Origin of the sequence: Shewanella sp. SR43-4, assembly GCF_014163845.1 — a bacterium.
Lineage (GTDB): Bacteria > Pseudomonadota > Gammaproteobacteria > Enterobacterales > Shewanellaceae > Shewanella > Shewanella vesiculosa.
Map to the genome: position 1 here is coordinate 57672 of NZ_JACJEB010000014.1, position 57671 is coordinate 115342.

General features: G+C 41.6%; 45 protein-coding genes, 2 tRNA genes, 1 pseudogene and 1 riboswitch (2 of these 49 cut by a window edge). Of the genes and pseudogenes, 30 read left to right on the forward strand and 18 right to left on the reverse strand.

Annotated elements, in window-relative coordinates:
* The 3 genes from H5123_RS15515 to H5123_RS15525 form a co-directional block, all read left to right on the forward strand.
* Positions 1-613 carry the 3' portion of a TIGR03503 family protein gene (locus tag H5123_RS15515; RefSeq protein WP_182698553.1) on the forward strand. The gene continues 725 nt to the left of window position 1, outside the view, so the window shows 613 of its 1338 coding nt (coding positions 726-1338); its start codon lies off the left edge, out of view; its stop codon occupies positions 611-613.
* Positions 614-735: 122 nt separating this feature from the next.
* Positions 736-812: transfer RNA gene (locus H5123_RS15520), tRNA-Asp, on the forward strand.
* Between the two features lie 83 nt (positions 813-895).
* Positions 896-972 (forward strand) — tRNA-Asp (locus tag H5123_RS15525).
* Positions 973-1449: 477 nt separating this feature from the next.
* On the opposite strand, the gene H5123_RS15530 is transcribed toward H5123_RS15525, so the two are convergent.
* Positions 1450-3576, reverse strand: coding sequence for a TonB-dependent siderophore receptor (locus H5123_RS15530; protein ID WP_182698584.1), 2127 nt, complete (start codon positions 3574-3576; stop codon positions 1450-1452).
* A gap of 280 nt (positions 3577-3856) precedes the next feature.
* Positions 3857-3956, forward strand: a riboswitch (TPP riboswitch).
* 206 nt (positions 3957-4162) lie between these two features.
* Here H5123_RS15530 and thiC point away from each other — a divergent pair.
* The 8 genes from thiC to H5123_RS15570 all read left to right on the forward strand — a co-directional run bounded on the left by thiC (position 4163) and on the right by H5123_RS15570 (position 12540).
* A complete protein-coding gene (thiC, locus tag H5123_RS15535; RefSeq protein WP_182698554.1) occupies positions 4163-6163 on the forward strand; it encodes a phosphomethylpyrimidine synthase ThiC in 2001 nt (666 codons plus the stop codon).
* Between the two features lie 5 nt (positions 6164-6168).
* On the forward strand, positions 6169-7863 hold the full coding sequence (gene thiE / locus H5123_RS15540) for a thiamine phosphate synthase (protein WP_182698555.1): 1695 nt from the start codon (positions 6169-6171) through the stop codon (positions 7861-7863).
* The gene (locus H5123_RS15545) at positions 7860-8678 is read left to right on the forward strand and encodes a HesA/MoeB/ThiF family protein (protein ID WP_182698556.1); all 819 of its coding nucleotides are present in this window, start codon (positions 7860-7862) and stop codon (positions 8676-8678) included. The genes thiE and H5123_RS15545 overlap by 4 nt, the downstream gene beginning before the upstream one ends.
* Positions 8665-8892: a sulfur carrier protein ThiS gene (thiS, locus tag H5123_RS15550; protein ID WP_182698557.1), complete on the forward strand. Its 228-nt coding sequence runs from the start codon at positions 8665-8667 to the stop codon at positions 8890-8892. Before H5123_RS15545 ends, thiS begins: the two co-directional genes overlap by 14 nt.
* A 2-nt stretch (positions 8893-8894) precedes the next feature.
* A complete protein-coding gene (locus H5123_RS15555; protein WP_182698558.1) occupies positions 8895-9704 on the forward strand; it encodes a thiazole synthase in 810 nt (269 codons plus the stop codon).
* 1 nt (position 9705) lies between these two features.
* The gene (gene thiH / locus H5123_RS15560) at positions 9706-10821 is read left to right on the forward strand and encodes a 2-iminoacetate synthase ThiH (protein WP_182698559.1); all 1116 of its coding nucleotides are present in this window, start codon (positions 9706-9708) and stop codon (positions 10819-10821) included.
* An 88-nt stretch (positions 10822-10909) separates the two neighbouring features.
* The gene (locus H5123_RS15565) at positions 10910-11197 is read left to right on the forward strand and encodes a chemotaxis protein (RefSeq protein ID WP_124018173.1); all 288 of its coding nucleotides are present in this window, start codon (positions 10910-10912) and stop codon (positions 11195-11197) included.
* A 2-nt stretch (positions 11198-11199) separates the two neighbouring features.
* A complete protein-coding gene (locus H5123_RS15570; protein ID WP_182698560.1) occupies positions 11200-12540 on the forward strand; it encodes a putative metalloprotease CJM1_0395 family protein in 1341 nt (446 codons plus the stop codon).
* A 152-nt stretch (positions 12541-12692) separates the two neighbouring features.
* Here the strand turns inward: H5123_RS15570 and H5123_RS15575 are convergent, their stop codons facing one another.
* The 8 genes from H5123_RS15575 to cmoA form a co-directional block, all read right to left on the reverse strand.
* Entirely contained in the window at positions 12693-13592 is a 900-nt protein-coding gene (locus H5123_RS15575) for a LysR family transcriptional regulator (RefSeq protein WP_124018175.1), read from the reverse strand.
* A gap of 115 nt (positions 13593-13707) precedes the next feature.
* Entirely contained in the window at positions 13708-14832 is a 1125-nt protein-coding gene (locus H5123_RS15580; RefSeq protein ID WP_182698561.1) for a DUF3541 domain-containing protein, read from the reverse strand.
* Positions 14810-16621, reverse strand: a complete 1812-nt coding sequence (locus H5123_RS15585; protein ID WP_182698562.1) for a hypothetical protein — start codon at positions 16619-16621, stop codon at positions 14810-14812. The genes H5123_RS15580 and H5123_RS15585 overlap by 23 nt, the downstream gene beginning before the upstream one ends.
* The gene (locus H5123_RS15590) at positions 16584-17540 is read right to left on the reverse strand and encodes an alpha-L-glutamate ligase-like protein (protein ID WP_124018178.1); all 957 of its coding nucleotides are present in this window, start codon (positions 17538-17540) and stop codon (positions 16584-16586) included. Before H5123_RS15590 ends, H5123_RS15585 begins: the two co-directional genes overlap by 38 nt.
* Positions 17540-19048 (reverse strand): inactive transglutaminase family protein, encoded by a 1509-nt coding sequence (locus H5123_RS15595; RefSeq protein ID WP_182698563.1) that lies wholly within the window; start codon positions 19046-19048, stop codon positions 17540-17542. Before H5123_RS15595 ends, H5123_RS15590 begins: the two co-directional genes overlap by 1 nt.
* Before the next feature lie 8 nt (positions 19049-19056).
* Complete coding sequence (locus H5123_RS15600) at positions 19057-19827, reverse strand: ATP-dependent zinc protease (RefSeq protein ID WP_182698564.1); 771 nt, start codon at positions 19825-19827, stop codon at positions 19057-19059.
* A 25-nt stretch (positions 19828-19852) separates the two neighbouring features.
* Positions 19853-20845: a tRNA 5-methoxyuridine(34)/uridine 5-oxyacetic acid(34) synthase CmoB gene (gene cmoB / locus H5123_RS15605; protein WP_182698565.1), complete on the reverse strand. Its 993-nt coding sequence runs from the start codon at positions 20843-20845 to the stop codon at positions 19853-19855.
* Positions 20842-21573, reverse strand: coding sequence for a carboxy-S-adenosyl-L-methionine synthase CmoA (gene cmoA / locus H5123_RS15610; RefSeq protein WP_182698566.1), 732 nt, complete (start codon positions 21571-21573; stop codon positions 20842-20844). Before cmoA ends, cmoB begins: the two co-directional genes overlap by 4 nt.
* 567 nt (positions 21574-22140) lie before the next feature.
* On the opposite strand from cmoA, the gene H5123_RS15615 reads away from it, so the two are divergent.
* The 6 genes from H5123_RS15615 to ruvB all read left to right on the forward strand — a co-directional run bounded on the left by H5123_RS15615 (position 22141) and on the right by ruvB (position 29960).
* The gene (locus tag H5123_RS15615) at positions 22141-24957 is read left to right on the forward strand and encodes a transporter substrate-binding domain-containing protein (protein ID WP_182698567.1); all 2817 of its coding nucleotides are present in this window, start codon (positions 22141-22143) and stop codon (positions 24955-24957) included.
* 171 nt (positions 24958-25128) lie between these two features.
* Positions 25129-26904 carry an aspartate--tRNA ligase gene (gene aspS, locus H5123_RS15620; protein ID WP_124018184.1) on the forward strand — a complete coding sequence of 592 codons (1776 nt, stop codon included), beginning with the start codon at positions 25129-25131 and terminating at the stop codon, positions 26902-26904.
* 125 nt (positions 26905-27029) lie between these two features.
* Positions 27030-27782 carry a YebC/PmpR family DNA-binding transcriptional regulator gene (locus H5123_RS15625; protein WP_182698568.1) on the forward strand — a complete coding sequence of 251 codons (753 nt, stop codon included), beginning with the start codon at positions 27030-27032 and terminating at the stop codon, positions 27780-27782.
* A 7-nt stretch (positions 27783-27789) separates the two neighbouring features.
* The gene (gene ruvC, locus H5123_RS15630; protein ID WP_124018186.1) at positions 27790-28311 is read left to right on the forward strand and encodes a crossover junction endodeoxyribonuclease RuvC; all 522 of its coding nucleotides are present in this window, start codon (positions 27790-27792) and stop codon (positions 28309-28311) included.
* Entirely contained in the window at positions 28308-28925 is a 618-nt protein-coding gene (gene ruvA, locus H5123_RS15635; RefSeq protein ID WP_124018187.1) for a Holliday junction branch migration protein RuvA, read from the forward strand. Before ruvC ends, ruvA begins: the two co-directional genes overlap by 4 nt.
* A gap of 30 nt (positions 28926-28955) precedes the next feature.
* Positions 28956-29960: a Holliday junction branch migration DNA helicase RuvB gene (gene ruvB / locus H5123_RS15640; protein WP_124018188.1), complete on the forward strand. Its 1005-nt coding sequence runs from the start codon at positions 28956-28958 to the stop codon at positions 29958-29960.
* Between the two features lie 207 nt (positions 29961-30167).
* Here ruvB and gloA read toward each other — a convergent pair whose 3' ends face one another.
* From gloA to H5123_RS15665, 5 genes are all read right to left on the reverse strand, one after another.
* On the reverse strand, positions 30168-30578 hold the full coding sequence (gloA, locus tag H5123_RS15645) for a lactoylglutathione lyase (RefSeq protein WP_124018189.1): 411 nt from the start codon (positions 30576-30578) through the stop codon (positions 30168-30170).
* A gap of 591 nt (positions 30579-31169) precedes the next feature.
* Positions 31170-31946 carry a hypothetical protein gene (locus H5123_RS15650; RefSeq protein WP_182698569.1) on the reverse strand — a complete coding sequence of 259 codons (777 nt, stop codon included), beginning with the start codon at positions 31944-31946 and terminating at the stop codon, positions 31170-31172.
* Positions 31947-32329: 383 nt separating this feature from the next.
* Positions 32330-33067, reverse strand: a complete 738-nt coding sequence (locus tag H5123_RS15655) for an SDR family oxidoreductase (protein ID WP_124018190.1) — start codon at positions 33065-33067, stop codon at positions 32330-32332.
* A gap of 81 nt (positions 33068-33148) precedes the next feature.
* Positions 33149-33751: an SDR family oxidoreductase gene (locus H5123_RS15660; RefSeq protein ID WP_207891333.1), complete on the reverse strand. Its 603-nt coding sequence runs from the start codon at positions 33749-33751 to the stop codon at positions 33149-33151.
* Between the two features lie 54 nt (positions 33752-33805).
* Positions 33806-35182, reverse strand: coding sequence for an NAD-dependent succinate-semialdehyde dehydrogenase (locus H5123_RS15665; protein WP_182698570.1), 1377 nt, complete (start codon positions 35180-35182; stop codon positions 33806-33808).
* 311 nt (positions 35183-35493) lie between these two features.
* On the opposite strand from H5123_RS15665, the gene H5123_RS20680 reads away from it, so the two are divergent.
* A complete protein-coding gene (locus H5123_RS20680) occupies positions 35494-35619 on the forward strand; it encodes a hypothetical protein (RefSeq protein WP_259395678.1) in 126 nt (41 codons plus the stop codon).
* Between the two features lie 418 nt (positions 35620-36037).
* Here H5123_RS20680 and H5123_RS15670 read toward each other — a convergent pair whose 3' ends face one another.
* Positions 36038-37000, reverse strand: coding sequence for a mechanosensitive ion channel family protein (locus tag H5123_RS15670; protein WP_182698571.1), 963 nt, complete (start codon positions 36998-37000; stop codon positions 36038-36040).
* Between the two features lie 524 nt (positions 37001-37524).
* Positions 37525-38454 carry an AraC family transcriptional regulator gene (locus H5123_RS15675; RefSeq protein WP_124018193.1) on the reverse strand — a complete coding sequence of 310 codons (930 nt, stop codon included), beginning with the start codon at positions 38452-38454 and terminating at the stop codon, positions 37525-37527.
* A gap of 573 nt (positions 38455-39027) precedes the next feature.
* Between H5123_RS15675 and H5123_RS15680 the strand changes: the two genes are divergently transcribed.
* From H5123_RS15680 to H5123_RS20530, 7 genes are all read left to right on the forward strand, one after another.
* Positions 39028-39678 carry a carboxymuconolactone decarboxylase family protein gene (locus H5123_RS15680; protein WP_182698572.1) on the forward strand — a complete coding sequence of 217 codons (651 nt, stop codon included), beginning with the start codon at positions 39028-39030 and terminating at the stop codon, positions 39676-39678.
* Between the two features lie 118 nt (positions 39679-39796).
* Complete coding sequence (locus H5123_RS15685; RefSeq protein ID WP_220487663.1) at positions 39797-40021, forward strand: hypothetical protein; 225 nt, start codon at positions 39797-39799, stop codon at positions 40019-40021.
* A 185-nt stretch (positions 40022-40206) separates the two neighbouring features.
* Complete coding sequence (locus H5123_RS15690) at positions 40207-40953, forward strand: SDR family oxidoreductase (RefSeq protein WP_182698573.1); 747 nt, start codon at positions 40207-40209, stop codon at positions 40951-40953.
* A 190-nt stretch (positions 40954-41143) separates the two neighbouring features.
* Complete coding sequence (locus H5123_RS15695) at positions 41144-42013, forward strand: aldo/keto reductase (protein WP_182698574.1); 870 nt, start codon at positions 41144-41146, stop codon at positions 42011-42013.
* A 799-nt stretch (positions 42014-42812) separates the two neighbouring features.
* On the forward strand, positions 42813-43919 hold the full coding sequence (locus H5123_RS15700; RefSeq protein WP_182698575.1) for an alpha/beta hydrolase: 1107 nt from the start codon (positions 42813-42815) through the stop codon (positions 43917-43919).
* Between the two features lie 196 nt (positions 43920-44115).
* Complete coding sequence (locus tag H5123_RS15705) at positions 44116-45321, forward strand: MFS transporter (RefSeq protein WP_182698576.1); 1206 nt, start codon at positions 44116-44118, stop codon at positions 45319-45321.
* A gap of 45 nt (positions 45322-45366) precedes the next feature.
* Positions 45367-45912, forward strand: coding sequence for a cyclophilin-like fold protein (locus H5123_RS20530; RefSeq protein WP_220487664.1), 546 nt, complete (start codon positions 45367-45369; stop codon positions 45910-45912).
* Here H5123_RS20530 and H5123_RS20685 read toward each other — a convergent pair.
* A pseudogene (locus H5123_RS20685) lies at positions 45865-46094 on the reverse strand (hypothetical protein); the annotation flags it as partial. The gene H5123_RS20530 and the pseudogene H5123_RS20685 overlap by 48 nt on opposite strands.
* Before the next feature lie 1471 nt (positions 46095-47565).
* Here H5123_RS20685 and H5123_RS15720 point away from each other — a divergent pair.
* The 5 genes from H5123_RS15720 to H5123_RS15740 all read left to right on the forward strand — a co-directional run bounded on the left by H5123_RS15720 (position 47566) and on the right by H5123_RS15740 (position 56988).
* Positions 47566-50511 (forward strand): SusC/RagA family TonB-linked outer membrane protein, encoded by a 2946-nt coding sequence (locus H5123_RS15720; protein WP_182698578.1) that lies wholly within the window; start codon positions 47566-47568, stop codon positions 50509-50511.
* 33 nt (positions 50512-50544) lie between these two features.
* Positions 50545-52254, forward strand: a complete 1710-nt coding sequence (locus tag H5123_RS15725; protein WP_182698579.1) for a RagB/SusD family nutrient uptake outer membrane protein — start codon at positions 50545-50547, stop codon at positions 52252-52254.
* Between the two features lie 121 nt (positions 52255-52375).
* Positions 52376-53713: a sugar porter family MFS transporter gene (locus H5123_RS15730; RefSeq protein ID WP_182698580.1), complete on the forward strand. Its 1338-nt coding sequence runs from the start codon at positions 52376-52378 to the stop codon at positions 53711-53713.
* Entirely contained in the window at positions 53700-55712 is a 2013-nt protein-coding gene (locus tag H5123_RS15735) for a glycoside hydrolase family 32 protein (protein ID WP_182698581.1), read from the forward strand. Before H5123_RS15730 ends, H5123_RS15735 begins: the two co-directional genes overlap by 14 nt.
* 61 nt (positions 55713-55773) lie before the next feature.
* Positions 55774-56988 (forward strand): oligosaccharide MFS transporter, encoded by a 1215-nt coding sequence (locus tag H5123_RS15740; RefSeq protein ID WP_182698582.1) that lies wholly within the window; start codon positions 55774-55776, stop codon positions 56986-56988.
* Here the strand turns inward: H5123_RS15740 and H5123_RS15745 are convergent.
* Positions 56960-57671, reverse strand: the 3' portion of a protein-coding gene (locus H5123_RS15745; RefSeq protein ID WP_182698583.1) for a LacI family DNA-binding transcriptional regulator. The gene runs 284 nt beyond the window's last position; 712 of the gene's 996 nt are visible here — the last part of the coding sequence; its start codon lies off the right edge, out of view; its stop codon occupies positions 56960-56962. The two genes, H5123_RS15740 and H5123_RS15745, sit on opposite strands and share 29 nt — an antisense overlap.

Genomic DNA, 57671 nt, shown 5'->3' on the forward strand with positions numbered 1-57671 from the left:
ACAACCAATACAGGTTAAAATGGTGCCTAATAGCGACCCATTAAAAGAGATATGGCAGGTCCAATTAGCGGTTGATGAATCCGTAGTGGTACTGGCGCAAACACATTTTGAATTTGAGTTAGTTGGGCCTGCCGGTTTATCGCTGCCTTTAACCGTTCAAACCGTGACCAGTGCAAATCAAATTCTCTTTTTACCTAAAGTGACCGAATATGGCAGTTATCGTGTTCAAGGGCATGCGTTCTCCACGACTGTCGATGGTCGTGAAATTGTCCTGAATTTGCCTGAAATGTTTTTTAATTTGATTGAGCCTCCAGCTCCGGCTCCATCGGTTGAAGAACTGGCTGAAAAAGCGGCTATTCAAGCTGAATTTGAAGAGCAAGAGGCTAAAGATAATGCAATGTTCTGGATTATTACCATCAACGGAATACTGTTTTTGCTCGGTGTTGTGGGCTTAGTTATATGGCGTAAAAAGCAGACCCTTGCCAAAGCGATGGCTGCAGCAGAAGAAAGGCTAAAGCAAAATCCTGAAAGTAATCAAAATTCCCAAGAGGGTCTGCTTGAAAGTGTTGATTTAGACGATATTGACCTGACTATGCCTGATGATAAAAACTAATATTTTGAGTGTTTTTTAGTCACAAAATGCGCAATTGAGCAAATTTTGACTAATTGAGCTAAAACAATTAAAAAACAGTTGACGATTAATTATCACAACTTTATTATTCATCGCACTTGTGTGGAGCGGTAGTTCAGTTGGTTAGAATACCGGCCTGTCACGCCGGGGGTCGCGGGTTCGAGTCCCGTCCGCTCCGCCATTCAAGTACCTGTTTGCACTTAATAAAATAAACAGTAATTGGTTTAATATTGTTAGTTTTATTAAGTGTATACAAACCGTTTTGGAGCGGTAGTTCAGTTGGTTAGAATACCGGCCTGTCACGCCGGGGGTCGCGGGTTCGAGTCCCGTCCGCTCCGCCAAATAAATAAAAAAGCCTCTACAGCAATGTAGAGGCTTTTTTATTTTAAGACGGAGCTGAATGCTTAAGCCAATCGAGATAACCACAGAGTGATTTCAGCATCAGATTGAGTAAATAGCCATTACGGCGCAAAGCAAAACATTATCCTTAGGGTAGGTGACATCTAAATCCTACCCATCAAGTAAGCCGCTTTATCGAGCTTATTTTGCATACAATTAACCGCAGTATGAATTGTAGCGTCTTGGCTGACGACTCCGTCTAAAAGCTAACTTTTATTTATTTAAACATAATTCATTCGAGGCTATATCGCATCTTGGCTGTTGCCATTATTGATAACTATCACCGCTGTTCAGCAGCACCCACTCAGTTCCGGTCATAGTGGGTGCTTTTAATACTGAAAATATATAGCTAAGCAATGTGATCTCGACGGCTTAAGGTAATTGTAATCGATACTTTTTTCGCTAGTATCTACCCAGCACTAGAATGCGTAATTAATATTCAATTCAAGCGATCGTCCAGCTCCGGCTATTTGTTCAAAGCCGTTACTGTTGTCTGTTTTGTATTGTGCAATACTGACCCCGCCTAAAGGCAGTTGATAATATTCGTCGAGTAAGTTTTTCACGGCGACAGTCATTGTTGCACCTTGCCATTGGATACTGCTGCTTAAGTTAAGCAGAGAGTAACTGTTGGTTGTATTTTCTAAGCGCTGACTATCAACGCGATCTTTGCTCGCGACCCATTGCCAGCTAAGGCTATTTTTCCAATCACCAAGTTCTTGGTGAAGAGCAAGTTCAGTTTGTAATGGCTTTATTTGATACAGAGGCTCGTCACCGTTATCTCTTTCGCCGTGAGTGGCAGTGGCATTAGCAACCATGAGCCATTTGCCACTGCGGTTTTCTGCTAGTTGGTATTCAGCATCAATACGTGCCCCAAACAGAGTCGCGTTAACATTGGTAAACTGTAAAATATTGCGGCGAGTATTGGTCATAGGTGTTTTGTTAAAACTATCAACCTCATCGGCATCAATATAATCATTTATTCTGCTGTACCAAGCGGTAGCGCTGAAGGCTAAGTCATCTTGTACCAATTTATAGGCTGTACTTAAGGTATGTGCTGTTTCGGCATTGAGGTTTGGGTTACCTATATAGCCATTTCCATCACCAAACCAACCGATCATGGTTGTTGCCATGGTGCTTTGACCCCAACTGTAACGTTCATATAAATTTGGCGCTCGGCTTTTTCTCGCTAAACCAACCTCTATGACTTCAGTGTCACTCAATTGATATCGAGCCAGAAGAGTAGCGTCGATAATATTGTCATTACGCTTACGATAAAGGCTGTTAAATTCATCTGCGGCTATGGCATTGACATTGGTCATGCCCATCATCGCCATAGTGTTATAGGGTTGTACTTCAGCAGCGTTTGTTGACACGTATTCATATCGGACGCCCGCTGATAACCACAAACGACTATTTAGAGTGTGTTGCCATTCACCATAAAGAGCAGCACGTTGACGCTTGCCGTCATTAATATTGACATAATCATTAGGTCCCATCATAGATGAACCTTCGATAGCGGGCCAAATATCGTCAAGTTGATAAACATAATATTCTTGTCCAATCAACAAGGTACTGTCTGAACTTATTGGTAATTGCCAATGCAACTGGTAGCTATAATCTTTTCCTTTGGTTTCCATCGGCATATTGCCGGTTTTTTCGTCAGTAAAGAATCCCATTTCATGTTCGACGCTGTGCCAATTGGCTTGTGCTGTAAACTCGGCATCATTTTCTAGTGAACGCTGATAACGCACTAACGCTCCATAGCTGTCATTGTTAGTCATATCCATATATTGGTTAGCGAAACCCTGATAAGGAATATGTTGATGAGTAAGCTTAATGGCTATTTGTTGGGTCTCATCTTGCCAAGCTGCCGTTAGCGCATGGTTTTGAGATTGATATAGGGTGTCGAGTACTTTATCGCCATGACCATCGGTATAACTGTTAGCATCTTCAAATGACCCTTGATAGCTAAAACTTAACGTTTTACTGGCAACGGTGGCATTGACGCCAGCAAGAAAAGCATCATCAGTACTGCGATAACCACTAGAAACATTACCACTGTGCCATGTTACAGCGTCGCTATCAGTGAACAGTGGGTTTAAACTGCTGATTTTTATCACACCAGCAATATTATCACCGCCAGCACTTACCGGAGAGACTCCCGCGACGACTTGCGTTGAACTGATTTGATTTGCAGATACATATGAGAGCGGCGGGTTCATCTGGTTTGCACATGATGAAGTGATGTCACTACCATCAATAAGGATTTTGATCCGATCGCCCATCATGCCGTTTAAGATGGGTAAGGCTGACACACCGCCAGCCTCAGAGAAATCGACGCCTTGCTTTTTTAAGAGGTTTTCAGCCGAACCTAGTAGGTCTTTATGTGTTGTTTGCTGTCCTTGTACTTTGACATGTTCAACACCTTGGCTGTTTTGTATGTCATACGATTCAGCTCTTACTTGCGGCGTTATGGCCAGTGTTACTGCCAATGCAATTGATGAGTAAGCCCATGGGGCGTTATTCGTTAATTTAATGGTTTGCATTACTTTGTGAGCCAAAGCTATCACCTTTATTGTTTTTTTATAAACCTTTGATGAGTTAATTTCAAAGGAGATTGTTCACCTTAATAAATTATAACCTGCTAATAAATATGAAGAGTGCGACATGATGTCGCACCTTTGTAAATATATGCATCAAGTGTTGAGTGAATACGATAGATAAGGGGTAAAGCTAAACTAATGCCGGCATGTTAACTCATAGATGTCATAGCAATAGATGATAGTTAGGGCTTGATATTTTGTTTAAAGCTTGCCTATACTGACGCACATCTTGTCGGAGTGCCATTATGGCTGAGACCGTTTATTCGGGATCCGTTGAACCTGATCAGGCTAGAACCTGCGAAGGAAACAAGCGTAATAATCATTATTATTGGGAAAATAATAACGTTTTAACAAGACAGTAAATGGACGTTTACCTCCGAGTTTTTTATCGGTTTATATGTCCAGTTAAGTTATTACTTTAGTATTTTTCTATGTGGTTATTGACGTAAGCGATAGTATTTTTATTGTTTACTGCTGCTATCAACACCTCTCCAGACAAGCAACTCTACTCTTAATAATGAGGTTGCTAATGTCAAATCCAAACCGTCGTCAAACTCGAGCTAATGCTCAACAATTTATTGATACCCTTAAACCGTTACAACATCCTAATTCTGAAAAAGTCTATTTAACGGGTAGTCGTGCAGATATCAACGTCGCTATGCGTCAGGTTAATCAAACTGAAACCGTCATTGGCGGCACCGATGCAAAGCCCATTAAACAAGCCAATCCACCTATCATGGTCTATGACTGTGCTGGCGCTTATTCTGATCCCCTTGCCGACATTAATGTGCGTCAAGGTTTAGCTAAAATCCGTCAAGCATGGATTGATGAGCGACAAGATACCGAGCAATTAACCGGTGCAAGTTCAGGTTTTACTCAACAGCGACTGGCTGATGATGGCTTAGATCACTTGCGTTTTGATGCCCTAGTTGCGCCGAAGCGAGCCGAGCCGGGCAAATGCGTGACCCAAATGCATTATGCTCGCCAAGGTATTGTTACCCCTGAAATGGAATACATTGCCATTCGTGAAAACATGGCTCGTGCTGAAGTAACCGACACCGTATTGACTCAAAAGGCACCAGGAGAGGCTTTTGGTGCGCATATTGGTCAGCTGATCACTCCTGAGTTTGTCCGCGATGAAGTCGCTCGAGGTCGAGCGATTATCCCACTCAATATTAACCATCCTGAAACCGAACCTATGATTATTGGGCGTAATTTTTTGGTGAAGGTGAATGCCAATATTGGTAATTCGGCGGTGACATCGTCAATTGAAGAAGAAGTGGAAAAACTGGTGTGGTCAACTCGTTGGGGCGCCGATACCGTCATGGACTTGTCGACCGGACGTTATATCCATGAAACCCGTGAGTGGCTTATCCGTAATTCGCCTGTTCCAATTGGTACTGTGCCGATTTATCAAGCATTAGAAAAGGTTAATGGCGTTGCCGAAGATCTCAGTTGGGCGGTATTTAGAGATACGCTAATAGAACAAGCCGAGCAGGGCGTAGATTATTTTACCATCCATGCAGGGGTGTTATTGCGTTATGTACCTATGACCGCCAAACGCCTTACCGGTATTGTGTCGCGTGGCGGTTCAATTATGGCTAAGTGGTGTTTAAGCCACCATCAAGAAAGTTTCTTATATGAGCATTTTCGCGATATTTGCCAGATTTGCGCCCAATACGATGTGTCCTTGTCGTTAGGCGATGGTATGCGCCCCGGTTCAATTGCCGATGCCAATGATGAAGCGCAATTTGCAGAATTAGAAACCTTAGGCGAATTGGTTAAAATTGCATGGGAATATGATGTGCAAACCATCATCGAAGGCCCTGGTCATGTGCCAATGCAGTTGATTAAAGTCAATATGGAAAAGCAATTAGCTCTTTGTGATGAAGCGCCTTTTTACACCTTAGGCCCACAAACTACCGATATCGCGCCGGGTTATGATCACTTCACCTCAGGGATTGGCGCTGCCATGATGGCTTGGTATGGCGTGGCGATGTTGTGTTACGTCACCCCCAAAGAACACTTAGGCTTACCTAACAAAGAAGATGTAAAACAAGGCTTAATTGCCTACAAGATTGCAGCTCATGCTGCTGATGTCGCAAAAGGTCATCCAGGTGCACAAGTGCGTGATAATGCGTTATCCAAAGCCCGCTTTGAATTCCGTTGGGAAGATCAATACAACCTAGGCCTTGATCCTGATACCGCTCGTGCTTACCACGACGAATCGTTACCACAAGAATCAGCAAAAGTGGCTCATTTTTGTTCAATGTGTGGGCCTAAATTTTGCTCGATGAAAATAACCCACGAAGTGCGTGAATATGCCGCGAATCTTCAACAAGCAGAAGCACTTAAGATTGAAGTCTCTGCTGCTAGTGCTTATCAAACTCAACCTATGGCTCAAGCCATAAATCCGTCCGAGGCTATGGCGCAAAAGTCGGCTGAGTTCAAAGCGTCGGGATCGGCACTGTATCACGCCGTCAAACCAGCAGCACAAGTTGATACCGACTTAGCGGTAGAGGTTGAATAACTATCATGAATTCATCGACATTTGTCAGTGAATCCATAATGCAAACCCCACCCATTGTCTGGACCATAGCCGGTTCAGACAGTGGTGGTGGTGCGGGGATTCAAGCTGATTTACTCACCATGCAAGACTTGTCATGTCACGGGTGTAGCGTAATAACCACATTAACTGCGCAAAACTCAGTCAGTGTCAGTCTTGTTGAAACTGTTTCTGAATCCATGTTACTGGCTCAGTTGACCAGCTTATGTGCAGATCTGCCGCCGGTAGCGATTAAAATTGGCCTGTTGGCATCCCAAGCACAGGTAAACATTTTGGCTGATTGGTTAACCCAGATACGATCTACACTAATTTTAGCTCCTTTTGTGGTGCTTGATCCTGTGATGGTCGCCAGCAGTGGTGCCAGCTTTAATCCTATGGATCTCGATTTTAGTCCTCTCATTGGCTTAATTGACTTATTAACCCCTAATCAACATGAGTTAGGTCGCTTATGTCATCATTGCGTTTTAGCGCAACATCGAAATGATAACCTCAATCTTGAATCATCGCTTGAGATCGATCCCATGAGGACTCTGCAACTGCAGATGATTAACGACGCTAAGTGGTTGTCAAATATATTTAAATGCCATGTACTCGCCAAAGGTGGTGATGCTCATTGGCAGCACGATGCGACAGATGTTTATGTCAGTTCAAGCGTACCAGGCGCCAGTGTTGCACACAGTAATGCCGTGTTTATGTTAAGCAGTCAGCGGATAGTCACTAATAACAATCATGGCAGTGGTTGCACTTTATCATCTGCAATAGCGTGTTTTATTGCCCATGATTTAGTGATCCATGATGCTATTGTGTTGGCAAAAGCTTATGTCAATAAAGGCTTAGCATTAGGCTTCAGTCTAGGGCAAGGTCCTGGGATTTTAGCCCGTACCGGTTGGCCCGATGATTTACAGGCTATGCCGTTAATCAAGTTGATTACATCAAACAATCTCGCTCAAGCTTCGTTTAAACACACAGCCCATAATGACTTTAAATCGCTGCTAAAACCACTCGGTATTTATCCTGTTGTTGATGATCTAAATATACTCAAACAGCTGCTATCTGCTGGCTGCAAAACCATTCAATATCGCACTAAACTCGATAGCGACACTTTTTCGGACAGTCTGCAGCGATTAACACTCGAAACTAATATTATTGAGGTGATAAAACTGGGCCGAGAGTTTCATGCTCAGTTATTTATCAATGATCATTGGCAACTGGCGCTTAAACACGGTGCGTTTGGGGTTCACTTAGGCCAAGAAGATTTGGCGACTGCAGATTTAGCCGCGATAGCTGCAGCTGGAATGGCATTAGGATTATCGAGCCACAGTTATTTTGAAGCCTTATTAGCTCACCAACACTCACCTTCCTATATTGCCCTGGGGCATATTTTTGCTACCACCACGAAACAAATGCCATCAGCCCCTCAAGGGATCACTAAGCTTACACGTTATATCAGCTTATTTTCGCGTCATTATCCAACGGTAGCGATTGGCGGAATCAATCTCAGTAATCTTGAGGTCATTGCCATGACTGGGGTGGGTGATGTTGCAGTTGTCAGAGCCGTGAGCGCTGCTGCAGATCCCGCTAAAGCTTATCAAGCGTTAAATCATAAGTGGTTACAGTCGACGCGATCATTATCGAAACCGAGTGTCTCTGCGGAGGTGAGATGAATATACTATCGGATCAGCAGTATATCCAGTACTCACGCACCATGTTACTCAGTGATATTGGCGAGACTGGCCAACTCGCCATTATGAATAGTTCGGTCGTCATTATTGGCATGGGCGGATTAGGGCATCTAGTCGCTCATTACCTCGCGGCGGCAGGTGTTCAGCATATGTTGTTGATTGACCATGATGTTATTGAACTATCTAACTTGCCACGGCAGCTATTATTTACTGCCACAGATATTGGCCAAACCAAAGTTGCTGTTACTAAAAGAGTGCTTAATCGTGCTTACCCTGAAATCAACATCAATACTATCGCGGAAAAAGTTACTGCCCAGCATTTTTATCAGCTTATCAAGCGAAAAGTAACCAAGCCTTTAGTATTTGACTGCACTGATAATTTCAAGACACGGCAGCTTATTAATCAACTCTGCGTTGAACAGAAATTGACGTTGGTTAGTGGCGCAATCAGTGGCTATCAAGGACAACTATTTTGTATTGATTTTTCAGACTCAGGCTCTAATTTACACCCAAATAGCGGCTGTTATCGTTGTTTATATCCACTTGATATGACGATTACGCAAAATTGTACTCGAGCAGGAGTTCTTGGGCCTGCTGCGGGCATTATTGCCAGTATGCAAGCGCTGGTGGGCATACAACATCTCAGTAATACCTTCACTCAATACGGTATTTTACATTGCTTTAATGCTAAAAACTTACATTGGCAGCATGCCCACATGAGCCAAGATCCAGAGTGTGCAGTATGTCATCAACAGTCAGTCACTCAGCTTTCGGAGCAGCCCAATGACGCATATTAATTGCCACTCTCAGATTGCCTTGCAACTCAATGGGGTCGAACAAATCGTTCGGGCTAATTTGAATTTGGCCGAATTACTGATTTTAAGTGATCTACCCACTCAAGCGGTCGCCATAGTCGTCAACGATAGTGTTGTACCACGAAGCCGATGGGTGCACGTATTGTGTCAAGCGAACGATAATATTACGGTTTTTTCTGCCGTTGCTGGAGGTTAATAATGTTAACGATAGCCGATCATCAATTTTCGTCTCGATTATTCACTGGGACGGGAAAATTTTCAGATCACAACACTATGTTACAAGCTATAAACAGTTCGGGATCGCAGTTAGTTACCTTGGCGATGAAGCGGATTGATTTAACCCGCGGCCATGACAATTTACTCGGGCCGCTGCAAAGTATGGGGGTAAAGTTATTACCTAATACCGCGGGTGCGCGCAACGCCAAAGAAGCTATTTTTGCTGCCGAACTGGCTTATGAAATGCTTGGCACTAAATGGATTAAACTTGAAATTCATCCAGATCCTAAATATCTCATGCCAGATCCTATTGAAACATTGATCGCGGCTCAACAATTATGCGAGCAAGGCTATATTGTCATGCCTTATGTGCATGCCGATCCTGTGTTATGTCGCCGATTAGAAGAAGTCGGCTGCGCCGCAGTGATGCCTCTTGGTAGCCCCATCGGCAGTAACCAAGGCCTAGCCACGGAAACCTTTTTACGCATTATCATCGAACAAGCCAGCATACCTGTGATCATTGATGCTGGAATTGGTGCCCCCTCGCAAGCTTGCAGAGCAATGGAAATGGGGGCCGCAGCCGTATTGGTTAATACCGCGATTGCAAGTAGTGCTTATCCTCAGCAAATGGCGAAATGCTTTGCTGATGCGGTCGCGACAGGAAGACAAGCCTACCTTGCAGGATTAGGGGCTGTGAGTCATCACGCCGATGCAACCAGTCCATTAACCGGATTTCTGACAGAAGCATCAATCAATTCACTGACGCAGTCAGTGAATATCAAGGAGGGTTAACATGTTATATTCAAGCGTATTTACACAATTATCCCCCGATGCATTATCGATGAACTTGTATTCGACTACCGCCAAAGACGTTGAATTGGCTTTGCAAAATCCAAGCGGTAATCTTGATAGCTTGTTGGCACTATTATCTCCTGCCGCAATGCCATATATTGAACCGATGGCGCAGCAAGCAGTTCAGCTAACTCGAAAGCGATTCGGTGCCAATATCGGTCTTTTCTTACCCTTGTATTTATCAAATCTGTGCGCCAATGAATGTGATTATTGTGGCTTTAGCATGAGCAATAAGGTTAAGCGTAAAACCCTTAACAGTGATGAACTCACAGCAGAAATGGCTATTATTAAACAACGTGGCTTCGATTCGATATTACTGGTGTCTGGTGAACACGAAACCAAAGTTGGAATGGGGTATTTTGAGTCGGTGTTACCGTTAGTTAGCAAGGCTTTTAATTACGTGGCAATGGAAGTTCAACCATTGGAAACAGAACAATATCAGCGTCTTGGTAAGTTAGGTGTTGATGCCGTTATGGTATACCAAGAAACTTACCGGCCACAAACTTATGCAAAACATCATACTCGCGGTAAAAAACAAGATTTCGTTTATCGCTTAGATACCCCAGATCGAGTCGCAAAAGCAGGGATCGATAAAATAGGTTTAGGGGTATTACTTGGGTTAGATGATTGGCGACTCGATGCATTATTAATGGGGTATCATCTTGATTATCTAGAGAAAACCTACTGGCGTAATCGTTACAGTATTTCATTACCTCGGTTACGTCCATGTACTGGTGGTATTTCACCTAAGGTTGAATTAACCGATGCCGGATTAGTGCAATTGATCTGTGCATTTAGGTTGTTTAATCCGCAACTTGAAATCAGTTTATCAACACGTGAACTGCCGTCGTTAAGAGATAATTTACTGCCACTTGGAATTACTCACATGAGTGCCGGAAGTTCAACCCAACCTGGTGGTTACATGACACCTGACAGCCAACTTGATCAATTTGAGATCAGTGATAATCGCTCTGCAGAGCAAGTGATAAGCCAAATGAGGCGACGAGGATTGAATCCGGTATGGAAAGATTGGGAGATGGGCTGGAATAATGATTAAAGTTTAAGATTGGTTTGCTTATAAACTGTACATATTAGTCGGTTTAGATCATACTAAATGAAAGTTTTTATGATCAGGAGTCGTCATTATGCAAGTTCAATCAGCGTATTCATCTGGTTTACAAGGTTTACAAAGTGCTCAGCAAGGTTTAGCGCAAGCAACAACATCTGTAGCAACGCCAGATCAACAAAAGCCTGCAGTCGCTAATGCATCAACTCAAGATACTGTGACACTTAGTTCACGTGCAGTTGATCAAACTGACACCACAGCAGCTTTAGTCTCTGCAACTCAATCATCGAATCAAGCTCAAGCTTCAACACGAGTGATTGAAGAGGCTTCTGAAACAGTGGGTAGTTTGATTGATATAGAAGTGTAAACATGAGTGCGCCAATGGTTTCTGCTAACATTGGTTCATTCATTAATGCTGCGCATCACAATACAATATCCGCAGCAGCTATTCACACCAGTAGCGTTGCAAACAACAGTCTTAAAATCTCTGCTATTGAAACTACTAGTCATATTAAACCCACTAGTATTAATCCAATCAGTACCAAATCTATCAATACTGATGTCGGTCAAAATTCCACTTCTCAACAACACGCTTATCAGCCACAAACGGCTCAAGCTACAGCGAGTCAAACTGCTGCAGCAGACAAAACTCAATCTTATAAAATTGTCGGTTCTGATCCACTTAATAGTTATAACCTAAAGAGCGGTCCTGCGAATCTGGCTGGCGTATTGAATAATTCGTCCGTGCCAGCACAGGCAAGCGTCACACTTGCTGAAAAATCAGTCAGTGCAGATGTTACAACTAATATTTCAAGTGATGCGGCAAATACGCAACAGCCAGTAGTTAGAACTATTGCGGCAACAAATGACACAGTAGTGGATCCCTTTGCTGCTGAGTCTGATTCACAATCAGCTCCTCAGGCATCAAATAATCAAGATGAAACAGCTACACAGCAAGTTGAGCAACAGATTGTAAAAAAGCAACAGCAAATAGAACAAGCTCAAACAAAACAGATTGAACAACTTGTACAACGAGATTCCGAGGTTAAAACTCACGAACAAGCTCATGCAGCAGTGGGCGGTAGTTTAACTCAGAGCCCTAGTTATCAATATGAAAAAGGGCCAGACGGCCGGCGTTATGCCGTAGAAGGTGAGGTGAGTATTGATGTGTCGCCTGTTTCAGGCGATCCTAAAGCAACATTAAGTAAAATGCAGAAGGTATATGCGGCAGCGATGGCGCCAGTGCAACCATCAATGGCCGATATTCGTGTGGCTGCGCAAGCGCTACAAAACATGAATGAAGCAAATAAACAGTTGATACAAGACCGCCAGCAAGATACTGGTTCAACACTGAATAATCAAACCTCAGCTGAGAGCGGCAATATTTTTACTCGCGCACAGAATCAACAGCCATTGACTCCAGCAACTAACTCAAACAACTCTATCGCGCCAAATAGTAGTGTTTTGAAAATAGACACAACACATGGTATTGATAACGCAAATATCAATTCATCGTCGTCTAAGCGTCCTGTATCTGCGGCACAGGATAATGAGGCACTGGTTAATAATGGTCTTGCTAATAATACAGCTACAAATAATGCGGTGACAAATAATAACAGTAATGCCGAACGAGACTCTAATCGTCAAATACAAACGTCTTTATCTTCATCAGAACGCGACCAATATCAATCGATTGAAATTTATGTGTAGTACTTCAGCACCTCCTGCTGATTTAATCCATTCAACCTGTTCACGATCAACTCAAACATTGGCTCATCTGTTAATCGGAATATGAAATTCGTATTATAAATTGTATTGTGAGTATCTTCAGTGACTTAACAAATAACCTCTGCTGCTCAGCATTAGCCATTAAAGGGTAAATCATGTTGTTTCAAAATGAGGCTTTCTAATAATTTACAGGCGGGTCCTTGTTGATCTCGATTGGGAATGACCAAGTTAAGCATTATTTTGCGCTGATAACTGCCACGTAAATGTAAGCGGATAAGCTGTTTATTGGCAATTTCTTGTTCAACTAAAAAGCTAGGTATCCAACAAAAGCCAATATTACGGGCCAGAATACTCTTTGCTTCATGAAAGTTCGAGACGGTCCAACGTTGTTCTGCTTTTAACCACCCAATATCATTACTGGCATTTATTCCGGTATCTTTAATGACAATTTGTAGGTGCTGGGCTAATTGCTTGTCATCTTCAATTAAGGTCAGAGTTGCCAGAGGATGATCTGGATGGCAAACCAGTTCAAAACTTAATTCACATAATGGTTCAGATATATGGCCTTTAGGTGCGGTGGCACAAATAGCAATATCAGCTTGATTATTATTGATAAGTTCGTGGGTTCCGGAAATAACAGAATCAATAATGGTTACCCGAGTACCACGGCTGTCCGGTAAAAACTCTCTCAATGATTCCACAAGATTGTCCATTGGGTAAACAATTTCTCTGGCAATAGTGAGGTTAGGTTCCCAGCCTTGGCCTAAATTTGAGGCCAGTTGTTCAAGTTCTTCAACAGATTGTGTTAGGTGTCGAGAGCGACGCAATAACACTTCACCTTGCTCAGTTAAATATGCTTTTCGACCTTTGACTTCGAGTAGATTGATCCCCAATTGATGTTGTAACTTGGCCACGGCATGATTTAACGATGATTGGCTTTTGTTGAGTTTTTCTGCCGCTTGAGCATAGCCGCCAAAATCAACAACAGCTTGGACTATTCGCCATTGTTCTAAGGTTGATTTTGCTCTGCTCATTAAGTGCTCTCTTTATTGTTGGCTGAAAATGAAGGAAACTAGCGTATTTTTTATCATAAAAAAGGCAAATGCACTGCAGCATTTGCCTCAAATGTATCTTGGCTAGTATTGAGTGTTATTTAGCATTGTTCAGAGAAGCTTTAGGCTTCACTAATTTTGGTAAGTACTTTTTAGTACTCGCAATATTATTTAAATACGGACCTTTGTGTAATGTTTCAGGCCAATTTAATAACATCATTGCTAGTACGTTTCTGTGTTCACCAGAAGATAATTCAGCTTTGCCATGTGGTGACGGGATCATCATGATTTTTGGATCATATGCCGCAATCACGTGTTGTTTCACTTTATCCACAACTGGGTTATCGCCGTTACCCGTAATTAAGAAACTAATCCCAACTTCAGTAATAATATCTTCAGTCGTATCGGTCAGAATACGATCAATATTTTTCTCAAAGTAATCTAAAATCCACTGATATTCTTTTGGATCGACAGGGTGTTGATAATACTCGCTGGCAGAAAAAATAAAGTGAGTCATACCATAGACTTTGTTTTTATATTGGCCTTTTTTGAGTTTATCATCATTGCTATCTGGATAGGTTTTAATAAAAGCTTGTTTGTAAGCTTGGTAATAGTCGCCAACGCCGATTTGTTTGGCCCAATATACATAGTTGATTAACTGCGCGGCCCAAGCCTTAATCATTTTTGTATCAGTGAAAGCAGGCTCTAAATTAGCATTTTTTAGGGTTTTTATCATTAAATCATGACAAGGTCCGGTAAAACCAAACTCATCCACTCGACTGGCATAGCGCAATAGCACGTCGGTATATAACATAAAATTAGGGTAGGGCGCGATGGCTTCTTTACGGGCAATAGCCCGTGGGCCTGAACCTAATTTATCCGCCTCAATTTTTGATTCACTTTTAATAAAACCGGGCTTATCCAGATTACATGAATAGTAAGCTTGACGTTCAGCAATAGTGAGGAGATCAATTAATGAGCCGTTAGCGTATTTGGGTTCCCCAGTCATACGGAATTGGCGTATAGCATAGTGGCCTTGAACTCGTGGGGGTAAGGAGTAAAGGTTGGTTTCTAAATTGGATTTTATGCCTTGATAAACTTGTTCAGCGGTTAAAGTATGGGCGGTTTTTTCTGCCGATTCTTTTGCGAAAGCCACACTACTAAACAACGTAGCTGACATTAGTAAATACGAGAGTGTTTTACTCTTGCGTAGTTCCAGCATGTTTAAATCTCCTGATAAGTGAATGTGGGTCAATCGGTAAGCCTATAAGCTGCTCGAGTTGATCGTTTAAGGTTAAATGTGTTTCATTGACTACCAGTAAATTAAATATCTCTCCAGTCGATATATTGGCTGGTGTTTGATTCATAATTAGCTCAGTCAATGCGCTTTGCCATAGCGGAAGATAATAATTAACTCCTTCATTAGCAATAGCTTGATAGCTGTATATTGCATCTGTTGCTTGCGGCCATTGTTGACCAAAACTTTGTTCAAAGTACGCTGATAGCTGCTGGTTATGACTTAACCATGTGTTCTGTTCTGTGTTGTTGAAGTCGCCATCATATTGATAAAAATCCAGTGCAACCTTGGCTCTAAATACCCATAACTGTTGCTGATATTGAGCGACTAACTGATATCGTTTAGAGATACTTTCTAATTTAAGCTGCTGTTTAATATAGTTAACTAGCCACAGTGTTGCAATGGCGTGAGCATCCGTATTCTGCGCTTTATGGTTGAGAAAATAAAACTCTCCACCTTGTGCTAAGGATACTATTGCTTGGCTTAATTGGTTAATTAATTTTTGTTGTTGTGTTGCACGGGTTAATTGTGGTGGAAAACTGAGTGCATATTGGCCAAATTGATGACCAACGACGGTTTGTTTTATCAATTGACCATTAACGTCTTGACGTGATTGTTGATCCGCTTGTGGATAAGTAAAAATTTCACCGAGTAAGCGTTGTTGATGCCATACCCGAATAATCTGGGTTTCATTTAAGCTGTTTTGTTGACCATCATCAGATGACGTTTCTCCCTCTACTCTGGGCTTTTCGATTGTGATGAGTTCAAATTTAAGGTTAAGAGGCTTAAGACTGGTGAATATTTGCTGTAGAAATACATTTGTTGTCATCATTTCCATACTAGATGATTTACTTATGTCACTTAACGTCTGGGCAATATTCCAGGGCGCAATATCGATATTGGCAGTTTGGCTATCTAAAAATTGTTGTAATAATTGAGGCGTTAAGCGATGAGAGGCCAGCTGAGCTTGAGCTGTATTGGCATATCCTTGACGATGGGCTTGCTGCTGTTGCAGACAATGGATTGATTCAACCGCTGCTGCCTGTTGTTCTTTAGCGCGAGTTTGATAGGCGAGCCAGGCTTGTTTTCTGCAGTATTCTTTGGGTTGTTTAATTAAGTATTTGGCAATACTGATATCAATATTCTTATTTTGGGTAGGCTCAGTATCTTGATGTTTGTTTGTGGTTTCTGTTTGTTGTGGTAACACACAATCTTGTTGATTAAATTGCAGGGTAAAGTGTTGCTGCGATAACGCTTGATCTATGCTGGCTTGGGCACCATGCAATTTTGATTTTTCGATGACTGGCCATTGTGCACGTTTTATGGTCTCTAAACGTTGTCCTAATTGGTTATAAGGCGGAGCAAGGTAGGGTAATTGGTCAATGAGATATAAGGTTTGTGGTGCGCTAACGACTGCATTAAGTTCATCAGCAAGGTGAAGTTGGCACCATAATAAGCCTTGTCTATTGATGCTGTTATTGGCAAAAGGGCGATAGTATTGAATTCTGTCGTTAATATTATTTAACGCTAGTGTATTTTTTTCAAATGCAACTGCTCGTTGCTCAACAGACTGAAAAGAAACAAGCGTCTGTTGTGCTAAATCTGGTTGATATTGTAAGCACTGTTCTATGAACAGTGCTAAAGGATTAGCCACAGCATGTGTTGTGGCTAAAAGATTAAAAAATAGGGTTGCTACAAAAATGCTTTTTAGCATAAGCCACACGTTCCTCAACTGACATTGCTGAGCTATTCATCGCTTCAACATGCTTAAGTCGAGGTAAGATCCCTCTTCCATTGGCAATTTGAATTGTTAAACCGGGGCGGGCATTCAATTCGAGTAACAATGGACCTTTGTTTTTATCTAGAACCATGTCAGTGCCTAAATAGCCTAACTCACACATTTCATAAGCACTAGATGCCGTGTGAAGTAAGGTTTCCCAATGAGGAACGACTATGTTCGACAGCGGGAAGTGGGTATCTGGGTGTTTATCAACAGGCACGTCAAATTGCACCGCGTGTAAACTGTTACCGGTAGCAATGTCTAAACCAACACCGACAGCGCCTTGGTGCAAGTTTGCTTTACCGTCAGATGCCGCCGTCGATAATCGTAACATTCCCATGACAGGAAAACCTTTAAAGACAATTAAGCGGATGTCAGGGACACCCTCATAACTTAACCCTTCAAAGACCGGATCAAATTCAATTAATCCTTCGACAATCGCCACATCAGGCTTACCGCCAAGTGAAAATAATCCACTTAAAATATTAGATACATGGCGGTAAATTTCATTCTGAGTCACTTCATGGCCATTAGGTTTATAATAACAACCATTGCTCACCCTAGTGATCACCATAATACCTTTGCCACCAGAACCTTTGGCAGGTTTTATCACAAAACCACTGCGGTCAAGGACCATTGCTGGTATTTCTTGGATTTTATGTTGCTGATGAACAACCCCAATTAAATCGGGAACAGCAATGCCATTAGCAAGCGCAAGTTGTTTAGTTATTAGCTTGTCATCAACGCGTTTATAAAACTTACGCTGATTATAACGACCAATATAGCTAATATTGCGCCTGTTCATGTTGAGTACACCGCTACGGCTCAATTCCCAGGGCCAGGCGTACTTCATTATTGTTCTCCAACTAATGGTCTAAAGCGTTTTAACTCAGTTAAACGGTAACCAGTGTACTGTCCCATTACTAATACCAACGCTAAGATCACTAAATGGATCCCTAAGAAGTTGAATACCCAATGCTGAACTAATTGGTTGTCCATAGCTAAGTAAGCCAATGTCGCCACAAATAAGCTACCACTACCAGATACAAAGACTTTTTTAGGGCCTTCTTCTTCCCAAAGAATCGACATACGTTCAATGGTCCAAGCGAGAATGATCATCGGGAAGAACGTAATGGTTAAGCCTTCACTTAAGCCTAATTTGAATGAGATTAAGGTAAATAAGCCGATAATAAAAATAACCACAATAATAACCGCTGATATTCGGGATATGAGCAGTAAGTTAAGTGTCGACAGATAGGAGCGGATCATTAAACCAAAGGCAACAATCAGTAAAAAACCAATTAAGCCAGTGAGTAGGGTGGTTTGAATAAATGCCAAGGCGATCAATACCGGCATAAATGTACCCGATGTTTTGATGCCTACAATCACTCGCAAGAACACGACAACTAATACTCCAATGGGTATTAATAATATGCCTTTAAATGTGCTTTGTTCTTCAAGTGGTAACTGATACAGGGAGAAATCCATGGCATCGTCATTCATCATCATGTCGATAGATGTCGCTAATGCTGAACGAGTATCTTGTAGCATGGAGAAGTTAACTAATGAATTAGTACCTCCCATAACATCAAGAACTGGGTGACCTGCGTATTCCCATAATACTAAGGTATTATCACGGCCTTTCTTGTTGTTGGGTACATCAAAAAGCTCCCATTGACCGTCATTATACACTTGAACATATGATGTCAGTTGTTGGCGACGGCGTTGATCTTCAAGTTGTAAACCGTTCACTATGCGTGCCGGTACACCTTTAGAGTGCAACATGTGGACAAACAAATTGGTTGAAGTGTTAGCCGATAGTAGCAAGGCCATATTTTGGCTTTGGTTATTATCATTAATCAAATTCATTAATTGCTGAGCAAAAGACAAATTCGTTGCACTACGAGCCCATACTTCTTCAATTATTTGGTCGGCTGCTGATTTCTCAGTTGCAGGCCATAAATAGGGTTCAGGTGTTACAGGTTCCTGGTCTGCTTCAATAGTGAGTTTACCGGTTGGAACCAAAGTTACGCGATAATATAGTGCTTGTGAGCCTGTAGCTTCACGAATCGACCATATTGCCCGACGATTATTGGCATCGGCTGAAATGTTTAAGCCATAACCTGGCGATGATGCGTTTTCAACTAAAATATCAAATGCAGGATCGTCAGGTAATGAAAAATTGACTTCAGCAGGTTCATTGTTGCCATTGAAACTAATTTTAGCGTCCACGGCCCAACTTTGAACCTGTTCACCAGGTAAAAAAGGCACATTGTGTTCAATACCACGGTATATGCTGGTACTGATCCCGATGATAAATAGCAGCGCAACGAATATGTAAAACGGTTTACGAGAATGCATTACGGATCCTACTTAATTAACGTGGTAATTTGGTTTTTGTCTTTACCATGAATGTAGATTTGACCTACATCAACAATGGCAATATCTTTCATAAACTTGCGACCGAGTAACAAAGGATAATCAAGATGGCTTCGATCCGTTAAATTTAAATCAGTTTCGGCGGCATATTTACCTATTTTCAAATGGGCATGAATAACCGGACGACGATCATCATCTGAATCTGCATCTTGTTTAATACGAACAAAGCGCTCTACTTTAAATTCAAAAGTATTTTCTGGTTGATCTGCATTATTAGTGACGACGCCGAAACGAACCCATTGTACGCCTTCGCGTTCAAATAACACGATATTGCGCGCATCCAAAGATGATGACTCGGCACCGGTATCAATACGGGTGGCAAACTTTGCTTTTAACTCATCAATAAAAACACTTTCGACTTCGCCAAGGAGAAATTTTTCACCAATAAGACTTTCAGGGCATTGTAGTGGCACTGAAACCGGTTTGGAGACTGGAGGTTGAACTATTACCGTTTTTGGTTTCTGACTCATTGCAGTGCTGACTTGCGTCTTTAACTTTCTGACTTCATCAGAAAGCGCACTAATGTCGGCAATGTGCTGACTGCTTTGTGAATGTATAGCATCAATAATGACGGTTTGCGAAACTTGCAAACTGCTATTCAAATCAGCATTGGTTAGCGGAGGTGTTATTGGTTTTTGAGTAGTTGTACAACCCGATATGAGGGCCGCTACAACGGATAGAGCAATTACCTGCTTTAACATGTCAATTCCTGTTGAATAGTATTATTTACACTAAATCGTGATTCGGTTGGTTCTTTGTTGCAATGATGATGGCTCTCTTGGGAGCGGGATAACCTTCTACAGTTAAACTGACATCATTTGGATCGAGATAATCAACTAGAGATTCATTTTTCATCCATTGGGTACTACGTTGTTCCGCAAGCGAGGTAATATCGATGTCAACGCATCTAATATCAATAAACTCGCATTTTTTCAACCATAGCATTAAGGCTGCAACAGATGGGATAAACCAAACGTTGTTCATTTTGCCGTATCTATCTTGTGGAACCAATACCGCGTTTTCGTCGCCATCTATTACCAGTGTTTCAAGTACCAGTTCACCACCAATTCTTAATTGGTCTCGTAATTGTAGTAAATGATCGATTGGTGAGCGACGATGATAAAGCACTCCCATTGAAAATACGGTATCAAAGGCATCTAAAGCTGGTAACTCTTCGATACCAAGAGGCAATAAGTGCACTGGGTGTTGATTACCCGCAATGCGTTTTATTGCTTCAAACTGGCATAAAAATAACGGTGACGGATCAATGCCCACAATACGCGTTGCCCCAGCCCCTAACATGCGCCACATGTGATAACCACTGCCACAACCGACATCTAATACGGTGCGATTTTTTAAAGGCGAAATATAATCTTTAACCCGATCCCATTTCCAATCGCTGCGCCATTCGGTATCAATTTGAATACCATGAACGGAAAATGGACCTTTACGCCATGGTTGAAAAACGGCCAACAAATTAGTTAGTTTCTCTGCTTGTCCCGAGCTGAGTTGCTCTCCGGTTCCAATGGTCACACTACTGCTAAAATCTATATTATCGGGTTGCGGATAATGTAATTTATTGAGCACTTTTTCCCATTTGGGTAAATTACCGTGTTTATGATCTCTCTGCCATTTACCTAAAATTGCCGGTAATGTTTCTAACCAGTGTTGTAGGTTAGAATCGGCAATGTCTTTATAAAAAGAGCTGAAATTGATCATTTAATCGCTACCATAGATGCAAAGTTAAAACATTGAAACCAAACTGAGAAGTGACTAAAGCCGTTTTCGGTTAAGCGTTGTTGATGAACATTTAAGCTGTCTGGACGCATCACGTTTTCTAATGCACTGCGCTTTTGACTGATTTCGAGCTCACTATACCCATTTGCGCGCTTAAAATCTAAATGCTGTTCATCTAATAACTGTTGTATATGATTATCTTCAAAGAATAGCTTTTCCGAAATGACTAATATTCCGCCCGGAAGCATGCCATCGTAAATACGTTTTATTAAAGCATCGCGATCATGAATAGGCAAAAATTGTAGGGTAAAATTTAGCACCACCATCGACGCATTTTGTATGTCAATTTCTCTGATATCGGCACACAGTAAATTAACTTTGATGTCGCTGACATATGCCGCAAGGTTTTCATTACAACGGTCAATCATCGACTGGCTGTTATCGACCGCGTAGATCTGGCATTGACGGCCTTCAATTTGACGACGAATACTTAAGGTTGCTGAGCCTAACGAACTGCCGAGATCATATATATTGCTGCTAGGTGTGACAAATCGATGAGCAAAATCACCAATAGTACTGATGATTTGGGCATAACCAGGAACAGAGCGGCGTATCATGTCATTAAATACACCTGCAACACGTTGATCAAATTGAAAATCAGTGATTTTATCTGTCACATGAGCGTATATCTTATCTTGTTGGGAGTTCATGAGTTGCAATGTGAAAAAATGATAGCAGTATTTTAACTAATCATGATGAACGGCAGCAAGTATTCTACTGCTAATTTGTACGTTTTTTTTGATATATTTAACGATATAATAGCTAGCGAAGGTTCTGAATGCTTATTAATGCTGATAATATGTACAAAGAGCTAAAAAATTAATTTCTATTCATAAATTTAGCACGACACAAGATAGATTAATGATATTATTTAACCTTGTTACAAAACAGCAACAAAAATATACGCCATATCGTTTTTGTGTATTTGTGTATTTGTAACCAACATTAGCAATATTTTTCATTTGCGACATGTATTGATAATGATATTAACAAGGTCTTTTGGTCGCCTCATATCGGGATCGTCATCGGTTAAAATGCCATCTTCACCTTGGTCTTGTGTGTTGATGCACAGCACACTGCTATGGATGTTAATCAAGCTTGTTAATCAATTGGCAACATGGACAAGTAATGCCTGATAAGTCTCATATTGACTCCATTTTGGATTTATTGCATGAGTTGTTGGTTGTTATAATAAGTGAAAGTATTAGGGAAAAAACTTGAAATTTATACCTTGGATATTCGCAATAGTATTTGCGTTAGCATTATCACCTGCGCAAGCAATGCATTCAGATAAAGTCGATACTTCAGTACCATTGGTGATAGTGATGGGTGAAGATACTTATCCATTTGAATATTTAAATGAAAACGGTACTCCTTCAGGTATTTTGGTTGATTTATGGCGTGAGTGGTCTGTCATTACTGATACCAAGGTACAATTTGTATCGCGACACTGGCAGCAGTCACTTGATCAACTTGAACAGCGACAGGCCGATATTCACATCGGCATGTCTAAAAATAGTGCGCGTCTCAAAAAATTTGATTTTGCCAAGCCATTCACCTCAGTAAATTCCTACTTATTCGTTCATAAATCTCTCAATAGTAAAAAACAAATTAGTGACTTAGTGCCGTATCAAATAGGTGTTGTGACAGGATCATCCCATGAGGCAACATTATCAGCGCTAGAGCCAAAGCTGAGCTTTAAGCATTATCAAAATCGTGAACAATTATTACAAGCTGCCGTGAATGGAGAGTTGTTTGTTTTTGCAGGTATGGAAGGCTATCAACGTAATTTGACCTTAGAGCAAGATATCGCGGCGAATTTTTATAGTTCGTCACGTATTCCTATTGAAAAAATCAATATATCACCTGCAGTAGCCAAAGGTGATCAAGACCTTATTAATAAAATTAATCATGGTTTTGAATTAATACCGCCTAACGTTATCCAACAAATAGAGCGTCGTTGGTTAGGCTATCATCGACAAACATCGGGTGTCATTATTGCGATGCAAAACGGCGTTGAACCTTATGTCGATATTGGTACCGACGGTTTGCCACATGGCATGTTGGTCGATTTATGGAAATTATGGTCAGAAAAAACCGGTATTAATGTTGATTTTGTTGCTGGTGACATGAACAGCAGCATTGATGACGTTAAACGTGGTGTTGCTGATGTCCATATTGGTTATCCTGAAAGCAAAGATATGCGCACAGGTTTGAAACAAGCTTGGCATATTATTTCAGTCAAAAGTCGTTTTTTTAGTGCTAACTTAAGCATCAATAACATTGAAGATATTGCGATGCGAATTGGTGTATTTCCAACGGCACCTTATATTAGTGAGATGAAAAAAGCGTTTCCCAAAGCTCAGTTACGTTTTTATGATTCATTAGACAGCATGGTAAAAGCGGCTCAGAATAAAGAGATCAGTGGTTTTGTGTCTTCTGCAGCGATGGCATCGCATTACTTGCTGGCAAATAAACTGTGGGCAGAATTTCGTCAATATACGGATATCGAATTTTCCACCGATATGTATGTCTTAACCCGGATTGATGACAGCGGTCTAGCGGACCGAATTCAAGCCGGTTTTAATTTAATCTCTGTTGAAGAACAAATGCAAATAGAGCGTAAGTGGTTAATTAATCCCGATGATCGTTTTTTTGCCAATTCTGCCCATAACATTAAATTGACGACCCAGCAAAAGCAATATATCAGTAGCTTAGGAGCCATTAAAATGGGTTACCTAAAAAACTGGGCGCCGATGGAATTTCAAGGGAGAAATGGGGAATTTTTAGGGATTAATGCAGACATTAAAAATTTATTAGTCAAACAACTTAATTTAACGATTATCCCTGTGCCTTACGATGATTTTCGCCAAATGATAGATGATCTTATTAAAGGCGATATTCATCTTGTTGCCAGTATGGCCAAAACCCCCGAACGCGCAAGTAAACTGGCATTTTCATTAGTCTATTGGCCATCTCCTTGGGCGATAGTCACTTCTTTAACTCAACCTCCCATTTTTAATATTTCACAAGTAACCGGAAAACGCTTAGCTGTTGTCGAGGGGTATCAGATTGTCGATCAGTTGCGTCAGCAATATCCGGGAATAACATTAGTGTTTGTTGCAGATACTAAACAGGGGATGGCAGCCGTGCTTAATGGGTCGGCGGATATGTTTATTGAGCAGGTGGCATCATTAGCGACAACCTTAAAAAGCGGCCAATATCCCAGTTTGAAAATGTCGTTATTAGCTGAGCTTACCGAGCAACATAGCCATATTGGTTTATTTCCAGGGGTTAAAAATTTGGTGCCTTTAATTGATAGGGTTCTTGCCACTATTGATGAAACCGAACAACAAAATATGTACCAAAAATGGGTATCGTTAGATCTCAACAGTGACACGGTACAGTATCAACCTTGGTTTAAATATTTGGTGATTGTTCTGTCGATTATCACCCTAGTTGCCATTGTTATACTCGTGTCAAGTAGACGCTTAAATATTGAAATTCAAAAGCGCGCTAAAGTAGAAGAAGACCTAAGGTTTATGGCCAGTCATGACAACATAACGGCTTTGCCTAACCGATATATTTTCGAAGATAAATTAGCGCAAACAAGCCTAGCTCATCAGCGAGATAAATTAAAATTTGCATTGTTGTCTATCAATTTGGATGGTTTTAAAGTCATAAATGATAAACATGGCTATCATGTTGGTGACAAGTTACTGCAACGTATTGCGGTGCTACTGACTCGCCATTTGAAAGATTCTGATACTGTAACGCGGTTTGTAGCAGATGAATTTGTGATGCTATTAAATCAGATTGAAACCAAAGAAGATGCTCGCCAAGTTGCGGAAAACATACTCAGCACGTTAAAAAAACCGCTGCTAATCGGTGATGTCAGTATTACTATTTCTGCCAGTATCGGTATCGCCATATTTCCTGATGATTCTGATAACGCTGCCTCATTATTGAAAAAATCAGATCAGCTCATGTATCAGGCTAAAAAAGTCGGTGGCCATCAATATAAAATGAGCTAGTTTTGATTGATGGTTTTTCAGTCAGTCAATCCAGTTTATTCGCTATAGGTCTGGTTAATTGCCTTAATCTGATTGATACTTCAATGCATAAGTTTGAGTCACGGTATATAATGCCGTTTTTATCATTTTCGATTTCCAAAATACCGCTTTGTGGATAAAGGATAGAGTTCAATGCGCAGTCATTATTGTGGAGACATTAATCCGTCTCATCTAGGTCAAGAAGTTACTTTAGTCGGTTGGGTAAACCGTAGTCGCGATTTAGGCGGAGTTGTGTTTTTAGACTTACGCGATAGAGAAGGGCTAGTTCAAGTTGTTTTTGACCCAGATCTAAAAGACGTTTTTGATATAGCCAGCACATTGCGCAGTGAGTTTTGTGTTCAAATTAAAGGTGTTGTGCGCGCTCGTCCAGAAAGCCAAGTCAATTCACAAATGAAAACCGGTGCAATTGAGATTTTAGGTACGCAACTGACAGTGATTAATGCATCAGCTCCGTTACCTTTAAGCATGGATAATTATCAAAATAACAGTGAAGAACAACGCTTAAAATATCGTTATTTAGATTTACGTCGTCCAGAAATGGCCGAGCGTCTTATCTTCCGCGCTAAGGTCACCAGTTCTGTTCGTCGCTTCTTAGACACCAATGGTTTCTTAGACATCGAAACGCCGATTTTAACCAAAGCGACCCCAGAAGGTGCACGTGACTATCTAGTCCCAAGCCGAACGTATAAAGGTCAATTTTTTGCGTTACCTCAATCCCCACAGCTGTTCAAACAGTTGTTAATGATGTCAGGTTTTGACCGTTATTATCAAATCGTTAAATGTTTCCGCGATGAAGATTTACGTGCCGATCGCCAACCTGAATTTACCCAAATCGATATCGAAACATCTTTCATGTCTGCTGAACAAGTCATGGAAAAAACTGAGCAAATGATGCGCGGTTTATTTCACGATTTATTGAATGTTGATTTAGGCGATTTTCCGCGTATGACTTACGCCGAAGCCATGAAGCGTTATGGTTCTGATAAACCCGATTTACGTAATCCACTTGAATTAGTTGATATTGCTGATTTAGTTAAAGACGTCGAGTTTGCGGTATTTAATGGCCCAGCAAACGATGTTGAAGGCCGTGTAGCCGCATTACGTATTCCGACAGGCGCATCATTATCACGCAAGCAAATTGACGATTATACCAAGTATGCGGCAATTTATGGCGCGAAAGGCTTAGCGTGGATGAAGATAAATGACTTAGCTGCAGGTATTGAAGGTATTCAATCTCCTGTACTTAAGTTCTTAACTGAATCGATAGTTAACGATATTATCAGTCGTACTAATGCACAAACAGGCGATATCATTCTGTTTGGTGCCGATAAAGCCAATGTTGTTGCCGAGGCTATGGGAGCATTGCGCTTAAAAGCAGGTGAAGACTTTAAGCTGCTTGAAGGTCAATGGCGTCCAATGTGGGTTGTTGACTTCCCTATGTTTGAAAAAATTAACGGCGGTTTCCACGCTGTTCATCATCCTTTTACAGCTCCTCGTGGTATGAGTGCTGAACAGTTGGCTGCAGATCCTGCAGCAGCAATTTCAGATGCCTATGATATGGTGTTAAATGGCTGTGAGTTAGGTGGTGGTTCAGTTCGTATTCACAACGCTGAAATGCAAAGCACAGTATTTAATATTTTAGGTATTGAAGCTGAAGAAGCCAAAGAAAAGTTCGGTTTCTTACTTGAAGCATTGCGTTATGGTACTCCGCCACATGCTGGTTTAGCATTCGGTTTAGACCGTATTATTATGTTAATGACCGGTGCCAGCTCTATTCGTGACGTGATGGCTTTCCCGAAAACGACTACCGCTGCATGTCCGTTAACCAATGCTCCAGGATTTGCTAACCCAGTGCAACTCGCTGAGTTAGGCATCGCCGTGGTTGAAAAGGTTAAAACAGAAGAGTAAAGCGCTAACGTTAGCCATTTGCTCGCCCTTAACAGGGGACTACATACCGAGGCTTTTGCCTCGGTACGTTTTTTACAAGTAAACGAGTTTACTTGGTACGTCCTATTGAATAGTAAGGAGATACAATGGCTGGACACAGTAAATGGGCCAATATTAAACACCGCAAAGCAGCACAAGATGCTAAACGCGGCAAGTTATTCACCAAATTCATTCGTGAACTGACCGTCGCGGCCCGCGAAGGCGGTTCAGAAGTTGATGCCAATCCTAGATTACGTGCTGCAGTTGATAAAGCCTTATCCAATAATATGACTCGCGATACCGTTGAACGCGCCATAAAACGCGGTGCCGGAGAGATAGATGGTCAGCAACTAGAAACTATTATTTATGAAGGCTATGGACCTGGTGGAACGGCGGTGATGGTCGAAACCATGACAGATAATCGCAATCGTACTGTTTCAGGCGTGCGCAATGCCTTTAATAAATCGGGCGGTAATTTAGGCACCGATGGTTCTGTTGCCTATTTGTTCACGCAATCAGGTATTATTTCTTACGACAGTGATATCGATGAAGACAGCTTAATTGACAGTGCCTTAGAAGCGGGTGCTGAAGATGTCATCACCCATGAAGATGGCTCTATCGACGTTTTTACTACGCCAGAAGCTTTTGGCAAAGTCAAAGATGCACTTGATAGTGCGGCTTTTGGGGCTGTTCATGCTGAAGTGACCATGGTCGCGTCATTAAAAGCAGAGCTTGATGCCGATATGGCTGAAAAGTTTTTACGTTTAATTGATAACTTAGAAGATCATGATGATGTACAAGAGGTATATCATAATGCTGAGATTTCAGATGACGTTATGCAAGCGTTAGATAACGCATGAGGCATCAATGGCCATTATTTTAGGTGTTGACCCGGGTTCACGTATTACCGGTTATGGGGTGATCCAATGCCAAGGCCGTCAACAGATTTATCTTGGTAGTGGCTGTATTCGAACATCCGCCGATGAGTTACCGCAACGCTTACAGCAAATTTATGCTGGGTTATGTGAAATCATTACCCAATATCAGCCCGACGAGTTTGCTATCGAGCGGGTGTTTATGGCCAAGAATGCGGATTCTGCCCTTAAACTGGGCCAAGCGAGAGGTGCGGCGATTGTTGCTGCAACCTGTGCTGGTTTACCGGTTGCAGAATACAGTGCAACACAAATAAAAAGTGCCGTAGTTGGCACTGGCAGAGCTCAAAAAACGCAAGTACAACATATGGTGAAACAATTACTTAAGCTACCAGCTTCACCACAAGCTGATGCGGCCGACGCATTAGGAGTAGCAATATGTCATTTTCATACTTATCAAAGTCTTATCGCTATGGGCGGTAAAGCCAGCAGCAGAACATATGGAAGATACAAATGATAGGTCGATTAAGCGGTATTTTAGTTGAAAAGCAAGCGCCTGAAGTGGTGCTAGACGTTAATGGTGTAGGCTATGAATTACAAGTGCCGATGACCAGTTTTTATGAATTACCTGCGTTAAATCAAGCTACCATGTTATTTACCCATTTTGTGGTGCGCGAAGACGCTCAGTTGCTTTATGGTTTTATCACCAAACAAGAACGGGCGTTATTTCGTTTACTGATTAAAACTAATGGTGTCGGCCCTAAGTTGGCGTTAACGATTTTATCAGGTATGACGGCATCTGAGTTTGTATCATGTGTTGAACGTGATGATATTGCCACCTTAGTGAAATTACCTGGAGTGGGTAAGAAAACGGCTGAACGATTAGTGATTGAAATGCGCGATAAGCTTAAAAGTTTGCTTGAAGCTTCTGCCGGTTCTGAGCGCGAGTTTATGCTACAGAGTAATTACACCCCCGCGCCAGCAGCTGAAAGCGCTGAAGAAGATGCTATTTCTGCCTTATTATCTTTAGGCTACAAGCCCGCTCAGGCCAGTAAGTCGGTTTCAGCGGCTTTTAAGCAAGGTATGAGTTCTGAAACGTTAATTAAAGCTGCTTTAAAATCAATGTTATAAGTATGATATGCATAAACAGGGTACGTAAAAATGATTGAAGCTGATCGCCTGATCCAGCCGCAAGTACAAGGTCAAGATGAACTGATTGATCGTGCTATGCGCCCTAAAATGTTGGATGAGTATACTGGTCAAGATGACACTCGTGCCCAGCTTAAGGTTTTTATACAAGCTGCGATAAATCGCCGCGAGGCCCTTGATCACATGCTGATTTTTGGCCCTCCAGGTTTAGGTAAAACAACCTTAGCAATGATTGTCGCCAATGAGATGGGGGTGAACATCAAATCCACTTCTGGCCCCGTGCTCGAAAAAGCCGGCGATTTAGCGGCCTTATTAACGAATCTTGAAGAGGGTGATGTGCTGTTTATCGATGAAATACATCGGTTAAGCCCTGTGGTTGAAGAAATTCTTTATCCGGCGATGGAAGACTACCAACTGGATATTATGATTGGTGAAGGCCCCGCAGCACGTTCGATTAAATTAGATTTACCGCCATTCACGCTTATTGGGGCGACCACTCGAGCTGGAGCACTAACATCACCACTGCGGGCGCGTTTTGGTATTCCACTGCGTTTAGAGTTTTATAATGTTAAAGATCTTACCACTATCGTGACACGCTCAGCGAATGTGATGGAGCTTGAGATTGATCAGCAAGGTGCGATTGAAATTGCCAAACGTTCACGAGGCACCCCGCGAATTGCTAACCGTTTATTACGCCGTGTTCGCGACTATGCGGAAGTTAAACATGATGGCAAAGTCACCCAAAAAGTGGCCGAGTATGCACTTGATTTGCTTGATGTTGATGAGCAAGGTTTCGATTATTTAGACCGTAAACTCTTGCTGGCAATTATTGATAAATTTATGGGTGGTCCAGTAGGATTAGATAACCTTGCCGCCGCGATAGGTGAAGATAGAGAAACGATTGAAGATGTATTGGAGCCTTTTTTAATTCAACAAGGCTTTATTCAGCGCACTCCTAGAGGACGAATAGCCTCCCAGCGTGCCTACGATCACTTTAGTTTGCTAAAGCCAGAATAGTCCGTCTCGATGGGTTAACGTTGAATCATTAATTTTGCTTTGTGTTTTGGGTATCAGATTAGCCCAAATTTTTTAATCAATTGTTTATCAGCATATTATCCGCTGCATGCTTATTGCAGCTAACAAAAAAGCCAGCAACTTGCTGGCTTTTGTTATTTTTACTTATCACTAATACTAATACTAATACTAATACTAATACGTACCATATTAACCTAAAGCTGCAGTTGCTGACTTTTTCTGAATTAATTCAATTTTATATCCATCAGGATCTTCAACAAAAGCGATTTCAGTGCTTCCGCCTGCAACCGGCCCTGGTGCTCGGGTGACTTTACCTCCTGCTGCAGTAATTGCATCGCAGCGGGCATAGATATCTTCTTCGCCAATGGCTAAGTGACCAAAAGCATTACCTAAATCGTAACTGTCGACACCCCAGTTATAGGTTAATTCAATCACAGCTTGGCCTGTGGTTTCTTCGCCAAAACCGACAAAGGCAAGCGTGTACTTGTATTCTGGGTTTTCTGATTTACGCAGTAATTTCATCCCCATTACATCAGTATAAAAAGTGATGCTGCGATCTAAATTGCCTACGCGGATCATCGTATGAAGTAGTTGTGACATGATATACTCTCTTATTAAAAATTTATCTGACTGTATCAAGCTCAGATGCTAATGAAAAGTCTGGCGGTTAATACCCATAAAATTTTGCTTTAGCTCACATTTGTGAGGATATTTTTTGGGTTAACTCATAAAAAGCGTTATTCTTGCAGTATACACATTTGGAGGCAAGACAATGACTACAGAATTAAAAATGGCTTTAGGCACAACAGTTGTAATCGCAATTTGTTTCAGCGCATTTTTTGTGTCGATGTTTTAAGCACCCGCAAAAATAGATAGCTCCATTTGACCCAATGCCAAATGAACGTACAGCATGTTAATTGAGAAGTTAACATGCTGTACGTTTTTTTATAAACTCTCACAGTGCTTTTGGTGCTTTGAGGGTTTATTTTTTACAAATCTTGTTTTGCAGACAACTCCCACAAGGCTTCAAAAATACAAACGCCACCGAGAGGTTTTGTCGCTAAGCACAGTTCACTGGTCCTGGAGTGTTCGATGGTTGCAGATCCGAACGTGACATTTCATCGGCTCTGATCACGCTAATTTCTGGACGCCTAACTCAGTTTGAACTGTAATATAACGACGAGAAAGGTGCTAACCAAACTTGTTTTCATGATGTTTTAAGGTTAATTCTACCCGTTCCAATGCTGTCATGATCATCGCCGCAATTGATGGCGATTGGTTTTTAATAAACAATGTTGACGAATGAGCCGCACATAATACTTCAGCACCGCTCCATTGCTCCGCTAGATCCGCGACCCAATGCCGAAAATCATCAGCAGCGCCTTTGCGTCGTTCCAATGTTTTCGACAGTGTCATATGAAAAGCCAATTCTGGACTTTTTAAAAAACGGAGTAAACCGGGTAATTGAAAGTACATTAACGTGTCGTCAACGTGAATGGTTTTTGACTCTTTGTGGTAAGCAAGCACCGATGAAAAATGTAGGTGCTCGTTTTTGGAAATAAAATCGACCCCGCGGGGCACTGAAAATTCAAAATCCTCTGAAAACAAAGCAGCAAACTCGTTTGAATTGGTTAACTCTGTTTGCCATGTTAGGTTGGGCAATTTATCGATATGGCGCTGCGTTCCATAGAGTTTTGCGTGTGGATAATCGCCATGTATTTTTTCAATATGCACTGTATGAAATGGATGCAAGTTAATAATCGCTTCAATGTCGACTCCATTGTTGGTCAGCGAATCGACTTGCTGTTTAATGTCGTCTTGCATTTCATAAGCGTCGAGCAAAACAAACTTGCCGTTACCGCGCTTTACTAAAGAAGCGTGTGTTCCAATATTTAGTAAACCGAAAATCTTAAACTCACCACGAATATTCCAAAACTCATCTGAAATTTTTAATATTTTGTCAGTCATAATTAATACTCATCGCTTGCTTCTCCTCAGGATAATTCACCAAGAATGATAAACAGAGTGAAGTAAATTGTTATTTACTTCACTCCGACGGCTTATTCCCTAGTTGCTAGGCTCTTATGTTTTATCTGCTATCTAAAATAGCGACACAGAGACCGAAGAGCAAAAAGGATTTGCAGAGAAATGACAACATAAGCACTCAGGCAAGGGATACTTCTGATCTAGCATTTTTTCCTCTGGCCCGATAATCCGTTTGAGCCCGCATGCTAAAAATCGCTCTCTTGTGTTGGCTTACAATGTAACTGGTTCAACAGCAGACCTAAGCTGCTGTGATTTTTATCATGCCAGTTTGCATCTTGCTCCTGTCCAATAGAGTGGCTTTGCGCTTACAGTGGCTGCCTAGTGGGACGAATGATAATCTCGTTGACATCAACATCTGCCGGCTGCTCGATGGCATAAGCAATTGCTCGCGCAATCGCATCAGGGTCAATGGCCATCTCATACATTTCATCAACACCCTTGGCAGTATCGGGGTCGCTGATTTTACTGGTCAGCTCGGTCGCTACGGCACCAGGGGAAATATTGGTGGAGCGGATTTCCCCATTGCCTTCTTGACGAATGCCTTCTGATAGCGCCTTGACGGCAAACTTGGTAGCGGAATAAACGGCGGACGCGGGAAAGACCTTATGCCCGGCTACCGACGAGAGATTAATAATGTGGCCGACATGCTGCTCGCGCATGGTCGGCAGCACCGCGGCAATGCCGTAGAGCACGCCTTTGATATTGACATCAATCATTTTCTCCCATTCGTCGACTTTGAGTTCATCGAGGGGCGATAGCGGCATCAGACCAGCGTTGTTGACCAGCACGTCGATGCGTCCGTAAGCTTCCTTCGCCGCCTTGGCCAGCGACTCGACTTGAGCGCGGTCAGTGACGTCGGTAACCTGATAAATAGCTTCACCCCCCTGATCCTTGATCGTGTCACGCAGCTCCACAAGGCGTTCTTCGCGGCGGGCAGCAAGCACCAGTTTAGCGCCACCCTTTGCCAGGCGTAGTGCTGTGGCTTTACCCAGACCACTGCTGGCACCGGTAATGATAACGACTTTGCTATTGATCTCTGACATGGATTTTCTCCTGTTGAAATGAATGATTGAATTTTATACGTTAACGGTTCCAAGCTTAATGTTACGCCAGCGACACTAGGGTTAGGCTGACTGCATATTCTGCGTCATACCGTCGTAACGGCCTGTAGTGGCGGCCTCCATCAGTACGTGTGCCACATCCGCTCGAGATGCCTTGGCCGATTTGTCGACATTGTCACCCAAGATCACATCCGTGCTTCGGCCCTTGTTGGTCAGTGCTACAGGGCGCAGGATCGAGTAAGTTACTCCGGAAGCCTTGAGGTATTCGTCCGCTTCGTGTTTGGCATTCAGGTAAGGGGCCATGTCGCCGGTAGGGTTGGATTGATCTGCGCCGATCGAGCTGAGCATCACGAAACGCTTTACGCCTGATTCTTTCGCTTGATCAATCAGTCGCTTCGCGCCGTCCCGATCCACTTTTTTGGTCATTTCAGGGCCGGTGCTTCCTCCTGAACCTGCGGCAAAGATCACCACGTCCATGCAGTCGCACAGGCCGGTTTCCAGGTCGGTCAGGTCACCATGGCGCAGGTCTACACCTTGGGGCAAAGAACTGGTATCCGAACTTTCGCGAACCAGCGCTATCGGCTTATGGCCCTGATCTATCAGGTACTGGGCCAGAAGCTGGCCCGTTTTACCGGTGGCACCGGCGACAAGAATGTTCATACTCATAGAGAAATCCTTAATGTTGAATGAAATGGGCGAAATTGTGGGTGTAAAGCCAGGTCAGGGCAGGAAAATCGACTTTACGTTGACGAACTCCTTGATGCCGAAACCACCGTGTTCACGTCCGTATCCGGAATTCTTGACCCCGCCAAATGGCATATTCGGATCAGCAGCCCCAAACGAATTAATGCGGATCATGCCTGTGTCAAAGTCATCGCGTGCCAGTTTGAGGGCTCGTTCCTCATTCTTTGAAAAGATCCCTCCGCCAAGTCCATAGCGGCTTTCATTAGCCAGTCGCATGGCGTCCTCATCATCAATAGCGCGGATGATCGACGCGACCGGCCCGAAGATTTCATCGTCATAAGCGGGCATTCCGGGCGTAAGATTTGCCAGCACAGTGGCGGGATAATAGGCACCTGTGCGTTTTGGCACTTCGCCACCGCAGAGGATTTTTGCACCCTTGGCGACGCTGGCGTCCACCTGCTCCTTAACGGTGTCAAACTGCTCCTGGCTGGAAAGCGGCCCAATCTGGGTATTCTTATCCGTGGGGTCACCCATGTTGATTTTTTGCATTTGAGCGACGAAAGCCTCGACAAAGGCGTCATAGACCTTATCGGTCACGATGAACCGCTTGGCAGAAACGCAGGTCTCTCCGTTGTTGTAAAGTCGGCCCATAACCGAAAATTTTACGGCGGTTTCAATATCGGCATCCTCAAGCACCAGATAAGCGTCATTCGACCCCAGTTCTAGCACTGTCTTCTTTAACTCTTTGGCTGCCACAGCCCCGATGTGTCGCCCAGCACCGTCGCTACCGGTCATTGTGACACCACGGACCATTGGATGGGCTATCAGCTTGTCGCTGGTGTCGTGATCGATCACCAAAACCTGGAACAGGTCCTCGGGCAAGCCGGCCTCAATACACAATTCACGCAAACGAAGTCCGGAGCCAGTGCAGATGCTGGCGTGCTTCAGAACACAGCCATTACCTGCCATCAGATTGGCTGCCAGCACACGGATCGGCTGGTAAAGGGGAAAGTTCCAAGGCTGGATTGAATAGATGACGCCGATTGGCTGATAACTGATGACGCCGCGTTTGCCGTTGAGTCCTTGCACACGCTCTTCATCAGCCAGCGCTTCTGGTCCATTTTCAGCGGTGTAATCTAAGATCGCAGCACAGAGTTGAACCTCAACGAGACCATCTTTCAGGAGTTTGCCGGTTTCGTTGGTCATCAAGGCGGCCAATTCATCGGCATTGTCACGTAGTTTTTGACCGATGTTATTAAGATAGGTGGCCCGTTCCAGATGGGGTAGTTTACGCCATTGCAGAAATGCCCCATGGCAGGACTCAAGCCGAGCCGTCGCCTGCTTTTCGGTCATTATGTCGTAGGAATGGATTGCTTTTTCAGTCGCGGGATTAATGGTGGTGATTGTCGTCATGGTTGCTCCTTCCGAGTCTGATGGGTAAACGCCGTTGGCGTTAGCTTTGGTGTATTATCAGTCCGTTGGCGGGATCTGTCTGTTCGCTTGCCAACACTACCGTGTTGCAAACAGCGCCGAGCTCCTGCTGGTAGTGGAAAAATGGCCCAAAGAAAAAAGCACATACTTGATCGATTCAGCATGGTCTGGTGTGTTGGCTTGAGGGTCATTGAACCCTATGTTGGAACAAGTCAATCGACTAAAGAGCGCTAGGCAGGTATGTTGGTTTTCCCCCTTTTCTGTAAGAATGCGGCGGCCAGAGAACAAATTTGATGGTGCTAATTCCCCAGGCGATATCTTGTTGTGAGGGGACTCGCATGGGCGGCAGTAAATTGCTTGGCGCTGAAATGAGCGGTGACGTTGGTATTGACCCACTTGCTGTAATGCCAGCAAAATAGTTTATCTTTAACCGCTTGATATGTTTTTCCTGTGTGGCAGGAAAAGATTAAGTGAACCACTGGACTCTCGAAAGTATTCAGTCCAGAAATTATGCTATTTGTCAGATCAGTTATGTTATATGTCGGATCAGTAATGGCAAATGTGCACATTCGATGACTCAATATAAGCCTATTCGAGCGCTGATTATGCGCTTATATTTACATCCCAGAGAAAACTTGAACGTCGGTTATCTGAGTGTTACCGAGCTTCAAGCCGCCTGGAACAATAAGTGTACTAGTAGCAAAAGCCGATGGTCGGCTCTTTTTCCAGAACGCCAGGAGCGATCTGCCGACCTTCAACATTTTTGGCAGTCTAATTAAATTAGACCGATGCGACAAGCTGACGCTTAGTTAATGAAAGTGTCTCTAATCCCAGAGATTACTTTTCATTTTCAGACGATGATGACTTCTGTGAGTCTGCTGATTTTTCTTCTGACGTTTCTTCTGACTTTGTTTCCGACAACATAGTATTGAGCTTTTCACCGCCTTTGGCGCCAAAATCCAATGTTCTGATAGGAAAGGGAATTAAGATGTCAGCTTTTTCTAGTGCTTTTTTAATTTCTACCACCGCAGTATGTCGAGCTTTCATAAAGCCAGTGTCTCCTGGGTAATCGATCCAGAACCAGACCACTAAGTTTATACTGCTGTCTGCAAACCCCTTAGCAAACACGGCAGTTTGTTCTTTTTTGATAACAAAATCACAGGCGTTTATCGCTTCTTCGATAGCTCCAGCGGCCTTTTCTGGGTCGTCTGCGTAAGAAATACCAACGGGTACTTCGATTCGCCTGACCCCTGTAACCGTATAATTAGTGAGTACGTTTCGAAATAAGATTTTATTTGGAATAACTTCTATTTGGCCAAAAAACGTTTCGACTAATGTGTTACGCAAATTAATGGTTTTTACTGTGCCGAATACATCTCCTGCCTCAACCACATCGCCAATTTGAAATGGCTTACGAATACCCATAGCAATACCAGCAATAAGATTCTCTGCCATGTCTTGAAAAGCAAAACCAAGCGCTAGGCCAATAATACCTGCGCCAGCTAAGAGTGACGTTACGGTGCCGGTTAACCCCAAAAACTCTAGAGCGATAAATAGCCCTGTCAACAACACCAGCATCTTGATAATTGATGAAAGTAGATCGGCAATTTGTTCAGACTCTAAGGCTTTATGAAGCACTTTTCGAACGACTCTACCAACATATTTAGCCAGTAAGCCAAAAAACATGGCTAAGAGAAAGGCGACTATAAAATTTGGCAAGTGTTTAATGCCAGCTTCTAGCCAGCCTTGTAATTTTTCGTTAATTAGCTGCCAGAATTTGTCTAATACAGAGAGGTCCATTAATATTATTTCCACTATTATTTATCATCGTTCTTTAATGCAGATACAGCCCATGTATTGAGCTTTTCGAGTGTCGAGGAGAGGTAAAATAAAATGACATTTTTGACAAAATGAAAATCCATGTAGCCTCATATTTTCCATACTAACATCTCTTTACTATCCCTGAGGGAGTGAAATTCAGCGCACTATCTTCTATTACTTAAAAAAGCTCAGCATATGCTGCGGACAACAGAGCTTTTTACGCCGTCATCACCCGATGTTATTCGCCCAAAGTTAAAGATGTCACAAGCTGAGTTTGCGCGGCGACTGGCGTAACTATGGGCACGTTGATGTTTCTCTATTTCCGAGGGGGAGTTTGGTATGATTTGTTAAGCTAAAAATATGTGTCAATAGCAATCGTGGGCTAGCCAAATATGGGGGTATCGCTATTGATAAAACCAATTTTATCATTGAAAAAGAATAGGTTAGCGCAAGAAGTACACATTGTTAAGTTAAGTTAAACCTAGCCTTTTTGGTTCTTTTCTTTAAGCCTTTGCTTCTTGAGGCAGTCCAGTTTCGCGCAATGCTTTTGTATCTTTTAATGGAGACTCACCAAAAAAACGGCGGTATTCTCGACTAAATTGAGAGGGGCTTTCGTAGCCAACTTTGTATGTTGTCGTCGTCGCATCTAAGTTTTCGGTTAACATTAAACGACGAGCTTCATTCAAACGTAAACTTTTCTGAAATTGTAGAGGCGTCATAGCCGTGACTGAACGAAAATGACTGTAAAATGCAGATTGACTCATTCCACTGTAATCGGCTAGATCACTTACGCTTAATGGTTTAAAAAAGTTATTTCTAAGCCAATCAATTGCTTTAGATATTTGGTAGCTGTGGCTCTGAGTTGTGACGATTTGATTAAGCAGGATACCTTGCTCTGTCGTCAAAAGACGAAAAAAGATTTCTCTTTGAATTATGGGTGCTAAAGCTCCTATATTATCGCTCTCATCCAACAGATCTATTAGTCGAGTGAATGCGTTTAATAGCGACTCAGAAAGTTGTCCAACGGCAATCCCTTTTGTGGTCTTTTTATCGTAGGAAAACAAATTCTTATTTTCAGCAATCAGCTCTGAAATAATTTGTAGATCCAGCTCCATAACCAGCCCGAGATAAGGATGCTCATCGCTTGCTTGCATAATATTAGCAATGACCGGCAAGCCAACAGATGAAACAAGAAAATGATTGGCGTCATAAATATAACTTTCATCACCTAATAGAACACGCTTCTTACCTTGAGCAATTAAACAAACACTCGGGTGATGAATATAACTTGTTGGCGCGGTAGTAGATGGCCATCGGGTTAATTTCAATCCTGGAATTTTAGTCTCGACCTGGTTAACGCCTTTTTCCATCCATTTATCAATTTGTCTCGCCAGCTTTTCAGTATTGGCAACTCTACTTTGTGAACCGTTCATCATCATCCTAGTGGCAATATATATCGTAATGTTTAGTTTTAACATTTGGAATTTGCATAAGCTAATCGCGCTGATTAAAGCAATAGGCTATTAGTACAAATCAAATCCATCAACCGGTTTATATTTTTGTTCATTTTACAGAGACTAACTACCATTAAGTGCTATTGACTCCGACTGATGGCGTTTTTAAATAAAATGATTAGGCAACTTTAGCTATTGCTAGGCTAGTAGCGCTGATTTTATAAACCTTAGCAAAAATAGATGTTCACACTTAAGGCATTGTACTTCTGCCAGGACCAAAACAGCCAATGACATTAATGACCACCACAAACCACCGACATTACCACTTATTCAATGCCAAAACTGAAAACAAAGCTAACTCATATAGGCAAAAGTTGCCATATTATTTTATATGCAGGAATAGGCAATGATAAAAAAACTATAGGCAATAGTTCAGCAAATATAAATGATAAGTTAATCACATCAAAATTGAGCAGCTAACTTAGATGATTTATTTGATTATTTTTCAGAAAAGTCTCTTTCCTTACCATCAATTTAACAGCGATTTTATTTATGAATATAGCGTCAGTAACAGACTCGCTTGAACCTTCAGAGCAAGCCATTATTCCAATCGCGGCATTTACTGCAAGCGGTGATATAGAAAAGTTACAAGTCAGTTTACATGAAGGTTTGGATGCCGGCTTAACGATCAACGAAATTAAAGCAATCCTGGTTCAGATGTATGCCTATGCAGGCTTCCCCCGCAGTTTAAATGGACTTTCTGCGTTTATGAGTGTTGTGGATGACCGGAAAAAAACTGGCATGACTGACATTGTCGGCTCTGAGCCTAAGCCTTTACCTACAGACCGAACCAGCCTCGAGTTCGGTACTGAGAACCAGACCAAGCTAATTGGTGCTGAAGTTAAGGGACCATTATTTGAATTCTCGCCTGAAATCGATACTTACCTGAAAGCTCACCTGTTCGGAGATATTTTCGAACGAGATTCCTTAAGCTGGAAGCAGCGAGAAATTGCCACAATAGCAGCTTTGGCTAATTTAAATGGTGTAAATAACCAGTTAAGTGCTCACTACACCTTTAGTATGAATAACCATGTATCTGTCAGTCAGCTCAACGAATTTATTCACATTATTGAAAAATATTGCGGCTCTCAGATTGCCGCAAATGCACTGCAAGTACTTAACTCTGTGCTTGACACTCAATAAGGTATAACAGCCTCGACAAAGATTTATTTAACCATAATTCTATCGCTTAATCAGGAGGCCATTTCATGAATAAAATGTTTCGTCGACTGTAAAAGCCAAATTACTCAATAGTTTGGAAGTGATATCGACTACTAATGCTGAAGCCGATACTAATACAGAACAGACAGCTTATCATTCAAAAGACCATCAATCGTTTCAAGGCCCAGATCTCCTTTTTAGCGGCCAAGTTAACGTCGATATGTTATTCCCAGGAAATGACGTCACGAATTACAGTGGCATGGGGCTACAGCTGATTCTACATCCTCAAAAGAGGGTGGAAATGTTATCTGGAAAGAAAAAGTAGTTAACGAGCAATACGCGACAGCTAGCTAATAAAATTGTAGTGGCATCGTTAGCTATCGCGTTAGAAATGCTAATACACAACAGCAGGTTACTTATGGTCATGAGGTCGTTGGCTATTACTGTTGAGAACCAAGTTTACATTAACAACAACCCTAATTTTTAAACTGCAAATGTTAAGGATTTAAAATGAGCAATAACGTAGAGAATAAAGTCATCGTAATTACTGGAGCATCAAGCGGAATGGGCGAAGCTGCAGCGCGTCACCTTGCTTCTATGGGAGCCAAAGTCGTTCTCGGTGCTCGCCGCGCTGATCGTATAGATCAATTGGTTTCAGAGATTAAATCAAAAGGTGGTGAAGCACTCGCTCTGGCAACTGACGTAACCAACAAAAACGATGTTAAAAACTTAGTTGATGCGGCAATTAACACATTCGGACGCATTGATGTTCTTATCAACAACGCTGGAGTTATGCCTCTTTCGATGTTTGAAAGTGTCAAAGTGGATGAATGGGATCAGATGATTGATGTTAATATAAAAGGTGTTCTATACGGTATTGCTGCTGCGCTGCCGCCTATGATAGAACAGAAAGCTGGACACATAATTAACACAGCATCGGTCGCAGCTCATCTCATCTTCCCTGCATCATCGGTCTATTCTGCAACCAAATTTGCTGTTCGCGCATTAACCGATGGTTTAAGACAAGAAGTCACGCCACACAATATCCGTACGACTTTAATTAGCCCTGGCGCCGTCAAAACCGAGTTACTTGAGCATATTAGTGATAAAGAAGTGCAAAGTGCCAACCAAGATTATGTCGGCCAAGTGGGGATCCCAGCTTCTAGCTTTGCAGATATGGTTACGTTTGCAATTAGCCAACCAGAGTATGTTGATGTAAATGAAATTATTTTTAGACCGACGGCTCAATCTTTGTAACTCTGCCAATTAATCGCCAATATTTTAAGTTTAATTATTGGCGATTTTTATTAGCCAATATCGAGTAACCCTATCGCAATGATTACATACCATAATTTGTTAACCTACTCTGAGAGGCTAGTTGAAGATAATTGGCAGCATAAAATACATTTTTATCAAACTACAACCAACACAACGGATACCTTCTACTATGGAATATAAGACACTAAATAATGGCTCTAAAATGCCCATGTTGGGCTTTGGTGTTTTTAAAGTCACCGATAAAGAAGAATGCAAAAATTCAATCCTCAATGCAATCCGTGTTGGCTACCGTCTTATTGATACCGCAGCCGTTTATGGCAATGAAGATGCCGTAGGTGACGCTGTACGTGAAGCAATTAAACACGGCCTCTGCACTCGTGAGGAGTTATTTATTACTTCAAAATTATGGGTACAAGACATGGCCAGCTACGATACAGCGAAAGCTGGCATTGAGGCATCACTTAAAAAATCAGGCTTAGAATATTTCGATTTATATCTACTTCATCAGGCTATGGGCGATTATTTTAGCGCTTGGCGTGCAATGGAAGATGCGTACGAACAAGGTAAATTAAAATCTATTGGTGTATCTAATTTCTATGCTCACGTATTAACCAACTTTTGTGAAACGGTCAAAGTTCTCCCAGTGGTGAATCAGGTAGAAATGCATCCTTACTTTTCACAAGCTGCGGCCAATGAAACAATGAAGTATTACAATGTGCAGCCAGAAGCATGGGCGCCCTTAGGTGGTGGTCGCCATAAACCGTTTGAAAATGAAAAGCTTCAAGGCATTGCAGCAAAACACGGTAAAACTATTGCTCAAGTCATTTTACGTTGGAACGTACAACGTGGCGTCACTGTAATCCCTAAATCGATTAAACCAGAGAGAATTCAAGAAAATTTTAATGTCTGGGATTTCATGCTATCTGCTGATGAGATGGACAAAATCAATAGTCTAGATTTGGGTTACGTTGGTGAAGCTATCAAGCACTTCGACCCAGAATTTGTTCGCGCTTGTCTCGGTGTCAAAATTCATGATTAATCATGCCTCCATTATGACTGATTGAATCCAATATTGGGGCGGTTCATTTAACATTGAAAATATGACTAAACTGTTTAGGATTTCAATTGTTCGAGGATGGAAAGCCCAATAGTCTCACTTTTACAAATTAACCTGTGTTTTGCATTTGTTCCTTGGGATCTATTCTCTTGTTATCAAAATAGTGACTCATGCGCCACTTACTCGATGAGTTTCTGCTCGACATTGTTTGAGGGTAATTTTTAAATTCATGTGGATACGTCAGGCTTTGTCCGTTGTCGCTTTGTTGATTGAGCCAATGAGTGCACAACAACGAGATCTCTAGCTTCAACAGTATTAAGGATAAAGTCGAATTGTCATTTATCGACGATACAAGATAATTTTTTGATTCGCCCAGTGCAATCTACCTCGAAAACGTTTTTGTTCGGTAACCTTGCTTTGATCAGTCGGTGTACAACCGAGCTCTCTGTTTATACCTATTGTCCAGTGGTCACTTATTGAGCCGTTATTAAAGCTTTGCGAATGTTGATTTTTCAATAGTCGCTTGAGTCAGTGCTTATATTAAGTGAAATGCTAGTTTTTGGAGTATCAAGCAATTAATTAGCAGGATCTTACTAACAAAACATACGCAAAAACTGCAAAACTAAACCCTCGAAAGACTCTCAATCTAAGCGCTATTAATCAAGGCTGGGTAAATCAGATACAGCCTATGAACAATTACTTAAAGGTGATGTTAACTACCGTTTTGTGAGCGTGAGCTCAACAGTCTCAGCCAAAATTTTAACTTGTCCGGAGAATAACCATGGATATACATACTGAAACGACCAAGATTACTACTGAACAAGATATGCCTAATGAAGGACGTCGCAATATGATGAAGATGACTGGTGCAGGTATTGTTGCGCTAGGGGTTGCCTCGCTAACCACTGGCCAAGCTTTTGCTCAATCATCAATTGCACTAACCGATGAGTGGGACAAAAAATTTGCTAAAAGTGACAAGGTCGATCATAAAAAAGTCACTTTCAAAAACCGCTATGGCATAACCCTTGCCGCTGATCTTTATCAGCCGAAAAACAGCACTGGCAAGCTGCCTGCTATCGTCGTAGGTGGCCCTTTTGGTGCGGTGAAAGAGCAATCATCGGGTCTGTATGCGCAAATAATGGCAAAACAAGGCTTTGTCACCCTTGCTTTTGACCCCTCATACACAGGTGAAAGTGGCGGCGAACCTCGCAATATTGCCTCGCCAGACATCAATACGGAAGACTTTAGCGCTGCGGTAGATTGTATTGGTATGCAAGCCAATGTGGATCGTGAACGCATCGGGATGATCGGCATTTGTGGTTGGGGCGGTATGGCATTAAATGCCGTCGCGGTCGATAAACGTGTTAAAGCCGTTGTAGCAAGCACTATGTATGATATGACGCGTGTTATGTCAAAAGGCTATAACGACAGTGTTACCCTAGAACAACGCACACAAACTCTAGAGCAACTGAGTCAGCAACGTTGGCAAGATGCAGAGAAAGGCACACCAGCCTATCAGCCGTCTTACAACGTGTTAAAAGGCGGCGAATCGCAATTTATGCTCGACTATCATGATTATTACATGACACCACGAGGCTACCATCCACGTGCGGTCAACTCAGGTAACGCTTGGTCACAGACGACGCCATTGTCGTTCATGAACATGCCTTTATTGACCTATATTTCTGAGATTTCTCCTCGTCCGGTGTTGTTTATCCATGGTGAAAAAGCCCACTCGCTCTACATGGCTAAAACAGCCTATGAGAATGCGTCTGAACCAAAAGAGTTGATGGTTATTCCAGGCGCAAGCCATGTTGATTTATATGATCAAGTGGATGTCATTCCGTTCGAGAAGCTCACAAGCTTCTTCAAGCAACACCTCGCTTAATAAATAGTGGGGTATTTGAAGTGAGATGAGAAGGGCACAAGGTAAACCTTTTGCCCTATTAACTAATGAAGTCAATCCGCATCATGTTTAATGCCCACACTTACGATTTAGTTAACTAAGCAGTATTTCCTAAACCATGTGGGCTATTTGAGCACGCATAGCACTTTTGTAAAACCGAGGCGTAACTAAAAAATCTATGAAATCCACTACATCTGATACCTATGATGGAACACCCTCTGATACGGCAAATACTACCGCTCACTGGAGTGGCGTTTTTGCAATGTCTTTATGCGTATTCACGCTTATCGCCTTCGAATTTATGCCAGTTAGCCTGCTAACTCCCATTGCCAGCGACTTACAGATCACTGAAGGAATGGCTGGCCAAGGTATTGCAATATCCGGCGCCTTTGCCGTGCTAACCAGCTTATTACTTCCTACGCTGATCGGCACCATGGACCGCAAAAAGTTAATGTTAATATTAACTGTTTTGATGGGGATCTCTGGAACCATTGTAGCGCTGGCTCCAAACTACCTAACTTATATGCTTGGTCGCGGAGTCCTAGGCGTAGTCATTGGCGGATTCTGGTCAATGTCAGCTGCGATGGCTATTCGATTAGTGCCGCCTAATAAAGTCCCTAAAGCATTGGCTGTTTTCAATGGAGGTAATGCGTTAGCAACGGTTATCGCTGCGCCATTGGGCAGTTATTTAGGCTCTTTTATAGGCTGGCGTGGTACCTTTTTAGTGCTTATTCCTATCGCGCTCATTACCTTGATATGGCAATGGCAGGCATTACCTGCAATGAAAACTGAGGTGAGCTCTTCAGGTTCCAAGAATATTCTTAAGGCACTTAAAAATCGTGCTGTTGCCTATGGCATGGCTGGATGCGGTGCTTTCTTTATGGGGCAGTTTGCATTATTTACTTACCTGAGACCCTTCCTTGAAACTGTCACCCATACCAGCGTATCTACATTATCTCTGCTGTTGCTTACCATTGGATTTTCAGGGCTTATCGGCACGTTAATCATTAGTACAATCTTAAAACGCACTTTATATGGTTTGCTTGTCGGCATTCCTGCTTTTATGGCGATGATTGCCGTCGCACTGATCCCCTTCGGCAACAATGTACTCATTGTCGCAATACTACTTGCACTGTGGGGACTGGTTGCAACCGCGGCACCTGTTGCGTGGTGGACTTGGCTTGCGCAAGCGATGCCAAATAATGCTGAAGCCGGTGGCGGTTTGATGGTGGCAGTAGCGCAATTATCTATTGCCCTAGGCTCTACTGTCGGAGGAATACTTTTCGATGCAGATGGCTACCAAAGCACTTTTATTGCAAGCGCAGCAGTATTACTCATTGGCGCTTTTCTGGCGTTTCAAGCCTATCGCACACGAGTACACTAAAATATATCCGTCTATTCAAACAATAAAATTTACGAGGCCGCTATTATGAATAACCCTGTTGCTGTCAACATACATAAGGTCAACACCTTATTCATAATAGCGCCTCATCAGCGCTTAGCATTCATCAAACCAATTGGGCTATTAGTACTGTTTTTTTTAACACTCGGTAGCAGCTATGCAACTGAGTTAACGGCAAGTCCTATCGCAACTAAACACACAGCCATTAAACTGGAGAGTTCGCATATGTGGATAACCATAGGAGATCATCGTTTCAAAGCAACCTTAGCCAACACCAGCGCAGCACGTGAATTTGCTGCCATGCTACCACTGACTCTCGACATGGACGATCTTAACAGTAACGAAAAGCATGCCGAGTTACCAAAATCATTATCAACTGATCCGTATCAACCTGTGACGATCAACAATGGCGATCTGATGCTGTGGGGCTCTCGCACTATGGTTGTATTCTACAAGAAGGTTAATACCTCATACTCATACACGCGTATTGGGCATATCGATGATACTTCAGGCTTGTCGCAACAATTAGGACAAGGTGATGTCACGCTGATATTTACAAAATCGGCCAACTAGTTTCAATGCTTTTCTGTCGGTTTTATCTTTCAATACACACAACATTTCGTTAATACAAGAATCGCAACCGGTTTTTTGGCGAAACAAGTGTAACGTCTGTAAATAATAAACCAATGATGAACATCCACTTTAAACTCACTCGGCACCAGTTTAAGCATATTCAGTTCAACTTGATCGACATTTTACCTGAGGCGAATTTGTTAAGCCGCCTAGTTGGGTGGTGTGGAATGACGACAAAAGATAGTTTGAGTTTGAGCCTCACAATAAAACCATGATTTTTGAAAATTGAGCTGTTTAAAAAGGCTATGGTGTAAAAATCGCTGAGTTAATTAATGGTTAGTTTGGTGCTGGGACTGTTCACTATAATTGGGTGCATGTTTATAAAGCAGTAAAGCGCCGAGTACTGATTGGTAAGCTCAATGCCAAAGTAGGGGCGGGATTACGTTCTTGAAGACAACTACCCGCCATTGATGAATAAAGCTGAGGTTAATTATTTAGTTGCTGACGGGTCTAAGCGCGGCGCCACTAAAGACTCACAAAAGTTTGTTGGCATATTATCTGGTATTGATGTGTTTAAGTGTCGCAGTTACGGTAAGTCGCTAGGCTCTCATAGTATTTAACGTAATAAATGTATTGATAAAGTGAAACGTAGTCATTGAGGCTTTATATATTGCTAAGTCACCACCAAAATCAGCATTGCCTATATTAGAGCGTGTATTCTTATGAGCTGCCCAACCAAACATGAGAGTTTACGTCGGCGGGCTAGCAGTCCTACCTGCATAAAAATTCACCTTCTTGCGCAGGGTATTGGCCAGAGAACCATGTATTTTCACTTTTTGCTCAATATTTTACATCTGGTTTATTATCGTTTTGGTCGGAATAAATAATTGCTTGTCCATTTTCAAATCTTACCCAATCAGGTACTTCAAAGTTAAGTGGTTTATTAGCCGTATATAGGGCAATTACTGCATCTGCGTCATACCGACTTGTTAACAATATTCAATAGTTATTAGTTTGTTTATTGAAAAATACTCCAGGATCACGAAAACAAAGTCGCTATAAGATCCTGTACCAATCAAGGGGTAGTCAATATCAATCACTCGAACAAAACTGAGCATTTATAGCCAAACAGACACAGACTATTTATGTGTTACTAAACGGCGCCATGGCGATTTATTGCCGGTTAAGGGTAAGCATTACTATAATTTAGGTTATTCCACAAACGTCTATAACACTGTTTTTGCTCTATATTACTTCTTATTGGCGCTTGGTTATCAACTTTGTCTTAATAAATCACCACAGCAAGGGATTGATTTTGCATGTGCGGTTGGGGCTATGTGAGCTCAATGTCACGGAGCAACTTCAACGTTATCTCATCAGCAGATTAATGAGTTTATCTAACCGCACAGATTGACTATCTTGGTAATAAAATAAATAGAATTATACATAAAGTTTGCAATATATGTTGAAACTTAGTTTCTTTGATGTTAAAAAGACAACGTTGTTTAAATCAGCAAAAGCTACTTCGAATTTGAATAAATATTCTAATATGTAGACTTTGATAACTAGCCTAAAAACAAAAAAAGACAACGTTGTTAATTTGTAGTGAGTAATATCAACATTAATTAATTTGATCAATTGGGGACACACATAATGCAAAGGTTTCGTAAAAAGCCACTTACTGCGAGCGTAAGTGCTGTATTAATAGGCTTGCTCTTGCCATACAGTTCTTTAGCAGCTCAACAAGAACAAGTACAAGAGCCTCCTGAGGATGACGATATAGAAGTTATCGAAGTGTCTTATGGATATGGCAGTGTTAAAAAAAAGGACCTAACAGGTGCTGTAAGTTCTGTTAAGTTAGACGATGTAGTTGATATGCCTTCGGGTAATATAATGCAAAACTTGCAGGGGAGAGTACCTGGCTTACAAATTTCAACTAATGGTTCACCGGAGTCTACTGCAACGGTAAGGATACGTGGCCAAGGTTTAGGGCCATTAGGCAATAATGACCCTCTATATGTTATTGATGGTATTCCTACTAAGTCAGGAATGCATGAACTTAATAGCCATGATATTGCTGATATTCAGGTTTTACGAGACGCAGCCGCTGCTAGTATATTTGGTGCACGTTCTGGTAATGGCGTGATAGTCATTACAACGAAAAAAGGTCATGAGGGACTTGATTTTAATTTCTCTGCTAACCAATCTCAAGATGACTATAGCTATGATCTAAATCCGCTTAATACCCAACAACGTGGACAAGCTGTATGGCAAGCTGCTGTTAATGATGGTTCAAATCCAAATTCAGCCAGTTCGCTATATCGTTATGATTGGAATGGTGACTTCAGTAACCCCCAATTAAACGCGGTGATCTTACCTACTTATACCGATCCTCAACAAGTGCAGCGTCCTGCAGACACTAATTGGTTTGATGAGGTAACCCGTACAGCTAAAGTTAGTGACCTTAACATTTCTTTATCAGGAGGTTCAGAAAATGCCTCTATTTATACTTCTTTAGGCTATTTCAATTCTGAAGGTGTTGTTGATGGTTCGGAATTTGAACGAATTAGTTTTCGAGTTAATTCTGATTACCAATTAACCGACAAATTAAAAATAGGCGAAAACTTCACTGTTACTAATCAAGAGTCAAATCTCATCAATGCGAGAGCTAGTGAAATTCTAGGGCTGGCAATAGAGCAACAATCTATTGTGCCCGTTTACAATGATGAAGGCGGCTGGGGTGGCCCTGTTCCTGGTGTCACGGACCGCGATAATCCAGTTAGAATAATCGAAATGAACCGCGATAATGTCAGTCGGTTTAATAAACTAATGGGTAATATCTTTTTTGAATATGAATTAATTGATGGGTTAACGCTAAAAAGTACTGTTGGACTTGATTACGGACAATACTACTTCAGAAACTATACTCGTGCTTTTCAAGCTGGCTCATTAAACTACGGAGATCAACTTTCAGTTACTGAAAACTGGAATAGTAGTTTTAGTTGGACAAACACTGCAGAGTATAAATTAGATGTTGGTGATAATCACAGTTTTACCTTTTTAGCCGGTACAGAACAAATAGATTATGAGTATGAAGGGGCTGTTGGTTTTGGTTCAGGTTTTGCCTCTGATGATCGTGATTATGCTCATTTATCACAAGCAACTGGAGACGTACGTGTTGAAGGTGATGGCGATAAGTGGACACTCGATTCTTACTTTGCTCGTATGGATTATAACTTTGATGATCGCTACCTCGCTGGGCTCACTATTCGTCGCGATGGTTCATCTCGGTTTGGTAGTAATAATAGTTACGGTAATTTTCCAGCTGCTTCAGCGGGATGGGTCATTAGCAACGAATCATTTTATGACTTCGAGTTTTTAAGCACCTTAAAAGTACGAGCTAGTTGGGGTAAAACGGGTAACCAAGAAATTCCTACAGATGCAACATATACAACGTATTTAAGTCGTTATGCAACACAGTCTTTATTCACTGATCAGCAAGATGAAGGCACCGCTTATGATATCGGCGGCGCTAATGGCGGCACCTTACCTTCAGGTTTTGTCAAAGCTCAAACAGGTAATGATGATCTAAAGTGGGAAACTTCAACGCAAAAAAATATCGGCATTGATTTTGGTATGCATTACGACACGATTTACGGCAGCATTGATTGGTTTGAAAAAACCACTGAAGATATCTTAACTCTTACCAACCCTATTGCGACGCTAGGTGAAGGCGCTCAGCAGTGGGTTAATGGTGGCACAATAGAAAACTCAGGTTTCGAATTTATAATTGGCTACGCAGATTACCTTTCATTCGATAGCCTAGATGATGATATTGATGTTGATATAAGCTTCAATGTTTCTTCCGCTAAAAATAAAGTTGTTTCCCTTCCAAAAGATGTTGTTAACTCCTTTGGCGGCAATGGCGCTGATAAGACAATTGTTGGCCATTCTATTAATTCAGTTTATGGCTACGTTGCCGACGGTTTATTTCAAGATCAAGGTGAAATCGATGCTCACGCTGTTCAATCAGGTGCTGGCTTAGGAAGAGTTCGTTGGCAGGATCTTGATGGCAATGGTGTTATTAATGAAAACGACCAAACATTTTTTGCCGATACAGATCCTGATTTTATCTATGGCATGAATATGAACTTCAAATACAAAAGCTGGGATTTCACTATGTTCTGGCAAGGTGTTAAAGGCGGTCAAATTCGAAATGGTTGGCGTGGATTCACAGACTTTACATCACTCAACATAGGTTCTAACTATGGCGATCGTGTTCTTAATGCTTGGTCAAGCAGCAATACTGATACCGATGTTCCTGCGTTAACTGCAATTGATAACAATGGTGAAGGTCGTCAATCAAGCTTATTTTGGGAAGAGGGTACCTATCTTAAATTGCGCAATTTATCTATAGGGTATACCCCCGATGAACAGTGGTTAAGTCACTACGGTATAAGTTCTGCACGAATTTATTTTCAGGGAAGTAACTTATTGACCATTACGCCATCAGGGACGTTAACTCAGGATCCTGAAACTCCAAACGGAACCTTCCCAAATCCTAAACGTTTCACGTTAGGCGTGAACCTCACTTTTTGATTTATTAAAACAAAAACGATACGAGCACTTATTATGAATAAAATAAAAACGCTATTTTCAGCAACTACATTTGCTCTTTTTTTAGCTTCGTGTGGTGGTTCTGATCTTGATGTTGCACCTTCAGGGGTATTGACCGAAGAACAAGTTTCTAACAGTAAAAATGTAGATGCGTTGATCATCGCAGCCTACTCATATCTAGGTAACGATCATTATACCGCGCCTAACTTTTTATGGCCGACGGGGAATTTACGCGCAGGAGACGCCCATAAAGGCGGTAATGGACCTGGTGATATTTTTGCTTATCATGCTTTGTCTTTATATCAGCCAGTAGTGCCTGATATGGAGTCATTCCCGCCAGATTTGATTGATTTGAACAACAAAAAATGGGTACGTAATTACACCGGTATTTCAAGAGTCAACTCAGCATTAGCGGTAATCGCAAATGCGCCAGATGCAATTGAAGACAGTGCTGCAAAACAATCCGAACTGCGGTTTATTCGCAGTATTTTCTACTTTGATTTAAAAATACATCATAAACATATCCCGTGGATTGATGAAACAATGACACAAGATCAGATACTTCTCACGACTAATAGTGATCTGAGCGATCAGGAGTTATGGGATAAAATTGCTGCTGATTTTGAGTTTGCTGCCAATCATTTACCACAAACTCAAAAAGATGTCGGGCGCGCTTCAGCGTTATCAGCTAAGGCATATTTAGCTAAAACATTGCTCTACCAGGCTTATGAGCAGAATGAGTTACATCAAGTTATCAATATTAATAAAGATAAACTTGTAAAAGTGGTCGCTCTTGTTAATGAAATTGAACAGGCGGGCGTATATGGCTTATTTGATGATTACGCGAATAACTTTTTGTTTGAAAGTGAAAATGGCAAAGAATCAGTATTCGCTATTCAGCGTTCTTTAAATGACGGTTCGCCAGATGGACGTGGAAGCTGGCCTAGTGCATTAAATGCCCCATTGGCTGGAGGCTTTGGTTGCTGTGGTTTCCATGTACCAACAGAAAATTTTGTCAATGCGTTTAAAACAGATCAACAAGGCTTACCGTTATTTGACACTTTTAACGACTTTAACTACGACAAGGTGACCGATGCAGTTGATCCTCGCCTAGATCACACTGTGGCGATGGAAGGTAAACCATTTAAATATGACGAGAATTTGATCCACGGCGGTGATAGTTGGGCTCGAGCTCCGGGGATATATGGCAACTTTACAGCGATGAAGGATCTTGAACACCCAGATTGTAGTTGTCGTGGTCAGAATGGACCATTTCCTATCTTTTCATTAAATACACCGCTCATTCGTTACGCTGATGTATTACTTTGGAAAGCAGAAGCGTTAATTGAGTTAGATAGGTATGACGAAGCATTGCCAATCATTAATCGCATTCGTGAGCGCGCTAAAAATAGCACCGGTAAATTACACAACGCCAGTATTTATAATATTGGCTCATATACAAGTTTTGTTTCTAAAGAGCAAGCAAGAGAGGCATTGCGCTTTGAGCGACGTTTAGAATTAGGGCTTGAAGGACATCGCTTTTTTGACTTAGTGCGTTGGGGAATAGCGAAAGAAACGATTGATAGTTATTTAGCAATTGAAGCGTTACGCAAACCTTATTTGGCCGATGCTGTTTTCACTAAAGGTCGTGATGAGTATTTACCTATTCCGAATCAGCAAATGATTTTAAGTGGTGGGTTGTATACACAAAACCCAGGTTATTAATAGCGGTTGCTTGTATACACAAACTCAGGTGATTAATAGCGAGTTTTATACACAAAACTCAGGTTACTAATTAATGGTGGGTTTCGGCCCACCTTTTAAATTTAACGTGTTAAGAGTGATTATGAAAAAAATTATTTACTGGTCAGCGACTGTTGCAGTTGCTGGATTTTTATTCGGTTTTGATACTGCGGTTATATCCGGTGCTGATAAACCTATTCAAGCATTATGGAATACGAGTTCGTTATTTCATGGTCTTTTTATTATGTCTTCGGCTTTATGGGGAACACTACTGGGTGCATTAACCGGTAATTACCCATGCGATAAGTGGGGGAGAAAACCGACATTGATTTTAGTCGGGGTGTTATTTTTTATTTCGGCACTTGGCTCCGCCATGGCTCCTGAAGTTTACAGCTTTGCTTTATTGCGATTTATTGGCGGTGTGGGAGTGGGGATTTCTTCAATTGTTGTACCTGCCTATATTTCTGAGATTGCTCCAGCTAAGTTCCGTGGCCGTTTGGTTGCGCTTTATCAGTTCCAAATTGTATTTGGTATCTTAGTCGCGTTTGTTTCTAATTTTTTAATTGCAGGTACATCCTCAATTGATTGGCGTTTAATGTTAGGTGTGGAGGCAATACCTGCCTTAGCTTATTTGTTAATGATCATTAAGGCACCTGAAAGCCCACGTTGGTTAGTGCAAAAGAAAAATCAGAGAACCAAAGCGCGTTCCATTTTAGTTACCTTAGGTGAAGAAGATCCAGACCAAGTATTAAATGAAATTGAGCGCGACAAGTTACACAACAGTCAATCAAAGCTATTTGGTGGTAGTTACAATAAGGCCATATTATTTGCATTTTTATTTGCCGCATTTAATCAATTATCTGGTATTAACTTTATTATTTATTATGCCCCGCGTGTATTTGAACTTGCTGGTTTGGATGTAAATCAATCATTACTTTCAGGCGCTGGGATCGGTGTGGTTAACTTATGTTTTACCATGCTAGGTTTATCCTTGATTGATAAGTATGGTCGCCGTGCGCTGATGTATATAGGCTCAATTGGCTATGTTATTTCTCTTTCGGTGGTGGCGTGGGCGTTTAGTACGGATTCTGGCGGCTTAACGGTCGTAGCATTTGTATTTGTGTTTATTGCTGCTCATGCAATAGGCCAAGGTACCGTTATTTGGGTCTTCATTGCAGAAATATTTCCTAATAAAGTACGTTCAAAAGGTCAGTCTTTGGGCTCCGGTACGCATTGGTTTTTTGCCGCAGCAATCACTTTACTTATGCCATTTTTCTTAGAGCGCTTTAGTGCCACTGAAGTATTCACTTTCTTTACGTTAATGATGTTAGGGCAGTTAATTTTTGTTGCGTGGTTTATGCCAGAAACAAAAGGACGGTCTTTAGAAGCAATTTCATTAGATACCAATAATAAGCATGGAGCATTAGATGCGAACCGTTAATTTAGTGTTAATTTCATCATTTTTGGCAGCATGTAGCATGACAAATCAAACTGAAAAAACTGCCCTTGAGGGTGTAGATAAACCTAGCAAAGAGGTGTTTCGTCCCGCTTTTCATTTTACCCCTAAAAAGCATTGGATGAATGATCCTAACGGTATGGTTTATTACCAAGGTGAATATCATCTGTTTTACCAGCATAATCCTGATTCATCTGTATGGGGGCCAATGCATTGGGGACATGCAATTAGTAAAGATATGGTTCATTGGCAGCATCAAGACATTAAGCTGTTTCCTGATGAGCACGGTACTATCTTCTCCGGTAGTGCGGTGGTTGATTGGCAAAATAGTAGCGGCTTTGGCACTAAAGAAAATCCACCATTAGTGGCTATATTTACATATCACGATGATAAAAAGGCTGCACTGGGGGCGATTGATTTTCAAACCCAAGGTATAGCATATAGCACCGATAAAGGCCGTACATGGAAAAAATACGCTAATAATCCGGTATTAAAAAACCCTGGGATCCGCGATTTTCGTGATCCTAAAGTAAGTTGGCATGAGGATACCCAGCAGTGGGTTATGGTATTGGCTCAAGATGATCATATTGGCTTTTACAGCTCAAAAGATTTAAAAACATGGCATTTTGAAAGTAACTTTGGCGCCGATTGGGGTAGTCACGCAGGTGTATGGGAGTGTCCAGACCTTATTCGCGTGCGTATTGAAGGCACAGATGAATATAAATATGTTTTATTAGTGAGCATCAACCCAGGCGCCCCAAATGGCGGCTCTGGTACACAATACTTTGTCGGCGATTTCGACGGTGAAAAATTTGTACTTGATAGTGATTATCAAAAAATGCTTACTGCAACGCCAGCCGTTTTCCCCCAAGGACTTGATTTTTCTAATTTCAAGAGTGGTTTAAAAAATTGGCAAGTATCTGGTGATGCATTCCATATAGTTAATGATCAACCAGCAAATACGATTGCCAGTTCTTTTAAAGGTTCTTATAAGGCAATTGGCACATTAACCTCAACATCATTTGCGATCGATCATGATTTCATTAACTTTAAGATTGCAGGCGGAAAGCATCACAATAGTACCGCAATACAGTTGTTAGTTAATGGCGAGATTGTTAAAACCGCAAGCGGAAATAATACCGGTACTATGACAGAGCGTTCATGGAACGTGAGTCAATTAAAAGGCCAGCAAGCTTATATTAAAGTGGTCGACAATGAACGAGGTGATTGGGGGCATATAAAAATCGCTGATATCGTATTTTCTGATAATGCAGCAAATGAAAGATACGAACCTTCAATATGGTTAGACTACGGCACAGATAATTATGCAGGTGTCACTTTTTCTGATGTCAAAGACGGTAGACACTTATTTATGGGGTGGATGAGTAACTGGCAATACGCAAACCAAGTACCCACTGAAGTATGGCGCAGTGCAATGACGATTCCCAGAGAATTAACCTTATTGCAAACAGCAAGTGGCGTGCGTTTAGCATCTCAGCCTATTAAAGAACTCGATAGTTTATTGAGTAACACACAACAAAAGGCAAGCCTAACTGGCGCAAATAGCTATGAGTTAGATGAGCTTTTTACTGTTGAACCTGGGCAATTTAAGGTGAGCTTTAGTTTATCAAACGCTGAGCAAGTTACTGATATCGTGCTTAGCTCTGATACGGGTGAATACACTAAGCTGCAGCTAAACCCAGCTCAAGGGCAACTTGTACTTGATCGCAGACAATCAGGTTTAAAAGACTTTGAAGATGGTTTTGCATCTTTACAAACAGCCCCATTACAAAAGGGCCTTGAGTATTACGATGTTGAGATATGGGTAGATAAAGCGTCGGTAGAAGTGTTTGTAAATAAAGGGGTTAGCTCTATGACCTCGATTGTTTTTCCAACCTCTCCTTACAATAAAATACAAGTAAGTGCTGAGCAGCTTTTGTCGCTTAGTGACGTTAAGTTAAATAATATAGCAATAGAAAAATAACTTCCAAAATGACTCTATATTATTATAGAGTCATTAATCTTTCTCCAAGGCTATGCGATATATGAGTAGCAACTATCGACTCTTAAGTGTCATTTTGTTTGTTTATTTTATGGCATGGTCTTTTTCTTTTTCATTATTTCCTATTTGGCTTAGTCAAGAAGTAGGCCTCAATAGTGCTAAAGTCGGGATTATCTTTAGTATTAATTCCATCATGGCTTTACTCGTGATGCCTTGCTACGGCATTTTGCAAGATAAACTCGGTTTACAAAAAACACTGCTTTACTTCATTGCATTTTTCATTATGTTGATTGGCCCGTTTGTTAGTTATGTATACGCGCCACTACTACAAACGCAGTTTTATCTGGCTGCTATTTTAGGCGGTGCCGTTTTTTCATGTGCATTTTTAGCTGGAGTAGGGACGCTTGAAAGTTATATTGATAAACAAAGTCGCTCGACGAACTTTGAATTTGGTAAAGCTCGAATGTGGGGGTCACTAGGTTGGGCCATGGCAAGCTACTTTGCAGGTCTTTCGTTTAATTTATCCCCTAGTTTAAATTATTGGTTATCAAGCATTGCGGCGGTTTGCTTAATAGGTTTTTTAGCCTTTGTTAAGGTCGCACAAAATCAGAGTGAAATAGCGCCTTCTCGAACTTTTACTCCTGTAAAACAGCTTAAAGCCTTTTTTAAAATCGCAGGACTGTGGCGGTTAAGTGTGTTTGTGATCGGTGTTAGTTGTATTTATGCGGTATTTGATCAGCAATTTGCTATTTATTACACCTCTTTTTTTGACACCCCAGAGCAAGGTCGAGAAATTTTTGGCTATTTAACTTCAGCGCAAGTTATCCTTGAAGCGGTTATTTTGTATTTAGCTGTAAAATGGGTGAATTATTTGGGCGTTAAAAATTCGTTGCTGTTAAGTGGTGTATTGATGGCGATACGAATATATTGCTCGGGGGTTGTTAGTGATCCTATCAGCATTAGTTTATTGAAATTGTTACACGCAATTGAATTACCGCTGATGCTGATTGCGTTATTTAAATATATAAATATGCATTTTGACGCTCGCTATTCAGCGATGATCTATATAATTGGCTTTCAATTTACTACGCAATTGGTGGCATCAATGTTAGCCGTCGGGGTAGGCGTTGTATATGATCATGTAGGCTTTGCGTTAGCCTATCAATATTTGGGTTTGGTTATCTGTGTGTTTATCGTATTATCGTTTTTTGCATTAAAAACAGATGTTATTAAAACGAATTGCGAGCAATCAATTTAAACGGTAAGTGGTGGTGAACAATATCAGTGCGCTGCTCTATAAGATACTCCATTGCCCAACGTCCCATCGCATGATGTGGTAGTGCCATCGTAGTTAAATTCGGTTGTAATAATTCTGGAATACTGCCCCAATCATCAAAACTTGCAATACCAATGTCCTTACCAACTACCATTCCTTTATCATGCACAACAAAATAAATTTCCAGCGCCATGGGATCTTGCCCGCAAATAATAGCATCAGGTTTAAACTCGTCTATCACTCGCGCTGCAGATTCTCTCGAGGTAGAAATATCACTACCATCGGCTTGACAAAAAATAACCGATTCAATGAGTAAATCATCGAGCGGTAAGCCGTGCTTTTTAAATGAATTTATAACGCCTTGTTTGCGACCTTTGGCAGCAATTATATGCTCATTTAAGTTTAAGAAAGCAATTCGGCGATAGCCTTTACGTATTAATGCATCGGTAATATCTTCACCGGCTTGTTGCTCATCAGGTACTACGCAAGGAAAGTTATTTGAAGCAGGGAAGCAGTTAGCTAAAATAGTTGGGATTTTTTTTAGTTCATCAGCGATTACAACTTGGCGATGATACATTGCAGAATAGATAACACCCTCTACGCGATACTCTAAAAGGCTTTCGATAGCTCTGTCTATACTCGCTTGGGTTTCGTTAACATTGAGG

Coding starts and splice junctions, on each gene's coding strand:
- H5123_RS15530 (WP_182698584.1), bottom strand. CDS start 3,576: ATGCAAACCATTAAATTAACGAATAACGCCCCATGGGCTTACTCATCA.
- thiC (WP_182698554.1), top strand. CDS start 4,163: ATGTCAAATCCAAACCGTCGTCAAACTCGAGCTAATGCTCAACAATTT.
- thiE (WP_182698555.1), top strand. CDS start 6,169: ATGAATTCATCGACATTTGTCAGTGAATCCATAATGCAAACCCCACCC.
- H5123_RS15545 (WP_182698556.1), top strand. CDS start 7,860: ATGAATATACTATCGGATCAGCAGTATATCCAGTACTCACGCACCATG.
- thiS (WP_182698557.1), top strand. CDS start 8,665: ATGACGCATATTAATTGCCACTCTCAGATTGCCTTGCAACTCAATGGG.
- H5123_RS15555 (WP_182698558.1), top strand. CDS start 8,895: ATGTTAACGATAGCCGATCATCAATTTTCGTCTCGATTATTCACTGGG.
- thiH (WP_182698559.1), top strand. CDS start 9,706: ATGTTATATTCAAGCGTATTTACACAATTATCCCCCGATGCATTATCG.
- H5123_RS15565 (WP_124018173.1), top strand. CDS start 10,910: ATGCAAGTTCAATCAGCGTATTCATCTGGTTTACAAGGTTTACAAAGT.
- H5123_RS15570 (WP_182698560.1), top strand. CDS start 11,200: ATGAGTGCGCCAATGGTTTCTGCTAACATTGGTTCATTCATTAATGCT.
- H5123_RS15575 (WP_124018175.1), bottom strand. CDS start 13,592: ATGAGCAGAGCAAAATCAACCTTAGAACAATGGCGAATAGTCCAAGCT.
- H5123_RS15580 (WP_182698561.1), bottom strand. CDS start 14,832: ATGCTGGAACTACGCAAGAGTAAAACACTCTCGTATTTACTAATGTCA.
- H5123_RS15585 (WP_182698562.1), bottom strand. CDS start 16,621: ATGCTAAAAAGCATTTTTGTAGCAACCCTATTTTTTAATCTTTTAGCC.
- H5123_RS15590 (WP_124018178.1), bottom strand. CDS start 17,540: ATGAAGTACGCCTGGCCCTGGGAATTGAGCCGTAGCGGTGTACTCAAC.
- H5123_RS15595 (WP_182698563.1), bottom strand. CDS start 19,048: ATGCATTCTCGTAAACCGTTTTACATATTCGTTGCGCTGCTATTTATC.
- H5123_RS15600 (WP_182698564.1), bottom strand. CDS start 19,827: ATGTTAAAGCAGGTAATTGCTCTATCCGTTGTAGCGGCCCTCATATCG.
- cmoB (WP_182698565.1), bottom strand. CDS start 20,845: ATGATCAATTTCAGCTCTTTTTATAAAGACATTGCCGATTCTAACCTA.
- cmoA (WP_182698566.1), bottom strand. CDS start 21,573: ATGAACTCCCAACAAGATAAGATATACGCTCATGTGACAGATAAAATC.
- aspS (WP_124018184.1), top strand. CDS start 25,129: ATGCGCAGTCATTATTGTGGAGACATTAATCCGTCTCATCTAGGTCAA.
- H5123_RS15625 (WP_182698568.1), top strand. CDS start 27,030: ATGGCTGGACACAGTAAATGGGCCAATATTAAACACCGCAAAGCAGCA.
- ruvC (WP_124018186.1), top strand. CDS start 27,790: ATGGCCATTATTTTAGGTGTTGACCCGGGTTCACGTATTACCGGTTAT.
- ruvA (WP_124018187.1), top strand. CDS start 28,308: ATGATAGGTCGATTAAGCGGTATTTTAGTTGAAAAGCAAGCGCCTGAA.
- ruvB (WP_124018188.1), top strand. CDS start 28,956: ATGATTGAAGCTGATCGCCTGATCCAGCCGCAAGTACAAGGTCAAGAT.
- gloA (WP_124018189.1), bottom strand. CDS start 30,578: ATGTCACAACTACTTCATACGATGATCCGCGTAGGCAATTTAGATCGC.
- H5123_RS15650 (WP_182698569.1), bottom strand. CDS start 31,946: ATGACTGACAAAATATTAAAAATTTCAGATGAGTTTTGGAATATTCGT.
- H5123_RS15655 (WP_124018190.1), bottom strand. CDS start 33,067: ATGTCAGAGATCAATAGCAAAGTCGTTATCATTACCGGTGCCAGCAGT.
- H5123_RS15660 (WP_207891333.1), bottom strand. CDS start 33,751: ATGAGTATGAACATTCTTGTCGCCGGTGCCACCGGTAAAACGGGCCAG.
- H5123_RS15665 (WP_182698570.1), bottom strand. CDS start 35,182: ATGACGACAATCACCACCATTAATCCCGCGACTGAAAAAGCAATCCAT.
- H5123_RS20680 (WP_259395678.1), top strand. CDS start 35,494: ATGGTGCTAATTCCCCAGGCGATATCTTGTTGTGAGGGGACTCGCATG.
- H5123_RS15670 (WP_182698571.1), bottom strand. CDS start 37,000: ATGGACCTCTCTGTATTAGACAAATTCTGGCAGCTAATTAACGAAAAA.
- H5123_RS15675 (WP_124018193.1), bottom strand. CDS start 38,454: ATGAACGGTTCACAAAGTAGAGTTGCCAATACTGAAAAGCTGGCGAGA.
- H5123_RS15680 (WP_182698572.1), top strand. CDS start 39,028: ATGAATATAGCGTCAGTAACAGACTCGCTTGAACCTTCAGAGCAAGCC.
- H5123_RS15690 (WP_182698573.1), top strand. CDS start 40,207: ATGAGCAATAACGTAGAGAATAAAGTCATCGTAATTACTGGAGCATCA.
- H5123_RS15695 (WP_182698574.1), top strand. CDS start 41,144: ATGGAATATAAGACACTAAATAATGGCTCTAAAATGCCCATGTTGGGC.
- H5123_RS15700 (WP_182698575.1), top strand. CDS start 42,813: ATGGATATACATACTGAAACGACCAAGATTACTACTGAACAAGATATG.
- H5123_RS15705 (WP_182698576.1), top strand. CDS start 44,116: ATGAAATCCACTACATCTGATACCTATGATGGAACACCCTCTGATACG.
- H5123_RS20530 (WP_220487664.1), top strand. CDS start 45,367: ATGAATAACCCTGTTGCTGTCAACATACATAAGGTCAACACCTTATTC.
- H5123_RS15720 (WP_182698578.1), top strand. CDS start 47,566: ATGCAAAGGTTTCGTAAAAAGCCACTTACTGCGAGCGTAAGTGCTGTA.
- H5123_RS15725 (WP_182698579.1), top strand. CDS start 50,545: ATGAATAAAATAAAAACGCTATTTTCAGCAACTACATTTGCTCTTTTT.
- H5123_RS15730 (WP_182698580.1), top strand. CDS start 52,376: ATGAAAAAAATTATTTACTGGTCAGCGACTGTTGCAGTTGCTGGATTT.
- H5123_RS15735 (WP_182698581.1), top strand. CDS start 53,700: ATGCGAACCGTTAATTTAGTGTTAATTTCATCATTTTTGGCAGCATGT.
- H5123_RS15740 (WP_182698582.1), top strand. CDS start 55,774: ATGAGTAGCAACTATCGACTCTTAAGTGTCATTTTGTTTGTTTATTTT.